The 53,349-nt window shown below is 72.1% G+C and carries 57 protein-coding genes (1 of these 57 only partly in view); 32 read left to right on the top strand and 25 right to left on the bottom strand.

Annotation, left to right across the window (positions count from 1 at the left end):
• Positions 1 to 519, top strand: partial view of an EF-hand domain-containing protein gene (locus tag ACZ601_RS25225; protein WP_440576919.1) — the 3' portion only. 3 nt of this gene lie to the left of the window's left edge; only the last 519 of its 522 coding nucleotides appear in the window; the start codon falls outside the window, past its left edge; it ends in the stop codon at positions 517 to 519.
• 494 nt (positions 520 to 1,013) lie between these two features.
• Here the strand turns inward: ACZ601_RS25225 and ACZ601_RS25220 are convergent, their stop codons facing one another.
• Positions 1,014 to 2,552 (bottom strand): class I adenylate-forming enzyme family protein, encoded by a 1,539-nt coding sequence (locus tag ACZ601_RS25220; protein ID WP_469541788.1) that lies wholly within the window; start codon positions 2,550 to 2,552, stop codon positions 1,014 to 1,016.
• 144 nt (positions 2,553 to 2,696) lie between these two features.
• On the opposite strand from ACZ601_RS25220, the gene ACZ601_RS25215 reads away from it, so the two are divergent.
• The 4 genes from ACZ601_RS25215 (at position 2,697) to ACZ601_RS25200 (ending at position 7,094) form a co-directional block, all read left to right on the top strand.
• On the top strand, positions 2,697 to 3,890 hold the full coding sequence (locus ACZ601_RS25215; RefSeq protein WP_469541785.1) for an amidohydrolase family protein: 1,194 nt from the start codon (positions 2,697 to 2,699) through the stop codon (positions 3,888 to 3,890).
• Positions 3,891 to 3,901: 11 nt separating this feature from the next.
• Positions 3,902 to 5,059 carry an acyl-CoA dehydrogenase gene (locus ACZ601_RS25210; RefSeq protein WP_469541782.1) on the top strand — a complete coding sequence of 386 codons (1,158 nt, stop codon included), beginning with the start codon at positions 3,902 to 3,904 and terminating at the stop codon, positions 5,057 to 5,059.
• Positions 5,060 to 5,066: 7 nt separating this feature from the next.
• A complete protein-coding gene (locus tag ACZ601_RS25205; RefSeq protein WP_469541780.1) occupies positions 5,067 to 6,014 on the top strand; it encodes an acyl-CoA dehydrogenase family protein in 948 nt (315 codons plus the stop codon).
• 495 nt (positions 6,015 to 6,509) lie between these two features.
• A complete protein-coding gene (locus tag ACZ601_RS25200; RefSeq protein WP_469541778.1) occupies positions 6,510 to 7,094 on the top strand; it encodes an ATP-binding protein in 585 nt (194 codons plus the stop codon).
• 72 nt (positions 7,095 to 7,166) lie between these two features.
• Here the strand turns inward: ACZ601_RS25200 and ACZ601_RS25195 are convergent, their stop codons facing one another.
• Positions 7,167 to 8,093: a cyclase family protein gene (locus ACZ601_RS25195; RefSeq protein ID WP_469541775.1), complete on the bottom strand. Its 927-nt coding sequence runs from the start codon at positions 8,091 to 8,093 to the stop codon at positions 7,167 to 7,169.
• Positions 8,094 to 8,176: 83 nt separating this feature from the next.
• On the opposite strand from ACZ601_RS25195, the gene ACZ601_RS25190 reads away from it, so the two are divergent.
• From ACZ601_RS25190 to ACZ601_RS25180, 3 genes are all read left to right on the top strand, one after another.
• Entirely contained in the window at positions 8,177 to 9,094 is a 918-nt protein-coding gene (locus ACZ601_RS25190) for an SDR family oxidoreductase (protein ID WP_469541773.1), read from the top strand.
• Between the two features lie 509 nt (positions 9,095 to 9,603).
• Entirely contained in the window at positions 9,604 to 10,803 is a 1,200-nt protein-coding gene (locus ACZ601_RS25185) for an acyl-CoA dehydrogenase family protein (RefSeq protein ID WP_469541771.1), read from the top strand.
• Positions 10,800 to 11,849: a Zn-dependent alcohol dehydrogenase gene (locus tag ACZ601_RS25180; protein ID WP_390085977.1), complete on the top strand. Its 1,050-nt coding sequence runs from the start codon at positions 10,800 to 10,802 to the stop codon at positions 11,847 to 11,849. Before ACZ601_RS25185 ends, ACZ601_RS25180 begins: the two co-directional genes overlap by 4 nt.
• A 62-nt stretch (positions 11,850 to 11,911) precedes the next feature.
• Here the strand turns inward: ACZ601_RS25180 and ACZ601_RS25175 are convergent, their stop codons facing one another.
• Positions 11,912 to 12,904 (bottom strand): GlxA family transcriptional regulator, encoded by a 993-nt coding sequence (locus tag ACZ601_RS25175; RefSeq protein WP_469541768.1) that lies wholly within the window; start codon positions 12,902 to 12,904, stop codon positions 11,912 to 11,914.
• 115 nt (positions 12,905 to 13,019) lie between these two features.
• On the opposite strand from ACZ601_RS25175, the gene ACZ601_RS25170 reads away from it, so the two are divergent.
• Positions 13,020 to 13,454: a ribosomal maturation YjgA family protein gene (locus tag ACZ601_RS25170; RefSeq protein ID WP_469542210.1), complete on the top strand. Its 435-nt coding sequence runs from the start codon at positions 13,020 to 13,022 to the stop codon at positions 13,452 to 13,454.
• Here the strand turns inward: ACZ601_RS25170 and ACZ601_RS25165 are convergent.
• The gene (locus ACZ601_RS25165) at positions 13,411 to 13,740 is read right to left on the bottom strand and encodes a hypothetical protein (protein ID WP_469541766.1); all 330 of its coding nucleotides are present in this window, start codon (positions 13,738 to 13,740) and stop codon (positions 13,411 to 13,413) included. The two genes, ACZ601_RS25170 and ACZ601_RS25165, sit on opposite strands and share 44 nt — an antisense overlap.
• A gap of 235 nt (positions 13,741 to 13,975) precedes the next feature.
• On the opposite strand from ACZ601_RS25165, the gene ACZ601_RS25160 reads away from it, so the two are divergent.
• Positions 13,976 to 15,298 carry an MFS transporter gene (locus ACZ601_RS25160; protein ID WP_469541764.1) on the top strand — a complete coding sequence of 441 codons (1,323 nt, stop codon included), beginning with the start codon at positions 13,976 to 13,978 and terminating at the stop codon, positions 15,296 to 15,298.
• A gap of 10 nt (positions 15,299 to 15,308) precedes the next feature.
• Here the strand turns inward: ACZ601_RS25160 and ACZ601_RS25155 are convergent, their stop codons facing one another.
• Entirely contained in the window at positions 15,309 to 15,932 is a 624-nt protein-coding gene (locus tag ACZ601_RS25155; RefSeq protein WP_469541761.1) for a flavin reductase family protein, read from the bottom strand.
• A 169-nt stretch (positions 15,933 to 16,101) separates the two neighbouring features.
• On the opposite strand from ACZ601_RS25155, the gene ACZ601_RS25150 reads away from it, so the two are divergent.
• Positions 16,102 to 16,665 (top strand): Uma2 family endonuclease, encoded by a 564-nt coding sequence (locus ACZ601_RS25150; protein WP_469541758.1) that lies wholly within the window; start codon positions 16,102 to 16,104, stop codon positions 16,663 to 16,665.
• A gap of 22 nt (positions 16,666 to 16,687) precedes the next feature.
• Here ACZ601_RS25150 and ACZ601_RS25145 read toward each other — a convergent pair whose 3' ends face one another.
• From ACZ601_RS25145 to ACZ601_RS25135, 3 genes are all read right to left on the bottom strand, one after another.
• On the bottom strand, positions 16,688 to 17,536 hold the full coding sequence (locus ACZ601_RS25145) for an enoyl-CoA hydratase/isomerase family protein (RefSeq protein ID WP_440579056.1): 849 nt from the start codon (positions 17,534 to 17,536) through the stop codon (positions 16,688 to 16,690).
• A 136-nt stretch (positions 17,537 to 17,672) separates the two neighbouring features.
• A complete protein-coding gene (locus ACZ601_RS25140) occupies positions 17,673 to 19,901 on the bottom strand; it encodes an acetate--CoA ligase family protein (RefSeq protein WP_469541755.1) in 2,229 nt (742 codons plus the stop codon).
• 515 nt (positions 19,902 to 20,416) lie between these two features.
• Positions 20,417 to 21,604, bottom strand: coding sequence for a flavin-containing monooxygenase (locus ACZ601_RS25135; protein ID WP_469541753.1), 1,188 nt, complete (start codon positions 21,602 to 21,604; stop codon positions 20,417 to 20,419).
• A 173-nt stretch (positions 21,605 to 21,777) separates the two neighbouring features.
• On the opposite strand from ACZ601_RS25135, the gene ACZ601_RS25130 reads away from it, so the two are divergent.
• Positions 21,778 to 22,230 carry a DoxX family protein gene (locus tag ACZ601_RS25130; RefSeq protein ID WP_469541750.1) on the top strand — a complete coding sequence of 151 codons (453 nt, stop codon included), beginning with the start codon at positions 21,778 to 21,780 and terminating at the stop codon, positions 22,228 to 22,230.
• A gap of 38 nt (positions 22,231 to 22,268) precedes the next feature.
• Positions 22,269 to 22,715 (top strand): Zn-ribbon domain-containing OB-fold protein, encoded by a 447-nt coding sequence (locus ACZ601_RS25125; RefSeq protein WP_469541747.1) that lies wholly within the window; start codon positions 22,269 to 22,271, stop codon positions 22,713 to 22,715.
• A gap of 92 nt (positions 22,716 to 22,807) precedes the next feature.
• Here the strand turns inward: ACZ601_RS25125 and ACZ601_RS25120 are convergent, their stop codons facing one another.
• Complete coding sequence (locus ACZ601_RS25120; RefSeq protein WP_469541745.1) at positions 22,808 to 23,257, bottom strand: DUF5707 domain-containing protein; 450 nt, start codon at positions 23,255 to 23,257, stop codon at positions 22,808 to 22,810.
• Between the two features lie 305 nt (positions 23,258 to 23,562).
• On the opposite strand from ACZ601_RS25120, the gene ACZ601_RS25115 reads away from it, so the two are divergent.
• Genes ACZ601_RS25115 through ACZ601_RS25105 form a run of 3 tightly spaced genes read left to right on the top strand, consistent with a single transcriptional unit; the run spans position 23,563 to position 27,037 of the window.
• Positions 23,563 to 25,971 (top strand): sensor histidine kinase, encoded by a 2,409-nt coding sequence (locus ACZ601_RS25115; protein WP_469541742.1) that lies wholly within the window; start codon positions 23,563 to 23,565, stop codon positions 25,969 to 25,971.
• On the top strand, positions 25,968 to 26,648 hold the full coding sequence (locus ACZ601_RS25110; protein ID WP_440576672.1) for a response regulator: 681 nt from the start codon (positions 25,968 to 25,970) through the stop codon (positions 26,646 to 26,648). The genes ACZ601_RS25115 and ACZ601_RS25110 overlap by 4 nt, the downstream gene beginning before the upstream one ends.
• A gap of 50 nt (positions 26,649 to 26,698) precedes the next feature.
• A complete protein-coding gene (locus tag ACZ601_RS25105; RefSeq protein ID WP_469541739.1) occupies positions 26,699 to 27,037 on the top strand; it encodes an SCO4225 family membrane protein in 339 nt (112 codons plus the stop codon).
• Between the two features lie 22 nt (positions 27,038 to 27,059).
• Here the strand turns inward: ACZ601_RS25105 and ACZ601_RS25100 are convergent, their stop codons facing one another.
• Complete coding sequence (locus ACZ601_RS25100; RefSeq protein WP_469542208.1) at positions 27,060 to 27,626, bottom strand: TetR/AcrR family transcriptional regulator; 567 nt, start codon at positions 27,624 to 27,626, stop codon at positions 27,060 to 27,062.
• Positions 27,627 to 27,763: 137 nt separating this feature from the next.
• Between ACZ601_RS25100 and ACZ601_RS25095 the strand changes: the two genes are divergently transcribed.
• A complete protein-coding gene (locus ACZ601_RS25095) occupies positions 27,764 to 28,831 on the top strand; it encodes a zinc-binding dehydrogenase (protein WP_469541737.1) in 1,068 nt (355 codons plus the stop codon).
• Positions 28,832 to 28,910: 79 nt separating this feature from the next.
• The gene (locus ACZ601_RS25090) at positions 28,911 to 29,693 is read left to right on the top strand and encodes a thioesterase family protein (protein WP_469541735.1); all 783 of its coding nucleotides are present in this window, start codon (positions 28,911 to 28,913) and stop codon (positions 29,691 to 29,693) included.
• 70 nt (positions 29,694 to 29,763) lie between these two features.
• On the opposite strand, the gene ACZ601_RS25085 is transcribed toward ACZ601_RS25090, so the two are convergent.
• Positions 29,764 to 29,865 carry a DUF1707 domain-containing protein gene (locus ACZ601_RS25085; protein ID WP_469542206.1) on the bottom strand — a complete coding sequence of 34 codons (102 nt, stop codon included), beginning with the start codon at positions 29,863 to 29,865 and terminating at the stop codon, positions 29,764 to 29,766.
• Between the two features lie 70 nt (positions 29,866 to 29,935).
• Entirely contained in the window at positions 29,936 to 30,340 is a 405-nt protein-coding gene (locus tag ACZ601_RS25080) for a hypothetical protein (protein WP_469541733.1), read from the bottom strand.
• Between the two features lie 29 nt (positions 30,341 to 30,369).
• Here ACZ601_RS25080 and ACZ601_RS25075 point away from each other — a divergent pair, with 29 nt between their 5' ends.
• From ACZ601_RS25075 to ACZ601_RS25065, 3 genes are all read left to right on the top strand, one after another.
• On the top strand, positions 30,370 to 31,239 hold the full coding sequence (locus ACZ601_RS25075) for a helix-turn-helix domain-containing protein (RefSeq protein WP_469541730.1): 870 nt from the start codon (positions 30,370 to 30,372) through the stop codon (positions 31,237 to 31,239).
• Positions 31,236 to 31,484 (top strand): DUF397 domain-containing protein, encoded by a 249-nt coding sequence (locus tag ACZ601_RS25070; protein WP_469541728.1) that lies wholly within the window; start codon positions 31,236 to 31,238, stop codon positions 31,482 to 31,484. Before ACZ601_RS25075 ends, ACZ601_RS25070 begins: the two co-directional genes overlap by 4 nt.
• Positions 31,485 to 31,556: 72 nt before the next feature.
• Entirely contained in the window at positions 31,557 to 32,324 is a 768-nt protein-coding gene (locus tag ACZ601_RS25065) for a GNAT family N-acetyltransferase (RefSeq protein WP_469541726.1), read from the top strand.
• Positions 32,325 to 32,358: 34 nt separating this feature from the next.
• Here ACZ601_RS25065 and ACZ601_RS25060 read toward each other — a convergent pair whose 3' ends face one another.
• The 3 genes from ACZ601_RS25060 to htpX all read right to left on the bottom strand — a co-directional run bounded on the left by ACZ601_RS25060 (position 32,359) and on the right by htpX (position 34,914).
• Complete coding sequence (locus ACZ601_RS25060; protein WP_469541724.1) at positions 32,359 to 33,291, bottom strand: SDR family oxidoreductase; 933 nt, start codon at positions 33,289 to 33,291, stop codon at positions 32,359 to 32,361.
• Between the two features lie 117 nt (positions 33,292 to 33,408).
• Complete coding sequence (gene pspAB, locus ACZ601_RS25055; protein WP_469541721.1) at positions 33,409 to 33,993, bottom strand: PspA-associated protein PspAB; 585 nt, start codon at positions 33,991 to 33,993, stop codon at positions 33,409 to 33,411.
• Between the two features lie 9 nt (positions 33,994 to 34,002).
• Entirely contained in the window at positions 34,003 to 34,914 is a 912-nt protein-coding gene (gene htpX, locus ACZ601_RS25050) for a zinc metalloprotease HtpX (RefSeq protein ID WP_440576682.1), read from the bottom strand.
• A gap of 206 nt (positions 34,915 to 35,120) precedes the next feature.
• Between htpX and ACZ601_RS25045 the strand changes: the two genes are divergently transcribed.
• Positions 35,121 to 36,395, top strand: a complete 1,275-nt coding sequence (locus ACZ601_RS25045; protein WP_469541718.1) for a cytochrome P450 — start codon at positions 35,121 to 35,123, stop codon at positions 36,393 to 36,395.
• A 60-nt stretch (positions 36,396 to 36,455) separates the two neighbouring features.
• Positions 36,456 to 36,644, top strand: coding sequence for a ferredoxin (locus tag ACZ601_RS25040; protein ID WP_393336008.1), 189 nt, complete (start codon positions 36,456 to 36,458; stop codon positions 36,642 to 36,644).
• 67 nt (positions 36,645 to 36,711) lie between these two features.
• Here ACZ601_RS25040 and ACZ601_RS25035 read toward each other — a convergent pair whose 3' ends face one another.
• Positions 36,712 to 37,488 (bottom strand): pyridoxine/pyridoxamine 5'-phosphate oxidase, encoded by a 777-nt coding sequence (locus ACZ601_RS25035; RefSeq protein WP_469541715.1) that lies wholly within the window; start codon positions 37,486 to 37,488, stop codon positions 36,712 to 36,714.
• 78 nt (positions 37,489 to 37,566) lie between these two features.
• On the opposite strand from ACZ601_RS25035, the gene ACZ601_RS25030 reads away from it, so the two are divergent.
• A complete protein-coding gene (locus ACZ601_RS25030; RefSeq protein WP_469541712.1) occupies positions 37,567 to 37,842 on the top strand; it encodes a type II toxin-antitoxin system Phd/YefM family antitoxin in 276 nt (91 codons plus the stop codon).
• A 14-nt stretch (positions 37,843 to 37,856) separates the two neighbouring features.
• Here ACZ601_RS25030 and ACZ601_RS25025 read toward each other — a convergent pair whose 3' ends face one another.
• Entirely contained in the window at positions 37,857 to 39,026 is a 1,170-nt protein-coding gene (locus tag ACZ601_RS25025) for a thiolase C-terminal domain-containing protein (protein ID WP_469541709.1), read from the bottom strand.
• A 163-nt stretch (positions 39,027 to 39,189) separates the two neighbouring features.
• Between ACZ601_RS25025 and ACZ601_RS25020 the strand changes: the two genes are divergently transcribed.
• Together ACZ601_RS25020 and ACZ601_RS25015 are read left to right on the top strand one after the other, a co-directional pair.
• The gene (locus ACZ601_RS25020; protein WP_469541706.1) at positions 39,190 to 40,473 is read left to right on the top strand and encodes an acyl-CoA dehydrogenase family protein; all 1,284 of its coding nucleotides are present in this window, start codon (positions 39,190 to 39,192) and stop codon (positions 40,471 to 40,473) included.
• Positions 40,473 to 40,982, top strand: a complete 510-nt coding sequence (locus ACZ601_RS25015; RefSeq protein WP_469541703.1) for a nitroreductase family deazaflavin-dependent oxidoreductase — start codon at positions 40,473 to 40,475, stop codon at positions 40,980 to 40,982. The genes ACZ601_RS25020 and ACZ601_RS25015 overlap by 1 nt, the downstream gene beginning before the upstream one ends.
• A gap of 184 nt (positions 40,983 to 41,166) precedes the next feature.
• Here the strand turns inward: ACZ601_RS25015 and ACZ601_RS25010 are convergent, their stop codons facing one another.
• Positions 41,167 to 41,814, bottom strand: a complete 648-nt coding sequence (locus ACZ601_RS25010) for a TetR family transcriptional regulator (RefSeq protein WP_037779609.1) — start codon at positions 41,812 to 41,814, stop codon at positions 41,167 to 41,169.
• A 333-nt stretch (positions 41,815 to 42,147) separates the two neighbouring features.
• Here ACZ601_RS25010 and ACZ601_RS25005 point away from each other — a divergent pair, with 333 nt between their 5' ends.
• Both ACZ601_RS25005 and afsK read left to right on the top strand, forming a co-directional pair.
• Positions 42,148 to 42,957 (top strand): VOC family protein, encoded by an 810-nt coding sequence (locus ACZ601_RS25005; RefSeq protein ID WP_469541700.1) that lies wholly within the window; start codon positions 42,148 to 42,150, stop codon positions 42,955 to 42,957.
• Positions 42,958 to 43,136: 179 nt separating this feature from the next.
• Positions 43,137 to 45,539: a protein serine/threonine kinase AfsK gene (gene afsK / locus ACZ601_RS25000; protein ID WP_469541698.1), complete on the top strand. Its 2,403-nt coding sequence runs from the start codon at positions 43,137 to 43,139 to the stop codon at positions 45,537 to 45,539.
• Between the two features lie 256 nt (positions 45,540 to 45,795).
• Here afsK and ACZ601_RS24995 read toward each other — a convergent pair whose 3' ends face one another.
• Positions 45,796 to 46,467 carry a hypothetical protein gene (locus ACZ601_RS24995; RefSeq protein ID WP_469541695.1) on the bottom strand — a complete coding sequence of 224 codons (672 nt, stop codon included), beginning with the start codon at positions 46,465 to 46,467 and terminating at the stop codon, positions 45,796 to 45,798.
• 291 nt (positions 46,468 to 46,758) lie between these two features.
• Between ACZ601_RS24995 and ACZ601_RS24990 the strand changes: the two genes are divergently transcribed.
• Positions 46,759 to 47,328 (top strand): hypothetical protein, encoded by a 570-nt coding sequence (locus tag ACZ601_RS24990; protein WP_469541693.1) that lies wholly within the window; start codon positions 46,759 to 46,761, stop codon positions 47,326 to 47,328.
• Positions 47,329 to 47,384: 56 nt separating this feature from the next.
• Here ACZ601_RS24990 and ACZ601_RS24985 read toward each other — a convergent pair whose 3' ends face one another.
• Genes ACZ601_RS24985 through ACZ601_RS24975 form a run of 3 tightly spaced genes read right to left on the bottom strand, consistent with a single transcriptional unit; the run spans position 47,385 to position 49,794 of the window.
• Entirely contained in the window at positions 47,385 to 48,164 is a 780-nt protein-coding gene (locus tag ACZ601_RS24985; RefSeq protein ID WP_469541691.1) for an enoyl-CoA hydratase/isomerase family protein, read from the bottom strand.
• 6 nt (positions 48,165 to 48,170) lie between these two features.
• Entirely contained in the window at positions 48,171 to 48,611 is a 441-nt protein-coding gene (locus ACZ601_RS24980) for a Zn-ribbon domain-containing OB-fold protein (protein WP_440578961.1), read from the bottom strand.
• A gap of 13 nt (positions 48,612 to 48,624) precedes the next feature.
• Positions 48,625 to 49,794, bottom strand: a complete 1,170-nt coding sequence (locus tag ACZ601_RS24975) for a lipid-transfer protein (protein WP_393336015.1) — start codon at positions 49,792 to 49,794, stop codon at positions 48,625 to 48,627.
• Between the two features lie 93 nt (positions 49,795 to 49,887).
• Here ACZ601_RS24975 and ACZ601_RS24970 point away from each other — a divergent pair, with 93 nt between their 5' ends.
• Positions 49,888 to 51,441, top strand: coding sequence for a FadD3 family acyl-CoA ligase (locus ACZ601_RS24970; protein WP_469541687.1), 1,554 nt, complete (start codon positions 49,888 to 49,890; stop codon positions 51,439 to 51,441).
• A gap of 5 nt (positions 51,442 to 51,446) precedes the next feature.
• Here the strand turns inward: ACZ601_RS24970 and ACZ601_RS24965 are convergent, their stop codons facing one another.
• Both ACZ601_RS24965 and ACZ601_RS24960 read right to left on the bottom strand, forming a co-directional pair.
• Positions 51,447 to 51,860, bottom strand: a complete 414-nt coding sequence (locus tag ACZ601_RS24965) for a type II toxin-antitoxin system VapC family toxin (protein WP_469541684.1) — start codon at positions 51,858 to 51,860, stop codon at positions 51,447 to 51,449.
• A complete protein-coding gene (locus ACZ601_RS24960; protein ID WP_469541681.1) occupies positions 51,860 to 52,195 on the bottom strand; it encodes a type II toxin-antitoxin system Phd/YefM family antitoxin in 336 nt (111 codons plus the stop codon). Before ACZ601_RS24960 ends, ACZ601_RS24965 begins: the two co-directional genes overlap by 1 nt.
• A 123-nt stretch (positions 52,196 to 52,318) precedes the next feature.
• Between ACZ601_RS24960 and ACZ601_RS24955 the strand changes: the two genes are divergently transcribed.
• Together ACZ601_RS24955 and ACZ601_RS24950 are read left to right on the top strand one after the other, a co-directional pair.
• Complete coding sequence (locus tag ACZ601_RS24955) at positions 52,319 to 52,594, top strand: hypothetical protein (protein ID WP_469541678.1); 276 nt, start codon at positions 52,319 to 52,321, stop codon at positions 52,592 to 52,594.
• On the top strand, positions 52,594 to 52,989 hold the full coding sequence (locus tag ACZ601_RS24950; protein WP_469541675.1) for a hypothetical protein: 396 nt from the start codon (positions 52,594 to 52,596) through the stop codon (positions 52,987 to 52,989). The genes ACZ601_RS24955 and ACZ601_RS24950 overlap by 1 nt, the downstream gene beginning before the upstream one ends.
• Before the next feature lie 53 nt (positions 52,990 to 53,042).
• Here ACZ601_RS24950 and ACZ601_RS24945 read toward each other — a convergent pair whose 3' ends face one another.
• Complete coding sequence (locus ACZ601_RS24945; RefSeq protein WP_469541672.1) at positions 53,043 to 53,210, bottom strand: hypothetical protein; 168 nt, start codon at positions 53,208 to 53,210, stop codon at positions 53,043 to 53,045.
• Positions 53,211 to 53,349 lie beyond the last annotated feature (139 nt).

Raw genomic sequence — 53,349 nt, 5'->3', positions numbered from 1 at the left:
GACAGCGCAGAGTATGAGCGCAAGATCGCATTCCGTTTCGCCGCCTTCGACCAGGACGGGAACGGATACATCGATCGCGCGGATTTCGATGCCGCCGCGGCCCGTCTGCTCACCGAGTTCGGTACGAAGGCCCGCTGCGACAAGGGCCAGGCGCTCTACAGCGGGGCCGAGGCCTTCTGGCAGGGCATGGCGGGCATCGCGGACGTGGACGGTGACCAGCGTGTCAGCCGTGCGGAGTTCGTCGGCGGCGCGGTGAAACGGCTCCGCGACAACCCCGAGCGGTTCGCGGAGATCGCCCGCCCCTTCCTCCGCGCGGCGCTCGCCGTGGCCGCCCAGGACGAGGACGGCGGAGCCGCCGTGCCGGCCGTGGAGCGGGCGCTACGGGTGCTCGGCGCGAGCCCGGAGGCGGCGGCGTTCGGCGCGCAGAGCCTGGACGCCGACCACGACGGGCGGGTCGCGGAGGCGGACGCGGTGGCGGCGTTCTCCGCGTACTTCACGGTGATCGCCCCCGACGCGTAGCCCTCGGCCGGGGGGCGCGCGGGATTTGTACGGGGTTCCGTGGGGTGCGGGCTGCCCCGGCGGACCGGTTCCGTCCTCAATCGCCGGACGGGCTTGAGTGCGGGTCCCCCGAGAGGTTCGCACCGTGCGTGGGTGGGGGTTCGGGGTCCCTCCGGGGCGTCTCCTCAAACGACGAACGTGCGGGGGGTCCGCATTGCGTACCCGGGTCTGTGTTCGTCGTTCTGCGGGGACTCCCCTGCACGCCCCCGAACCCGGCCGTCTCGCGTCTGCAGGCGCGAGTGATGCAGGGGTGGGGACGTGCAGGGGAGTCCCCGCAGAAAATGGCGTACGACCCGGGTCCCTTACGTACCCGGGTGAACACGCCATTTTTGAGGAGACGCCCCGGAGGGGCACCGCCCCCCACCCACCGGGGCAGGCGCACCCCGCGGGGTACCCGCACAAAAGCCCGTCCGGCGATTGAGGACGGAACCCCGCGCCGGAGGACCCCGCACTCGTCACCCCCCGAACCGCTCCCGCAGCCGGTACTTCAGGACCTTGCGGAGCGTTTCGTTGCGGGGGAGGGCGTCCAGGACCTCCAGTTGTTCCGGGAGCTTGTGGACGGACAGGCCCTCGCCGCGCAGGTAGGCCGTGACCTCGGAGAGGGTGAGGGGCGCGGCGCCAGGCGGCTGTTCGAGCACCGCGCAGACGCGTTCGCCGCGCGATTCGTCCGGCAGGCCGATCACTGCGGCGTCGCCCACGCCGGGGTGGCGGGCGAGGAGGTCCTCTATCTCCTTGGCCGAGATGTTCTCGCCCTTGCGGATGATGATGTCCTTGAGCCGCCCGGTGAGGACGAGGTGGCCGCTCGGCCGGAGGTGGCCGACGTCGCCCGTGATCAGGAAGCCGTCCGCGTCGAAGGGGCTCGCGGCGGCCAGGTAGCCCTGGCAGACCGCCTCGCCCCGTAGCCGTACCTCGCCGTCCACCCCGCAGGGCACCCGCTTGCCGTCCTCGTCGGTGATCCGGATCTCCATGCCCTCGGGCGGGCGGCCCTCCGTTCCGGCCAGGTGTTCCACCGTGTCGTCGGGGGCGCCCATCGTGATCATGGGGACCTCGGTCATGCCGTAGCCGTGGGTGAGCTGGATGCCCATCTCGCGGACCACCGCGTGGTAGATCTCCGGGGGTTTAGGGGCGCCGCCGCCCGCGAGGAGACGGAGGGTGGGGATGAGGGGGGTGGCCGGGGCCTTGCGCTGTTCCGTCAGGAACATGGAGTAGAACGCGGTGGAGCCGCCCGCGACCGTCACCCCGTGGAGCCGGTAGCCCGCCAGCGCGTCCTCCATCGCGAAGTGCTCGAACAGGACGGCGGGGAAGCCGTACAGGAGGAGCATCACCGAGTAGTCCGGGCCCGCGACGTGGGCGAACGGGAAGGCCATCGAGCCGACGTCGTCCGCCGAGAGGTGCAGCGCGTGGGCCAGGCAGGAGCCGGCCGCGATCAGGCTGCGGTCGGTGTGCAGGACGCCCTTCGGGTCCGAGGTGGTGCCCGAGGTCCAGTAGATCCAGCGTACGGATGTGCCGTCGGCGGGGGGTGGGGGCAGGACGGCAGGGTCGCCGTCCGGGAGGGTCTCGTACGCCTCGAAGATCCGGGGCGGGTGCGGGAGGCCGGCCGAGAGGCGGGCGGCCATCGCCGCGTGGTCGAAGCCGCGCCAGGTGCCGGGCACGAAGAAGAACTCGGCCTTCGACTCGCGCAGCGCGTAGCCGGTCTCGCGGTCGCGGTAGAAGGGGATGAGCGGGGTCTGCACCGCCCCTATCCGGGCCAGCGCGAAGGACAGCAGCGCTGTTTCCAGCCGGGTCGGCAGCTGCCAGGCGACGACGGTTCCGGGGCGTACCCCCATGTCGTACAGGCCCGCCGCCACCCGCTCCGCGCGGGTGCGCAGCTCGCCGAAGGTGAGTGTGCGGTCGTCCTGGATGAGGAATGGCCCCTCCGGTGTCAGGGCGGCCCGGCGTTCGATGAGCTCCCAGAAGGTGCCCGATGTTCCCAGGGCGTGTGCGGTCTCGTTCACGGCGAACCCCTCACAGCTGACGGGTAGTCAGATTGTGCGGAGAGCGTAGAGCGCTGCGCCTTGTCGGTCCAGGGGTGCGGGGCTAGCCTGAGGGCGACGTCAATCTGACGGGTCATCAGAAATGTGTGCGCCGAAGGGGACACCATGACGGAACTGCCTCGGATCGTCAGCGTCGACGACCATGTGATCGAGCCGCCGCACCTGTTCTCGACCTGGCTCCCGGCGAAGTACCGCGAGCGCGGTCCGCAGCCGCTGACGGCGGGCATCGGTGAGCTGGAGTACACCGGCGGCAAGTACGTCATCACGATGGACCCGGACGGCCCGCCCACCGACTGGTGGATCTACGAGGACCTCAAGTTCCCGTACAAGCGCAACATCGCGGCGGTGGGGTTCGACCGGGACGACATGACGCTGGAGGGGATCACCCGGGCCGAGATGCGGCGTGGGTGCTGGGACCCCGTCGAGCGGCTGAAGGACATGGACCTCAACCATGTCGAGGCGAGCCTCTGCTTCCCCACCTTCCCGAGGTTCTGCGGGCAGACCTTCGCGGAGGCGCACGACAAGGAGGTCGCGCTGGCGTGCGTGCGCGCCTACAACGACTGGATGGTCGAGGAGTGGTGCGGGGACAGCGGCGGCCGGCTGATCCCGCTGTGCATCATCCCGCTCTGGGACATCGGCCTCGCCGTCGCGGAGATCAGGCGGAACGCGGCGCGCGGGGTGCGGGCGGTGACCTTCTCGGAGATCCCGACCTATCTGGGGCTGCCGTCGATCCACACGGGGTACTGGGACCCGTTCTTCGCGGTCTGCCAGGAGACCGGCACGGTCGTGAACATGCACATCGGGTCCAGTTCGCAGATGCCCGCCGCCTCGCCCGACGCGCCGCCCGCCGTCCAGGCCTCGCTCTCGTTCAACAACGCGATGGCCTCGATGATGGACTTCCTGTTCAGCGGGGTGCTGGTGAAGTTCCCGCAGCTCAAGCTCGCCTACAGCGAGGGGCAGATGGGCTGGATCCCGTACGCCCTGGAGCGTGCCGACGACGTCTGGGAGGAACACCGGGCCTGGGGCGGGGTGCGCGGTCTGATCCCCGAGCCGCCGTCCACGTACTACTACCGGCAGATGTTCTGCTGCTTCTTCCGCGACAAGCACGGTGTCGCCTCGCTCGACGTGGTGGGACGGGACAACGCGACGTTCGAGACGGACTATCCGCACGTCGACTCGACCTTCCCGCACACCAAGGAGGTCGCGCTCGACCACGTCAAGGGACTGGACGACGAGACCGTCTACAAACTGATGCGCGGGAACGCGATCCGGATGCTCGGTCTCGACCTCGACAAGTAGGCGCGTGCGTCATGGACCTCTCGTACACGCAGGAAGAGGAAGCCTTCCGGGCCCGGCTGCGGGAGTGGCTGGGCTCGGTGCTCCCGAAGCTGCCGGGGAAGCCGGATCCCGGTGACTGGCCGGGGCGCAGGGCGTACGACGCCGGCTGGCAGCGGCTGCTGTACGACGCCGGGTACGCGGGCCTGCACTGGCCCGCCGACGCGGGCGGCCGGGGCGCCACACCGACGCAGCACCTGATCTTCCTGGAGGAGACGGAGCGGGCCGGGGCGCCCTACGTCGGGGCCAACTTCGTCGGGCTGCTGCACGCCGGGCCCACCATCGCCGCAGAGGGCACCGAGGAGCAGCGGGCCCGCTGGCTGCCGCCGGTGCTGCGCGGCGACGAGATCTGGTGCCAGGGGTTCAGCGAGCCGGAGGCGGGCTCCGACCTGGCCTCGCTGCGGACCCGCGCGGTGCGCGACGGCGACGACTACGTGGTGAGCGGCAGCAAGATCTGGACCTCGCACGCGGAGGTCGCCGACTGGTGCGAGCTGTTGGTGAGGACGGACGCGGAGGCGCCGAAGCACCGGGGCATCAGCTGGCTCGCCATGCGGATGGACGCCCCCGGCGTCACCGTCCGGCCGCTGCGCACGCTCGCCGGCTCCACGGAGTTCGCGGAGATGTTCCTCGACGAGGTGCGGGTGCCCGTCTCGCACCGCGTCGGGGCGGAGAACGACGGCTGGCGGGTCACCATGGTCACGCTCTCCTTCGAGCGCGGCACGGCGTTCGTGGGGGAGGTCGTCGCCTGCCGCCGGACGCTGGACGCGCTGGCGGCGGAGGCGCGCCGGAGCGGGCGGTGGGACGACGCGGTGCTGCGGCGGCGGCTGGGCAGGCTGAACGCCGAGTTCCGGGCGCTGTGGCGGCTCACCCAGTGGAACGTCAGCGAGGCGCAGGCCAGTGGGGGAGTCCCCGGTGTGGGCGGCTCGGTCTTCAAGCTGCGGTACTCGCACGCCCGCCAGGAGCTGTACGAGGCGGCGGCCGAGGTGCTGGGCGCGGGCGACGCCCTCGACCTGGACCGGGAGTGGGTGCTGGACCGGCTCTCCTCGCTCTCGTACACGATCGCGGCCGGTACCTCGCAGATCCAGCACAACATCGTCGCCGAGCGGATTCTCGGCCTGCCGAAGGGGCGGTGAGCGGACAGTGGACTTCCAGCTCTCGGACGACCAGCGGGCCCTGCGGGCGGGGATGCGGGAACTGCTCGCCGGCCGGTTCGGCAGGGACCGGATGCGGGCCGCGCTGGACGGTGGCGGGGGAGTCGGTGGTGCGTTGTGGCGGGAGCTGGGCGCGGCCGGGCTCTTCGCGCTGCGGCTGCCGGAGACGGCGGGCGGCGTCGGGCTCGGGCTGCCCGAATCCGTACTGGTGTTCGATGAAGTGGGGCGGTGTCTGCTGCCCGGACCGCTGATCGCCACCCAGCTGGCCGCGGGGGCGGTGCAGGGGGCGGCGGAGGGTGAGGCGGTGGTGGCCCTGGCGGAGGCCGGGCGGCCGGTGGGGCACCTGGCGGCGGCCGACGCGCTGCTGGTCCTCGACGGGGACGCGGCCCGGCTGCTGAGCGGCGGGGCGCTGCGGCGGCTCGTGGGCGAGGCCGAGCCCGTACGGTCGCTCGACCCCGGCACCCCCCTGTGGCGGGTGCCGGGACCGGACGGGTACGAGGGCGAGCCGCTGCCCGACGGGGCGCGGCTGCGTCGCGAGGGCGCCCTGCTGGCCGCAGCCGAGCAGCTCGGCAGCGCCGCCCGCAGCCTGGAGGCGGCGGTTCAACACGCCCGTGCGCGTGAGCAGTTCGGAGCACCCATCGGCTCCTTCCAGGCGGTCAAGCATCTGTGCGCCGGAATGCTGGTGCGCACCGAGACGGCCCGTGCCGCCGTCTACGCGGCCGCCGTGACGGCGGACCCGGTGGAGATCGCCGGGGCGAAGCTGCTGGCCGACGAGGCGGCCGTCGGCAACGCCCGCGACTGCCTCCAGGTGCACGGCGGCATGGGCTTCACCTGGGAGGCGGATGTCCACCTGCACCTGAAGCGGGCCTGGCTGCGGGCCGGGCAGTGGCTGACGGCGGCGGACGCGGAGGAGGCGCTGGCCGCCGGTCTGGGCTGATCCGGGGCGGCCGGACGCCCGCTGCGTGCGCCGGACGCGAAGAACCCCTGAGGTTCACGCTGCGCAGTGACGCAGTGCAGTCGGTAGCCACCGATACCGGCTTGTGTCCTTTGCGTGATTCGTCACGGGGTGGAGTCGGCGCCGGGCTCGGGTACGCTCCGTGGGATGCGAGTGGTTCTGGAACCTGGCGATCCGGATGTGGCCTGTGCGGCTGCTCCGGTCCGCGAGAGGTGCCCTGCTCGTGATCCACTCAGAGGGGCCGGGCCTGCCGGGGAAACGTTTCCCGGGGTTTTCGTGGCCGCCGGGCGCCTCTGTTCGACTCTCCGCAGCGTGCGTCGCACAGTATGCACCACGCGTACTCCTTCGCGCTGGAATATGCCCGAAGCGCTTGTTGCGGTGACTGTACGTCAACCATGCTGTCTCGTAAGGGAATCACGTTCCGTGACCCTGAGGAGGCGCGAGGCGATGTGTCCGCCGGTTCGGATGGTGTGAGCGGTGCAGGTGCTTCAGGTTCAGTTGGAGGTCGGGGCCGACCCCGCGGAGGTCGGGCGGGCCCGCAGATGGGCGCGTTCGAGGCTGCTCGGGTCCGGGATAAGAGACGACGAGCCGCTGGCGGAGACGCTCATCCTGCTGATCTCCGAACTCGTCACCAACGCGGTCGTGCACACGGGCTGTCCGGCCGTGCTGCGCATGCTGTTCGGCTCGACGGGGGCGCCGGGTAACGCCGGGACCGTACGCGTCGAGGTGGCCGACACCAGCTGCCGCCCGCCGCAGCAGCGGCACGCGGAGGGCGAGGACACCGGCGGCCGGGGCCTGGAGCTGGTCGACGGCCTGGCCGACCGCTGGGGCTGGCAGCCGGAGGGCGCCGGCAAGCGCATCTGGTGCGAGGTGGACCGGAGCATTCCGGTGATCCAGGTGCAGATGCAGCCCTGCGCGCATGGGGCGGGTGGGCACGGTGCCGAGGTGTGCGGGTCCGGCGGCTGCGACGCCGTCGGACGCGAGGCAGTCGGGCGCGACGCCGTCATGCGCGAGCCGGGTGGAGCGTACGAGCCGTCGCACGCGGTCACCCATCGCGCATAGGTTCGCCGCCGTCCGGTCCCGCCGGCGCGGGGCGTCGCCCCGCGCCCGGCCCGGCGCCGCGTCGGCCGCTGCTCAGAAGACCGCGACCGGGGCCACCGGAGTGCCGGTGGCGCCGACGAAGGGCTCCGGCATCGCGGAGAGCAGGAAGCCGTAGCGCTTCGACTCCGCACAGGCTGTGGACAACTGCTCCAGATTCCAGTTCTGGCCCTGGAGCATGCCCATCTCGACCAGATCCAGCGCGTGCACGCCCAGCCACAGATCGTCGATCTCCGGCGGGAAGATCTCGAAGGTCAGCGTGTCATTGGCGACCGCGGCCACATCCCGGGCCCGGAACCACTCGGGCGTCCGGATCGAGAGCCCCGGTGACGGATAGCCGTACGCGTGTCTGTCCCCGGCCAGATAGACCTGCACCTGTCCGGTCCGTACGAGCACGATGTCCCCGGACCGCACCCGCACCCCGGCCAGTTCCTCCGCCGCGTCCAGGTCCTCCGGGGTGACGGCGTGGTCGCCGGGCAGCCTGTCCACCCCGTGGGCGCGGGCCACATCGAGCAGCACCCCGCGCGAGACGATGTGCGGGGCCTTCTCGATGCCGCTGAACCTGGCTCCCTCGTGCGGGGTGATGCTGTCGGCCGGGCGGCCGTTGTAGATCTTCCCGGAGTGCGAGACGTGGGTGAGGGCGTCCCAGTGGGTGGCGGTCTGGAGGCTCAGGACCGCGGTGTCGTCGCTGGTCGCGACGGTGCCGGGGCCGAACAGCTCCTGGTTGATCTGGACCATGGTGTGCAGCGGGTTGATCCGTCCCTGGATCAGCCCGCTCTGCACGCCGTCCTGCTTGAGCGGCAGCGCGAGCGGCACCCTTCGCCCGGTGCGGACGGTGGCCGCCGCCTCCCGGACGACCTCGTCGGTGATCAGGTTGAGCGTCCCGATCTCGTCGTCCGCGCCCCAGCGGCCCCAGTTGTTCACGCGCTTGGCGACGTCGTGGAACTCGTCCGGCAGTGACATGGAGCCTCCTGGGGCTTGTGCCGGTGGACCTGATGACCCATAGAATCTAACGGTCCGTCAGAAACCGCGGGAAGGGGCCGGGCATGGGGAACTTCTTGGCAGGCAAAGTGGTGGCCGTCACGGGTGCCGGACGGGGCATCGGGCGGGCCGTCGCGATCGCCGCGGCGGCCGAGGGGGCGAGAGTCGTCGTCAACGACTACGGCGTCTCCATCGAGGGCGGCGAACCCGCCAGCGAGATAGCCGAGTCCGTCGTCAAGGAGATCGTGGCGGCGGGCGGCGAGGCGGTCGCGGTGGCCGACGACATCTCCACCATGGCCGGCGGACAGCGGGTCGTGGACACCGCGCTGGACCGGTTCGGGCGCATCGACGGGGTGGTGTGCGTGGCCGGCATTCTGCGCGAACGGATGCTGTTCAACATGTCCGAGGAGGAGTGGGACCCCGTGGTCGCCACCCACCTGAAAGGCACCTTCACCGTTTTCCGGGCCGCGTCCGCGGTGATGCGCAAGCAGGAGGGCGCGGGCACCCTGATCGGCTTCACCAGCGGCAACCACCAGGGCAGCGTGGCCCAGGCGAACTACAGCGCGGCGAAGGGCGGGATCATCTCGCTGGTCCGCAGCGCGGCGCTGGGCCTGCACAAGTACGGAGTCACGGCCAACGCGGTCGCCCCGGTGGCGCGGACCCGGATGTCCGCCAACGTACCCATGGAGCTCAAGGAGATCGGTGAGCCGGAGGACGTGGCCGCGCTCGTCGTCTACCTCCTCAGCGACCGGGCCCGCGCGGAGAGCATCACCGGGCAGGTGTACACCATCGCGGGCCCCAAGATCGCGGTCTGGGCCCAGCCGAGGGAGCTGCGCGCGGGGTACGCGGAGGGCGAGGCCTGGACCCCGGAACGCATCGCGGACTTCCTGCCCGGGACGGTGGGCACGGACCCGATGCCGATGCTGGCGCAGCTGGAGGCGATGGCAGAGGCGGCGCGAGCCGCGAAGCGGCCGAATTCGTAGCCCGGTGCGCTCTTCCCGCCGGTCCGGCGGTGTCCACTTCGCGCCCCTTCCGGCGGGGCGGCGCCCACGTCTCGCCCTTCCGGTGGGGACGGTGGCCACGCCTCGCCTTTCCGGTGGGGCGGCGCCCACTTCAAGCGCCTTCGTCGGTTGGGGAGCGAGTTCGGCGGGGCAGCCCCCATTTCAAGCCTCCTCGGCGGTTGGGGGGCGAGTCCGCGGGGACAGTCCCCATTTCAAGCCCCTCCGGCGATTGAGGAGCGGGGGTGCGGGGGCGGAGCCTCCGGGGCGCTGCCCCGGACCCCGGTCCTCAATCGCCGGACGGGCTTGAAATGGGCGCCGGGCCCCGGGCAGCCGGACGGCTTGAAATGGGCGCCGGTCTCCGGACAGCTGGACGGGCTTGAAATGGGCGCCGGTCTCCGGACAGCTGGACGGGCTTGAAATGGGCACCGGCCCCGGACAGCCGGGCGGGCCCGCGATGGGTGCCTCCACCCCCGTAAACGAAAGGACGCACCGTGGACTTCACCTTCGGCCCCGACGACGCCGCGTTCCGCGAGGAGGCCCGCAGCTGGCTGGAGGGCCACCTCGTCGACGCGTACGCGGCGGGCATCGGCACCGGCGGCCCGGGGAGCGAACACGAGGGCATCGCCGTCCGCCGCGCCTGGGAGCGCGAACTCGGCCGGGGCGGCTGGATCGGCCTCGGCTGGGAGGACGGCGGCAAGGCGGCCGGCAGCCGGCGGCGGGCCACCCTCACCCAGCAGGTCGTCTGGGCCGAGGAGTACGCCCGGCTCCGGGCCCCCGCCCGCGTCGGCCACATCGGGGAGAACCTGCTCGCCCCGACCCTCATCGCCCACGGCAGCCCGGAGCAGCGCCGCCGCTTCCTGCCGCCCATCGCGCGTGGCGAGGCCCTGTGGTGCCAGGGGTACAGCGAGCCGGGCGCGGGTTCGGATCTGGCGGGGGTGCGGACGGCCGCCGTACGCGATCCGGAGCGCGGCGGATACCGCGTGACCGGGCAGAAGGTCTGGACGTCGCTCGCCCGGGACGCCGACTGGTGCTTCGTACTGGCCCGTACCGAGCCCGGATCGCGGCGGCACCACGGGCTGTCGTTCCTGCTGGTGCCGATGGACCAGCCGGGCCGGATCGAGGTGCGGCCGATCCGGCAGATGTCGGGGACCAGCGAGTTCAACGAGGTCTTCCTCGACGGGGCGCACGCGGCGGAGGTGGTCGGCGGCGAGGGCAACGGCTGGGCCGTCGCCATGGGTCTGCTGGCCCTGGAGCGCGGCGTCTCCACGCTCGTCCAGCAGATCGGGTTCGCCGCCGAGCTGGACCGGGTCGTCCGGGCGGCCGTCGACAGCGGCGCCACGGAGGACCCGGTCCTGCGCGAGCGGCTCGTCCGGCAGTGGGCCGAGCTGCGGACCATGCGCTGGAACGCCCTGCGCACCCTCGGCACCACCGGCGACCCCGGCGCGCCCAGCGTCGCGAAACTCCTCTGGGGCGGCTGGCACAAGCGGCTGGGCGAACTCGCCGTGCAGATCAGGGGCGCGGCCGGAGCCGTCGGCCCGCACGACTGGTCGCCCGCCGCCCCGTACGAGATCGACGAGGCACAGCGCCTGTTCCTGTTCACCCGGTCCGACACCATCTACGGCGGCTCGGACGAGATCCAGCGGAACATCATCGCCGAGCGCGTGCTCGGCCTACCGAGGGAGCCGAGATGAGAGGCGTCGTCTTCGACGGCAAGCGGACCGAGGTCGTCGACGATCTGGAGATACGTGATCCGGGTCCCGGCGAGGTGCTGGTCGCGGTGGCCGCGGCAGGACTCTGCCACAGCGACCTGTCGGTGATCGACGGGACGATCCCGTTCCCGCTGCCGGTGGTGCTCGGGCACGAGGGCGCGGGCGTGGTCGAGGCGGTCGGGGCCGGAGTGAGCCATGTGGCGCCCGGCGACCACGTGTCCCTGTCCACGCTCGCCAGCTGCGGTGCCTGCGCCCAGTGCGACCGGGGCCGCCCCACGATGTGCCGCAAGGCGATCGGGATGCCGGGCAAGCCGTTCTCACGGGGCGGGAAGCCGCTGTACCAGTTCGCGTCCAACTCGGCGTTCGCCGAACGGACCCTGGTCAAGGCCGTGCAGGCGGTGAAGATCCCGGCGGACCTGCCCCTCACCTCGGCGGCCCTGATCGGCTGCGGAGTGCTGACGGGAGTCGGAGCCGTACTGAACCGGGCCAGGGTCGACCGGGGCGAGAGCGTCGTCGTGATCGGCACCGGCGGCATCGGGCTCAACGTGATCCAGGGCGCCAGGATCGCCGGAGCGCTGACCATCGTCGCCATCGACTCCAACCCGGCGAAGGAGGCGGTGGCCCGGCAGTTCGGCGCCACCCACTTCCTGACCTCTGCCGAGGGCGTCAAGGAGATCCTGCCGCACGGCGCCGACCACGCCTTCGAGTGCGTGGGCCGCACCGAGCTGATCCGTACCGCGATCGACCTGCTCGACCGGCACGGCCAGGCGATCCTGCTGGGCGTACCGGCGGCGACGGCCGAGGCGTCGTTCCTCGTCTCGTCGATGTACCTGGACAAGTCGATCCTCGGCTGCCGCTACGGCTCCTCGCGCCCGCAACGCGACATCGCCCTGTACGCGGAGCTGTACCGGGAGGGCCGGCTGCTGCTGGACGAACTCGTCACCGAGACCTACCCGGTGGAGGACTTCGCCAAGGCGGCGGACGACGCGCACCACGGGCGGGTGGCACGGGGGGTGCTGGTGTTCTGAGGATGCTCTGAGGGTGCTCTCTCCGAGGATGCTCCGAGGGTGTTCCGTGGGCGGGGAGCCGCTCAGCAGCGGTCTCCCGCCGTTGCCCGGAACGTCCGGCGGTACCCCGTCGGGGACACTCCCAGCGTCGCCTGGAGGTGCTGCCGCAGCGACGTGGGCGTGCCGAAACCGGCGTCCCTGGCGACCTGGTCGATCGACAGGTCGGTGGACTCCAGCAGCTGGCGGGCCCGCTCCACCCGCTGCTGGGTCAGCCACTGGACCGGGCTGATCCCGACCTCCTCACGGAACCGCCGGGTGAACGTCCGTACGCTCGTCGACTCCTGCTGCGCCATGTCGCGCAGCAGGATCGGCCGTTCCAGCCGCCCCAGCGCCCAGGCCCGTGCGGTGGTCGTGCCGGCGAGCTGGGCGTCGGGGACCGGGCGCTGGATGTACTGCGCCTGGCCGCCGTCGCGGTGCGGCGGTACGACGGTGCGCCGGGCGACGTCGTTGGCGACGGCGGTGCCGTGGTCGCGGCGCACGATGTGCAGGCAGAGGTCGATCCCGGCGGCGACCCCGGCGGACGTCAGGACGTCGCCGTCATCGATGAACAGGACGTCGGGGTCGACCCGCACCGCCGGGAACAGTGCCTGGAAGTGGTCTGCGGAGGACCAGTGAGTGGTGGCGGGACGCCCGTCGAGGTATCCGGCGGCGGCGAGGACGTAGCCGCCGGTGCAGATCGAGACCATCCGGGTGCCGGGCCTGAGGTACGCGAAGGCGGCCGCGAGTTCGTCGGTGAGCCGCCCCTCGGTGTAGACGGGGCCGAGCTCGTGGCTGGCCGGGATCACCACCGTGTCGGCGGTGGCCAGGGCCTCCGGGCCGTGCTCGACCGTGATCGTGAAGTCCGCGTCGGTGTGGACGGGACCGGGTGCGCGGACCGAACAGGTCACCACTTCGTAGAGCTTCTCGCCCCGGTTGAGCGGCTCGGAACCGAGTGAACGGCCGAATATCCTTTGGGGGATGCCCAGTTCGAAGGACTGCAGCCCATCGAGGGCGAGAACGACGACTCGGTGCGGCACCGTGGACTCCCTTCACCCACTAGCTGGTATAGACCATAAGCTGATACATGTCATCGGTGTGAAGGAAAAGTCAGCCGACCACGCGCGCATTTCCGCCGTGGACCGCGAGAACGCCGTGCGTGACGCGTCGCCCGCATCCCCCGCTTCCCCGTACCGGCGCCGCTTCGTCGCGGCGGGGGCGGCCGTGGTCACGGTCGCGGCCGGGCTCGGCGTCCGTACCGTCGCGGACGGGGACCTCGCCAAGTACGCCGGGGACGCGCTCTACACGGTCCTGATCTGCGCCCTCGTCGCGCTGTGCGCACCCCGCGCCCGGCCGGCCGTGGTGGCGGTCACGGGGCTGGCGGTCAGCTGGGCCGTCGAGCTGCTCCAGCTGACCGGGGCGCCCGCGGAGCTGTCCCGGCACAGCGCGGTGGCGCGGCTGGTGCTGGGCTCGACGTTCAACGCGCCGGACCTGCTCTGGTACGCGGTGGGCGCGGCTGCCGTCTGGGGCGTGCACGCCGTGGCGGTCACTTCTCGCGTGCCCGGTCCTCGGCCAACTGCATCTCGATGACCTGGTGGATGTGTGCGCTGGTCTGCCGGCGCACACTGCCGCCGATGAGCAGTGCCGCACCGAAGACCGACAGTGGCACGGACAGGGTCAGGAGGGTGATCAGCTCCGGCAGGTCCGTGATCCGCTCGCAGTTCGAGACGGTGCTGTAGCAGTACGCGTCGGCCTGATCGGCCAGCAGGAAGGCCAGCCAGATCCACAGGACGCAGGCGGCGAACAGCAGGGCGACGCCCCACCCCTGCATCAGTGCGGACCGATGGTGGAATCTCTGACGTGCGACCCAGTGCATGAGGTACTCCGAGGATGTGGATGCTGCGGTACGGGCCTGTCCGCGTGAAACGGGCCGCCGAAGCAGGTGAGCGTACGCGCTGCGTCAACCGGCACCTGAGGCGGGCCGGTTGACGCAGCGCGGCGCGTCCGCTCACCGGTCCGTTCCGGTGCCGGGCCGGGAGCCCGATTCGTCATGGCCCGATTCCTGCGAACAGTGTCCCTCGGGCCACTCGTCGGGGAGGGGCGGTGGCCGGATGCTGAGTGACGTGCCCCAGACAACGAAATCCTCCGCCCCGGGCGCCCGCCGGCGGACCGCCTCCGAGGCGCGGCCCCAGCCGCGTATCCACCGCGCGTGGATCGTCGCCGCCGTCACCTTCGTGACGATCATCGGCGGCGCGGCCTTCAACTCCCTCCCCGGGCTGCTCATCGACCCGCTCCACACGGAGTTCGACTGGTCGCGCGGGCAGATCGGCCTCGCGGTCTCCCTCGACATGGCGCTGTACGGGCTCACCGCGCCGTTCGCGGCGGCGCTGATGGACCGGTTCGGCATCCGCCGCGTCGTGGTCGTCGCGCTCAGCGCGGTCGCCGCCGGGGCGCTGGCCAGCGTCTGGATGACGGCCGCCTGGCAGCTGATGATCTATTGGGGGCTGCTCGTCGGCCTCGGCACCGGCTCGATGGCGATGGCCTTCTCCGCGACGGTCACCAACCGCTGGTTCGTCGCCCGGCGCGGCCTGGTCACCGGCATCCTCACCGCGGCGGGCGCCTCCGGTCAGCTGGTGTTCCTGCCGCTCTGCGCCTGGATCGTCGACCGGCACGGCTGGCGCCCGGCCTCGGTGACCGTCGCGCTCGCCGCCCTGGCCGTCGTCCCGTTCGTCTGGCTCCTGATGCGCGACCACCCGGCCGATGTGGGCCTCGCCCCGTACGGCGGGGAGTACGCGGACAAGCCCGCACCCGCCAGAGGCGTGGCGAGCCGGACCCTGCGCGTCCTGTTCGACGCCGCCCGCACCGGGCCGTTCTGGCTGCTGGCCGGGACCTTCGCGATCTGCGGCGCCACGACCAACGGCCTGATCCGTACGCACTTCGTGCCCTCGGCGCACGACCACGGCATGCCCATCACCGCCGCGGCCTCGCTGCTGGCCGTCATCGGGATCTTCGACATCATCGGCACGATCTTCTCGGGCTGGCTCACCGACCGCTTCGAAGCCCGCCGGCTGCTGGCCGTCTACTACGCGCTGCGCGGGATCTCGCTGCTGTTCCTGCCGATGCTGATGGCACCGACCGTGCACCCGCCGATGGTCTTCTTCATCGTGTTCTACGGGCTGGACTGGGTCGCCACGGTCCCGCCGACGCTGGCCCTGTGCCGGGAGCGGTACGGCGAGGACAGCGCGATCGTCTTCGGCTGGGTCCTGGCCTCGCACCAGGTGGGCGCCGCCCTGGTGGCGTTCCTCGGCGGGGTCGCCCGCGACCACTTCGGCTCGTACGACATGGTCTGGTACGCGTCCGGGGCGCTGTGCGCGACGGCGGCGCTGATGGCGCTGGTGATCCGGCGTGGTTCGGCGTCCGCCGCCGTCCTGTGAGCGGGGGCGCTCAGCGGCTGAAGCGCCCGAACGCCCCCTGGTGGAAGAGCAGCGGCCCGTCCCCGACCCCGCCCTCCGCCGCCCCCAGCGCCTCCACCCGGCCGACCACGATCAAGTGGTCGCCGCCGGTGTGGACGGCCTGGATGCGGCAGTCGACCCAGGCAGGCACGGAGTCCAGCAGCGGCGACCCGGTCGCGGGAGCGGGGGTATGGCTCACCCCGGCGAACTTGTCGGCCCCACTCACCGCGAACGACCGGCACAGCGCGCCCTGTTCCGCCCCCAGGATGTTGACGCAGAAGGCCCCGGCGCGGGCGATGCGCGGCCAGGTCGTCGACGTACGGGCGACCATGAACGTGACCAGCGGCGGGTCCAGCGAGAGCGAGGCGAACGACTGGCAGGCGAAACCCGCCGGACCGGCCGTGCCGCCGGGACCGTCCGGATCGTGCGCGGTGACGATGGTGACCCCGCTCGCGAAGTGCCCCAGCACCCGGCGGAACTCGTCCGGATCCACGGGCAGCCGCTCGTCCTCCGCGACGGCCCGCAGGGCCGGGCGCGGCAGCGGATCGACCGGCACCGGAGCGACGGCCGTCGCGGCGCCGACGGACCTGAGGTAGCGGACGGCGGTTGCGGCCATGCCTGCGTGTCCCATCACTCCTCGATTAGAGCTGACGAGGCGTCAGATGGGAAGGGCGGGAGGGCCTCCGGTCTTCGCAGGGCGCTCCGCCGCCCGTCGCCGCGACGACACGTGGTTCGGTGGCGGCTACGCTGAGTCGTCAAGGATCGACCGGTCGAGAGGCGGCGCGATGACCAGTGCGCCCGGCTACGGCCAGGACATCGGCTCCGAGCGTGCTCTGAAGTTCGCCGTGCAGCGGTTCCGCGGGGACCGGGTCCAGGTCATCGAGGGGATCATCGAGCCGGTCTCACCGACCTGGGACCACCAACGTGCGGCCCGAGTGGTCCGCCGGCAGATCGAGGACCGTGTCGATGAGCTGGGGTGTGTCGAAGGCTCCGGGAATCTGGACCTGCCCGGCTCCTCGAACTGGTACGTCCCCGACATCGCGGTGGTCCCCGAGGCGCTCGCCAGGGGCGGCGGGGCGCTGCTCCCCGACCAGACGCTCCTTGTCGTGGAGGTCACGTCCGAGTCGAACGCGGAGACCGACCGGGTCGTGAAGCGCCGCCGGTACGCCGAGTGCCGGGCGCCCCTGTACCTCTTGGTCGACCGGATCGAGGCCAGCGTGACGTTGTTCTCCGAGCCGGGGCACCTGGGCTACACCCGGGTGGACGGTCCGCACCCGTTCGGGGCGGTTCTGCGGCTTCCGGACCCGTTCGGCCTGGACCTGGACACGAGCGGGCTGTCATCGCCGTGAGCCGTGATCCGAACGAAAGACCTTAGATCCCTCGGTACTTCGGTGCCCGCCGTTCCACGAAGCTCGCCACGCCCTCGTTGGCGTCCTGCGTGGTCATGTTGATCTCCTGGGCCATCGCCTCTGCGGCGAACGCCGTGGCGCGGTCGGCGTCCAGCGAGGCGTTGACCAGCTGCTTGGTGAGGGCGATCGAACGGGTGGGCCCCTCGGCCAGCCGCTGGGCCCAGGCCCGCGCGGTCGCCGCCAGCTCCTCGTCCGGCACGGTCCGGTTGACGAGTCCCAGGCGCTCCGCGTCCCGGGCCGGGAGCGAGTCCCCGAAGAACATCAGCTCCTTGGCGCGCTGCGGCCCGACCAGCCGGGGCAGCAGGTACGCGCCACCGCCGTCCGGTACGAGGCCGCGGCGCACGAACACCTCGATGAACTTCGCGGACTCGGCCGCCAGCACCAGATCGCAGGCGAACGCGAGATGGGCCCCGATACCGGCCGCCGTTCCGTTGACCGCCGCGATGACGGGCTTCTCGCAGTCCAGGACGGCGGCGATCAGGCGCTGGGCGCCGAGCCGGATCGTCCGGGCGACATCGCCCGGCACCCGGTCGCCGGAGACCGGGGCGCCCCGCAGATCGGCCCCGGCGCAGAAGCCCCGGCCGGTGGCGGTCAGGACGACGGCCCGGATCCCGGGGTCGGCGGAGGCCTCCGCGAGCAGCGCGATGACGCGTTCGCGCTGGTCCCAGGTGACGGCGTTCATCGCCTCCGGGCGGTTGAGGGTGATCGTCGAGACGCCGTTGTCAGTGGCGTGGAGTATCAATGAATCAGGCGATCCGGACGGGTCGTGCCGGCCGCTGCGGTCGGTGGTGTCTTCGGGGGAGGACGGCATGAGGCAGCTCCTGAGCAGGTGTCGGGTCGGGGGGCGGGGCAGTGGGCGGGTTCGGTGGCGGCTTTGGCCGGCGCGTTGGCGGGCGCGGCGGTGGCTTTGGTCGGCGCGGCGGTCAGCGCGTTGCCCGGCGCGTTGTTCAGCGGCAGACCGCGAGTGCGTCCAGCGCCACCGCGCCCTGCCCGCGACCCAGCACCATCAGCGGGTTGATATCCAGCTCGGACAGGTCGTCGCCCAGTTCCAGCGCCATCCGCTGCACCCGCAGCACCACTTCGACGAGCGCGTCCACATCCACCGGCGCCCCGCCGCGCACCCCTTCCAGCAGTGCCCGGCCGCGCAGTTCGCCGAGCATCGCCCGTGCCTGGTCCTCACTGAAGGGCGGCACCCGCACCGCCGCGTCGTGCAGCACCTCGACCAGAACGCCGCCGAGCCCGACGGTCACGGTGGGGCCGAACAGCGCGTCCTGCGTGACGCCGACCATCATCTCGACGCCCCGCTCGATCATCTGGCAGACCAGGATTCCGTCCAGCTCGATGTCCTCGTAGCGCGCGATGTCAGTCAGTTCGCGGTAGGCGTCCCGCACCTGGCTGGCGGAGGTGAGCCCGACCTTCACCAGGCCCAGTTCGGTCTTGTGGGCCAGCCGCGCGCCGGAGGCCTTCATGACGACGGGGTAGCCGACCAGCCCGGCCGCCCGGACGGCCGCCGCGGCGCTGGTCACCAACTGCTCGCGGGGCACCCGGATTCCGTACGCCCGCAGCAGCTGCTTCGCCGCGTGCTCGCTCAGCTGGTGGCCCGGACGCATCAGTGCCTGCGCCTTGCGGAAGGAGGGCGACGGCGTGCGCGGCGCCTCGTCGAAGGGGGAGCGGTAGGAGGCGGCGAAGCGGTGGTGGTCCAGATAGGCCTTCACCGCGGTGATGCAGTTGCCGAAGGTGCGGAAGGTGGCGACGCGCGAGGAGCCGAGCAGCGTCGTGCGGTAGGCGTCCTCGGTGCCGACCGGCGAACCCCACACCACGCACACCAGCTTGTCCGTGGCCTCCGCCGCGTCCACCAGGTCCTGCGCGAGTTTGTCGCTCATCGGCGGGAAGGGGCCGGTGATCGGACAGATCAGCACCCCGACCGAGGGATCCGCGAGTATCGCGTCGATGATCTTCCGGCCGCGCCAGTCACCGACCGGGTGCCCGCCGTTGTCGACCGGGTTCGCCACGTTCAGGTAGTCGGGTATCCAGGTGTGCAGCTCGGCCTGCTTCTCCTCGGAGAGGACCGGGATGTCCAGGCCCGCCGCGGTCGCCAGGTCGGAGAAGTGCGCGCCCGTGCCGCCCGAGATCGAATACACCACGACCCCGTCGGCCAGCGGCTTGCGCGCCCGCGCCAGGAGGGCGGCGGTGTCCTGGAGTTCGTCGAGGCCGTCCACCCGGATCACGCCGAACTGCCGCATCGCCGCGTCGACGACCTGGTCGGCGCCGGTCAGCTTGCCGGTGTGTGACGCGGCCATCCTGGCCCCCGTCTCCGTCCGCCCGACCTTGACCGCCACCACCGGGACCCCGGCGCGGGCGGCCCGGTCGGCGGCGAGCAGAAAGGAGCGCCCGTCCTTGAGCCCCTCCACGTAGCAGGCGATGGCCCCGACCTCGGGTCGCTGGGAGAAGTACGAGATGAAGTCGGAGGTCTCCAGATCCGCCTCGTTGCCCGTGGGCGCCCAGTGCGAGAGCCGCACGCCCAGCTCCTGGAGGGTGTAGACGGGGCGCCCCTGGTGGCCGGACTGGGTGATCAGTGCGATCGCCGGCCCCTCCAGGTCGTCCCGGAACTCCTCGAAGGCGTTGAGGTTGGTGTTCGGCCCGAGCAGCCGCAGCCCCGACCGCTCCACCGCGGCTGCCAGCCGGGCCTGCGCGGCGGCGCCCGCCGCCCCGGTCTCCGCGAAACCGGACGCGAAGGCGACGGCGAACTTCACCTTGGCGTGCGCGAGTTCCTCGATCACCGGGAGCGGGTCACCGACCAGCAGTACCGCCAGATCCACCTGTTCCGGCAGTTCGGACACGGAAGGAGAGCAGGCCCGCCCGAAGACGGACTCCCGCGTGGGGTGCACGGGATACAGCCGCGCCCCGACCCGCTCGGCCCAGGCGATCAGCTGCCGGGTGATGCCGGTATTGGGCCGGCCGTCGGTGTCGGACGCGCCGATGACAGCCACGGACTCCGGCCGGAAGAACCGGTCCAGATCCGGGACGGCCGCGTGCAGCGGACGGCCGCTGACGTCGAGACCGCCTTCCGCGGCGGCGGCCGTCATGCTGTGGACGGCGGCGTGCGGCTCCTCGCCGCAGGCCACCACCCTGGCGCGGAAGTCGGTGGTGAGGGTGCCGTGAGTCGATCCAAGCATCGTTCCGCCCACTCCTGCTCGAAGGTCCCCGGCGCTCGCGCGGCCCGGCCGGCGCCAAAAGCTGACGCCGTGTCAGGTTACTGAACTGACGGCCCGTCAGGAATGGTCGTGCAGGCAAAGGCTGAGAGTGGCGGTTCCGCAAGCCCCGACGCCGCATCGAAACGGGGGGCGAGCCCCTGTCGCCGGCCCCACCCCCCGCACCCAGCGCTACCCACCACCAGAGGCACCCACCCCACCCCACCCCACCCGACCCCTCCCCGCATGACGACCGACGGCCGACCCGGGGCCGTGCAGGGGAGTCCCCGCAGGGCGCCGAACAGATACCCGGGGTCTCCCCGCGTACCTGCGGAACGTTCGGCGCCCGAGGAGACGCCCCGGAGGGGCCCCGGGTCACCCACCACGGGTGCCCCCACGGGGCGGGGCGCCCCTTCGAGCCCGCCCGGCGATTGAGGGCAGGGCGGCGCCCAGGCGGCCCCGCACCCAGGGGTGACCCCGGCCCCGCATGGGGCCCCCGTTCAGCCCCTGCGGGCGAGCTTCTTCGCGATCTTCTGCGCGTCCCGGGCCAGCTCGCGGAGCATGCCGCTGATCGGGTTGGTGAAGCCGGTGAAGTACAGCCCGGGGGCCTGCTTCGGCGTGCGGCCGCCGTGCACCACCGGCCGGCCCCGCTCGTCCAGCACCCCGAGGTGGCCGACCAGCCCCTCCAGGGAGCGGAGGTAGCCGGTCGCGGCGATGACGGCGTCCGGGGTGATCCGGGACCCGTCGGCCAGCACCACCGCGTCCTCGTCGAACGACTCGACGGCCGCCACCGGCACCACGCGACCGCCCTTCACCGCCTTGATCAGCCCCACGTCCTGGACCGGGATGGCCCCGTCCTTGACCCGCGAGTACAGGCCGGTGTCCGGGCGGGGCAGCCCGTGTTCGGTGAGATCGGGCATCGAGACGCGGGTCAGCAGCCGCCCGGCCCGGTCGACGAGCGCGACCGGCAGCCGGCGCACCAGGATGCCGGTGCCCTGGGCGGGCCAGCCCGCCGTGGAGCGGCGCAGGATGTGCGGAGCGGTGCGCACCGCGAGCCGCACCCGTGCCGCACCGCCCTCCGTCAGGTCGACGGCGATCTCGGCCCCGGTGTTGCCGACGCCCACGACGAGGACGTCCTTGCCCGCGTAGGGGGCCGGGTCGCGGTAGTCGGCGGCGTGCGCGAGTTCGCCGGTGAACGCGTCGCGCCCGGACCAGTCGGGGATGCGAGGGGTGTGGTTGAAGCCGGTGGCCACGACCACGGCCCGCCCGGTCAGCTCGCGGCCGCCGGTCGCGGTCAGCCGCCACCCGGTGCCGTCCGGCGCCGGGTCGATGCGGGAGACCTCGACGCCGGTCACCACCTCCAGCTCGTGGTGCTCGGCGTACTTCTCCAGGTAGCGCACCACGTTGTCGCGGGACACCCAGCGCCCGAACCGGCGGGGCATGGGCAGCCCCGGCAGGGCGGACCAGCGCCGGGTGGTGTGCAGGTGGAGCCGGTCGTAGTGGCGCCGCCAGGACGCGCCGACCTCCGTGGACTTCTCCAGCACGACGGCCCGTTGGCCCTGTGCGCGCAGGGCCGCAGCGACGGCGAGACCGCCCGGACCGCCGCCGATGACGTAGACGGGCCGGTCCTCTGTGCGGGTGACGGAGGCCGGAATGGGGCTACCGGGGGCAGATGTGCTGTCGGGCATGGTTTGGAGCGTAATCGCGCGCCCTGTTGATGGGTCTCGGTCAAGACCGGAATCGATTGCGAATTGATCACGGGTCCGCACCCGTGAACCGGCCGGGCATACGCACCCCTTGCGCGGGCGGCCCCCATCAGGTGAACTGACGTACCGTCAGATCCGATGAGCGGGAGGGCCCCATGCGCACGATCTGGCTCGACGGAGCCCAGTGGCTCGCCGTGCTCCGGATAGGCCTCGGCCTGTGGTGGCTGGAGAGCTGGCGGCACAAGGACAAGAAGGGCTGGTTCGAGCGCGGCACAGGCATCGCCTGGGCTGCGGACGTCGCGGGGAAGCACCGCTGGCCGGTGGTCAGGAGAGGCTTCGAGAAGATCGTCGCGCCGCGCCCGAAGGCGATGGCGTACGTCGTCGTCTACGCGGAACTCGCCCTGGGCCTAGGCCTGGTGACCGGACTGCTGACCCCCGTCGCGTTGATCGCGGGGCTGCTGCTCAACCTGCTCTACCTGGTGCTGATGATCCACGACTGGGCCGAGCAGGGGCAGAACGCGATGATGGCGCTCAGCTCACTCGTCGCCCTGTTCGCGATGTCCTGGCAGACCTGGTCCCTCGACCACGCGATCGGACTCTTCCTGTGACCGCCGACAGGCCGACCGCCCCGGCCCCCGCTCCCGGCGTGACCGCGCCCCCCGTCCCCGGCGCGACCGCGCCCCCCGCCCCGGCCCCCCGCTACGACCTGCCCGAGCCGGACGCGTCCACCCGCCCCTACTGGGACGCCGCCGCCGAGGGCCGCCTGCTGCTGCGCCGCTGCCGGGACTGCGGCCGGGCGCACCACTACCCGCGCGAATTCTGCCCGCACTGCTGGAGCGAGGACGTCGACTGGGAGCGGGCGAGTGGCCGGGCCACGCTTTACACCTGGTCCGTCGTCCACCGCAACGACCTGCCGCCGTTCGGCGGCCGTGTGCCGTACGTCGCGGCCGTCGTGGACCTGGCCGAGGGGCCGAGGATGATGACGGAGGTGGTGGAGTGCGAGGAGTCCGCGCTCGCCATCGGGATGGAGCTCCGGGTGACGTTCCGGGTGGAGGAGGGGCGCGAGGCCGTCGCGGTGTTCCGGCCCTGCTGATTGTCGGCCCATCGGCGCAATCAGCAGGGCCGGAAGCGGGCGGGAACAGACGGGCCGGAACAGGCGGGCGGGAACAGGCGGACTCGAAGGCGTCAGCCCGTGAGGTCGAACGTGGCGGCGCGGGGCACGAATGCCGTGTCCCCGTCCTTGGCTGTGGCCAGTGCCGAGAGGTACCAGGTGCCCTTGCCCAGGTCGGCCACATCCCGCTTCGTGACCTTCAGCGTGTAGGTGCAGCGGGCGGTCTCGTCCGAGACGCTCCGGCACGTGGCGCTCTCCGCCGAGCGAAGCTCCGCCTCGATCGGGTCGAGTTCCGAACTCGCGGGCCAGGCAAGGATTTTGAGGCCCCGGACGCCCGAGTCGTCACTCACGTCGACGGTGTAGGTGAGTGAGCCCGCTTTGCCGTTGGACGGAGCCGTGTAGTGAGCCGATCCGCCCTTCAGGGTCGGTTCCGTGGGTGTCGAGGCCATGGCGAGGCCGCCGGCCGCCGCTCCGCAGAGGGCGACGGCGCCGATGAGCGAGGAGAAGAGAACGCGCTTGGACATGGGAGATCCTCCTGTATGGGTGGGAACAGTGGGTGGGAACAGTGGGTGGGAACGTTGGGTGGGTCACGCGGAAGAGCGTGAGAGAACCGTTGGTGGAACCGGTCCTGGAAGTGGTCGTAGAAGCGGTGGCCGACCGCTTTCTCGATGTGATCGAGCCTATGGGCGGGGACCTGGCGCCGTCCTCGCCCTACCGGACGACTGGCGCGTGGCACCACGGGCAGAGACTCTGCAACCCAGGTAAGAGGCCGGGATCCGCCTTCAGCGGGAGTCGGGCCGCTCACCTGCGGTCATAGCCTTGATCCGACATGAATCGAACCGACGACCGGTGGTTCCCGGTCCCGCTGATCTGCGCCCAGGCGGTGGTCTGGCCCGGCGTGCCGATGGCGCGCGGAACCGTCCCGCCCGCGTCCGCCCTTCTCGTGGCGGCCCTGGTCGCCGCAGTGGTGGCGGCCGCGCTCGCCCTGCGCCGTACCCGCCCGGTGGCCACCCTGCTCGTGGTCGCCGCCGCCTGCGCGCTGGGGGCCGGGCCGCTGCCCGCCGGGGCGATGGCAGTGCTCGGGACGGCGGGTGTCGCGCTGGCTCTGTTCACCGTGGCGACGGAAGGCGACGCCTTCACCGCCGTGCTGTGCGTGGTGGCGCTCGCCGCCTGGCAGCTCATGCACGGCATCAGCCTGCACGGGCTGAGCGACCGCGACGGGCTCGACCTCGTCCTGACCGTTCTGCTGTACGCCACCGTGTGCGGCACCGGTCTGCTCGTACGGCGAACCCGTCGTACGCGGCGGGCGGCCGAACAACTGCTGAAGCGGGCCGAGTCCGAGCGCCACCGGCTCCCTGCGTTCGAGCGGCGCCGTATGGAAAGGGAGTTGCACGACGTCAGCGCTCACCATCTGACGGCCGTGGTGGTCACGGCGGGAGCCGCCCTCGGCTTGCGTGACCGCCGTCCCGAACTGGCCGGGGAGGCATTGGAGTTCGCGGTCGAGACCGGCCGCGACGTCACCCGCGCGCTCGGCACGGTACGAGCGCCGGCGCCCTCCCGGGGGAGTGCACCGGCGCCGGAGGAACGGCTGCTGGACCTGATCGCCGGGTTCCGGCGCCTGCACCAGCGGGTGGACTGCGAGATCACCCCCCTGCCGGACGGCGCCGTCGGGCGCGCGGCGTACGGCATCGTGCGCGAGGCGCTGACCAACGTGGCGCGGTACGCCCCCGGCGCGCATACGAGCGTGCTGTGCCGGTACGGCGACAACCGCACCGACGTCGTGGTCACGAGCACACCCCCGAAGGCCGGTGCGGTGGCGCACGGTGCGGGACTCGGCGGCGGCCGGGGACAGGGCTTCCTGCGATCCCGGGCACGGGAGGCGGGCGGCAGGGTGCACAGCGGCCCGACGGCGGACGGTGGCTGGGAGGTGCGGGCGGTACTGCCGGGCCGGACGGCCACGACGGTGGAGCCGTCGGCACCGGGGAGCTACCGCGTGGCGCAGGTGGTGGCGGCGGCGGGCCTGGTCCTTCAGCCGCTGCTCCCCGTCCTGGTCGTCCGGGACGGGGAGACGTCGAACGGGACGACGGTATCCGCGGGTGTCCTCTTCGCGCTGCTGGCGGCGGGCCAGGCGGTGGCCCTGCTGTGGCTGCGCAGGGCTCCGCGGTCGGCGTACGGGACGCTGCTGGGGCTGGCGCTTCTGTGGCCGGTGGCGATGGCCGCAGGCGACTACGGCGGCCCGGTCCTCCTCCCGCCCGCGCTGAGCCTGCTGGCCACGTGCGCTGCCCTCGCGGTGGGCCCGCCCGCGACCGCCACGGCCCGGCGAGGGCGCGGGGCCGTGCCGAGCGACGGCTCCGCCGCGAAGGAGGCCCCCCAGGGCCGGGGGAGCGGCCGGCCCACACGGGCGCGCGGCCACGTCACGACCGTTCTCCTCACGGTGCCGGTGCACGCCGGGGCCGCCACCGCCGCGGTCCTGGACCGGGGCACGACCGCTCCCGTCTGGATGGTCATCGCGGGAACCACGGTCGGCGCGGCCCTCACCTGCACGGCGGCTCACCTGACCGGACGCCGCCGCACCCGGCGCCGACAAGCCGACCGCCGCGCGCACGAAGAACGCCTCGCCGCCTGGACGGAGGAGGCCGTCCGCGACGCGTGGACCGAGCGCCGCCGCATCGCGGACGGCCTCGAAACCACGGTCCTGGCCCGCACGGCCGACATGGTCACAGAGGCGGAGGCAGGCAGGCTCGACGCGACAGCGACCCGCGCCCGCGAGGCTCTGGCCGCGATGCGTTCCCTGCTCGACACCGTCCGGGACGGGGAGACGGGGCCCGGACTGCGGCCGCAGCCCACCCTCCAGGCGCTCGATCTGCTCGCCCACCAACTCCGTTCCACCGGACGCGACATCGAGATACAGCTGTCCGACCGGGTGCCGGAACGACTGCCCACCGCCATCGACCTGGCCGCCTACCGGGCCGCGGAAACGGTGCTCGCGGCAGGCGGCGAAGAGCCCACGGTGCTCGCACTCGACGTGGCAGAGGATACGTTGACGCTCACCGCCACGGGGGTGCCCCGTGCCGCCGCCGACCCCGCCGTACGGGAGCGGCTGGCCACGCGGCTCGCAGCGGTCGGCGGCACCCTGACCACCGGCCCGCGGGGGACGGTCCGCCTCCGGCTGCCACTCGCCGTCGCACCGGACGACGAGGCGGACGATGAGGCGGACGACGAGGGGAGACACCGATGAGCCTCAACGTGCTGGTCGTCGACGACCAGGGCATCGTACGGGCGGGGTTCGCCGCCGTGATCGACGCCGAGGAGGACCTGACGGTCGTCGGCGAGGCCGCCGACGGCGCCACCGCGGTGCGGCTGGCCGAGGAGCTGGCTCCCGACGTGGTCCTCATGGACGTACGCATGCCCGAACTGGACGGCATCGCCGCCACCCGCATCATCACCGGACAGGAGAACGCTCCCCGCGTCCTCGTCCTGACCACCTTCGACCTCGACGCGTACGTCTTCGACGCGCTGCGCGCAGGCGCCTCCGGCTTCCTCCTCAAGGACGTGGAGCCCGCTCAACTGCTCCAGGGCATCCGGGAGGTGGCGGCCGGCGAGAGCGTACTCGCCCCGTCCGCGACCCGCCGTCTCATCGGCCACTACGCGTCAGGGCCACCCGCCGCGGTCCCGGTCGGGAGCTCCCCCGAGCTGGACAGCCTGACCGTCAGCCAGCGGGGCGTCCTCACCTTGGTCGCGGCCGGACTCACCAACGCGGAGATCGCCGGGCGGCTCGGCATCACCGTAGGCACCGTGAAGTCCCACGTGAACGCGCTCCTCCGCAAGCTCGGGCTGCGCGACCGCGTACAGGCGACGATCCTCGCGTACGACCTCGGCCTCGCCCGCCCGAACCCGCCCGGTACCCACCTCTGATCACCGAGCCGCGACAAGACCACCGAGGCGCAACCAAGGAGCCCCTCCCCATGACCGACCACGATTCCGACCACGATTCCGACCACGATTCCGGCCGATCCGTCGCCCGCCGCCTCCGCGAGCACGTCGGTGTCGTCGGTCTCGGCTACCTCGGTGTCTGTGTCGGCCTGCTCGTGTGGGCCCTGGTGGTGACGGCCGTCGACAGCTCGGGCGAGTCCATGGCCGGCGTGATCCCGGCTCTTGCCACCGCCCCCGGCAGCCTCGTGTTTCTCGTGTTGCCGGACAGCGCCGCCGTGTTCATCACCGCCATCGTTCTCGGGGCAGTGGTCAACGCGGCGATCATCGGCTGGTGCACCCGCGCACTGCGTCGCGGCGGTCGGACGCACTAGACGTATTGACCTGGAGGGTTGTTCACACGGCTGACGGGCGGGGCGGCGCGTCGGCCCGGACCAGGGCTCGGGCCAGCTCGGTGCTCTCGGGGAGACTGTCCAACGGGAGGGGCTGGGCAGCGACGGCGCCTTCGTGCAGGACGAGGAGCTGGACGGCGAGGGTGGCTGGGTGCTCGCAGCCCGCGGCGGCGGCGAGTTCCCTGAACAGGTCCAGCAGCCAGAGCTTCTGGTTCGTGGCGATGCGGTGTGCGGGATGCGAGGGGTCCGGCAGTTCGGCCAGCGCGTTGATGAAGGCGCAGCCGCGGGTGCCGGCCCCGCTCCAGGTCCGTAGCGCCTCGAAGGGAGCGGTGACGGCCTCGGCGGGAGTGTCGCAGGCGTCGACGGCGGTACGGACGAGCGCCCGCCAGCGCTGGTCGCGGCCCGTGAGGTAGGCCGCCACGAGGTTGTCCTTCGAGCCGAACTGGTTGTACAGGGTCCGCTTGGTCACCCCCGAGTGCTCGGCGATCAGGTCCACCCCGACCGCGGTGATCCCGCGCTCGTAGAACAACTCCTCGGCGGCCGCCACGATGCGGCGACCGGCCGCCGTCACAGGCCGCGCCTCCGCCCCCGCGGCCTCCTGCCCCGCGAGCCCCTGCCCTGCGAGATCTGTCACTGCGCGCCTCTTCACTGATCGGTGTACGGTGGAACGTGTTCACAGATCAGTATACCTGCGAGGAGGTTCAAGCGATGGGTGAGTCCCAGTTCATGCGAGCGGTGCGGATCACGAGGCACGGAGGGCCGGAGGTCCTTGAGCCGGTGGAGGTCCCCACCCCTGCCGCTCGGGCAGGAGAGGTGCTGGTCCGGGTCGGCGCGGTGGCCCTGAACAACACCGACCTGTGGACGCGGGAGGGTGCCTACGGGCGTCCGGGGGACCCGGACGCGAAGTCGGGCTGGCGCGGCCCGATCGACTTTCCCCGTATCCAGGGCGCCGACGTGGCCGGCCGGGTCGTGGCCGTCGGGACCGGGGTCGAGAGCAGCCTCGTCGGACGCCGCGTGGTCGTCGACCCCGCGATCTACGACAGTGACGATCCGGACGCCAACCCGGTGGGCCTGATGGGGAGCGAGCGCGACGGCGGGTACGCCGAGTACGTGACGGCGCCGGTGGAGCGCGTGCACGACGTGACGGATTCCCCGCTCACGGACGACCAGCTCGCGGCGTTGCCGACCGCCTACGGCACGGCGCTGGGCATGATCGAGCGGGGCCGGCTGCGGAAGGGGGAAACCGCCCTGGTCTCGGGGGCGTCCGGCGGGGTCGGCCTGGCGCTGGTGCAGATCGCCCGTGCGCGCGGGGCGAGGGTGGTCGCCATCAGCAGCGGAACCAAGATCGACGCGGTGCGTGCGGCCGGCGCGCACGAGGTCGTCGACCGTGCGGGAGACATCACTGGGCAGATCCGTGCCGCCGCCCCGGAAGGCATCGACGTCGGGCTCGACGTGGTGGCCGGCGAGCTGGTGGGTGAGGGGCTGCCGCTGCTGCGCGAGGGGGGCCGGTGGGTCATCGCGGGCGCCCTCGGCGGGTACGGCGTGAGCTTTGACGTGCGCCGCCTCTATCTGCACAACGCCCAGGTCATCGGGTCCGCGATGCACACGCCCCGGCACTTCGCCCTCCTCATGGACCTGGCCCGCCGGGCGGAGGTCCAGCCCGTCATCGCCGCGGCCTTCCCGCTGGACGGGGCCGCAGAGGCGCAGGACGAGCTCTCCCGTAGGGAGCACGTGGGAAAGATCGTCCTGCACCCCGGTGCCGCAGGACCCGTCTGAGGGACCCGGGCGCGGGGCGGCGGCCGTGCGGGTGTCAGGCTGGGCTTCCTTGATCCGTACGGCCGCGAGGGAAGCACCGATGAGCACCGGCAGTTACTACGAGCGCACCGACGACCACCACTTCAAGCCCACCGCCCACGCGAGCGGCGCGTGGAGCACGGACGAGGTGCACTTCAGCCCGCTCGGCGGCCTCATCGTCCACGCCATCGACCGTCACTTGGCCGACCGGCCGGGAGAGCGCCTGCTGCTGTCCCGGATCAGCTTCGACATCCTCGGCCGGCTCGCCCTGGACGAGTGCGAGATCCGGGTCGAGACCATCCGGCCCGGCCGCACCATCGAACTGGTCGAAGCCGTCGCCCTGATCGCGGACCGCCCCGTCGTACGCGCCAGGGCCTGGTGCCTCGCCGCCGTCGGCACGGCAGCGGTCGCCGGGGGCGAGGCCGACAGGCTCGCGGCCCCGGAAACGCTCGCACCCTGGCGCATGGCGGACCTCTGGCCCGGTGGCTACATCGCCTCCATCGACGTCCGCCCGCTCGCGCCGCCGCAGCCGGGCCGCACCACCGCGTGGATCTCGACGCCCCTCGACCTGGTCGCGGGCGAGCAGTCGAGCCCGCTCGCGTCCTATGTCGCGCTCGTCGACACGGCCAACGGCATCGCGGTCCGCCAGGCACCCACCGAGTGGATATTCCCCAACGTGGACCTGACGATCCACCTCCACCGTGCCCCCGAGGGCCGCTGGACCGGACTCGACACCACGGTCGTCTTCGGCCCCACCGGCCAGGGCATCACCAGCACCGTCCTGCACGACGTCAACGGGCCGGTCGGCCACGCGCAGCAGATCCTCACCGTCAGGCCCGTGTAGGCCGGTGCGGGCGGTTCAGCGTCCGAGTCCGAGTTCCTTGCGCTGTCTGCGGCGCTCGCGGAGGTTGTGGTTATGGATGACGACGCCGCCCGCGCCGTGGATGCCGCCCGTCGGCCGCCGCCTCCCGCAACAGTTCCACGACCGCCTCACGGTCGGCGTCGGAGGCCCGCATACGGCCGGCCGATGGCGAGGGCTCAGCAGTCATGGACCTGATGATACGGAGACCCCGCAGCCCCGCCCGGTCAATCCTCGGGCACGAGTTGGGCCGTCACCAAGCCGTGCAGCAGCTCCGCGTCCACGAAGTCCCCGTCGTCCGGCGCCCCGCACCGCCAGCTCAGCGGATACGTGTTGCCGTCCGGCGCGGGAATCCCCACGTACTGGTCGCGGGCGGCCGGGCCGAAGCACTTCGCGCCGGGCGGCCAGTCGAAGTCCTGGCTCGCCCCGGGGGCCAGCAGGAAGTACGTCCACCGCGCCCCCGCGATCTCCCGTACGACGGGCCCCGGATCGCCGTCCGTGAGGGTGGCCAGATGGTGCAGCACCGCCTCGCCCCGCACCCCGCGCAGCCGGATGGCGTCGAAGTGAATTCCGGACATGTGGAGTTGGTGCCCCGAGGCGGGTACCCATTCGGGGAGTTTCTTGCTCGTCATACCTATGAGCATCGCGGCGACTGCGTAGCGTGACCAGTCAGGCGCGTGCCACATCCGACGATGTGGTGGGAACGGTGGTGACTGTGGTGACGAGCAATGAGACGTCGCAGGTGCGGAAGCTTGTGGGGGACCTGATTCGCATCCATCGGGTGCGCGCGGGACTGACCCAGAAGGAGGCGGCGGAGAGGCTGTTGATGTCGGAATCCCTGCTGGGGGCGTACGAGCGTGCGGAACGCATCCCGTCGCTGGAATTCCTGCACGACGGGGACAGAGTCCTGAACGCGGGCGGGGCGCTGAAAGCGTGCTGCGATCTGGTGGACGAGGAGAAGTACTCGCCCAAGTTCTTGGACTGGGCGAAGCTGGAGCGGCTCGCGCGCGTCATCAGCGCGTACGAGACGATGCTGATCCCCGGCCTCCTCCAGACGGAGGCGTATGCGTATGCGGTGTACAGGTCGCGCGTACCGGCGTACTCGGAGGCCGAGATCGTCCGGCACGTCGAAGCGAGGCTGGAGCGGCAGGCGGTGCTCTCGCGTACGCCTCCGCCGCGCATCGGATACGTCATCGAGGAATCGGTCCTGGACCGCGCGCTCGGCGGGCCCGAGGTCCTGAAGGAGCAACTGCGGCATCTGCTCGACTGCATCGAGCGGTTCAACCACCTGACGGTGCAGGTGATGCCGTCGGCTCAGCACACGCACGCGGGATTGATGGGGCCTATGCAGTTGGTCTCCACAGCAGAAGGTCGCTCTCTGCTGTACGTAGAGGCGCAGGGCGGCGATAGGTTGATCTCGAAACCGGAGCAGGTCAGCGATCAGTTCGACCTCTTCGGCATCCTGCGGGCCCAGGCACTCAACCCCTGGAAGTCCGCAGAGATCATCGAGACGAAGGCGAGTCAACTGTGAGCCACGGACCCGGACTGACCTGGTTCAAGTCCAGCTATAGCGGTAACGAGGGCGGGGCTTGCATCGAAGTCGCCTACGACTGGCACAAGTCCAGCTACAGCAACAACGAGGGCGCGACCTGCGTAGAGGTCGCCGCCTGCCCGCACACCGTCCACGTCCGCGACTCCAAGGTCACCGAAGGACCGACCTTCGCGGTCGCCCCCGCCGCCTGGACCGCGTTCCTGGGGCACGCGGCGAACGTCTGACCGGTGCGCCGGGCCGTTCGCGTGGAGGTAAACGCGTTCGCGCCGGGCGGTGTTGATCCTTAGGCTGCCCGGATGCCAGTAACGGATCTTCAGCGCATCGCGGCCTTCCGCCTGTCCTTCGCCCGGCGGCAGGCCGCGGTCGTGAACGAGGTTCCCGGCGGCGTGGTGGTCCTGGACGCGGAGTACGCCGCGTCCTACGAGCACAACCAGCTCGTGATCGAAGGATCACCGGCCTCCGGCGAACTCCCGGCCCTGGCCGAGAAGGCCCTTGGCCACCTGGGTCACCGCCAGATCACCGTGCTCGACGACCGCACCGGTACCGACTGCGCACCCGCCCTCACCGCAGCCGGGTACACCCACGTGACCGAACTCGTCATGACGTACACCGGCTCCGCCGCCGTCCCGGACCCGTCCGCGCAGACCGTGACCTTTGACGACCTACGACCTGCTCTGGTCGGCCAGCTGCGCAGGTGGATGCCCGAGGCGGAGGACGACATCGTCAGCCAGCTGGCCGACCGCCGGACGGTCCGGCTCCGGGGCGCCGAACAGGTCCGCTTCCTCGCCGTCCGCGACGAGGAGGGGACGGTCGGCTCCTGGGCCGACCTCTACCGCGACGCCTCCCGGGGGATCGCCCAGATCGAGGACGTCGTCACCGCCGACACCCACGTCCGGCGCGGCTACGCGGACGCGCTGCTCGCCACCGCTCTGCGGTACGCGTCGGACTGCGGCCTGGTCTTCCTCCTGGCCGACCCCGACGACTGGCCGCACGCCTGGTACAGCCGCCGCGGATTCAATCCGATCGGGCGCTTCCACGTGTTCACCCGCGCTCAGGGCCGGTAGGCGAGCGGCTGGGCGTTGCGGCGAGACGGCCCTGCTACGAGTCGGCGCGTGTGGAGCCCGAGGAGCGCGAGGCCCGGTAGGAGTTCCAGTCGGCGAGTCCGCCGGTGCCAAGGACCCCGACGGGTGAGGAGAGCGTGGCGCCGGGGTTCCGGCGGAGTTCGCGGCGGGTGGCTCGGGCGGCGAGGGCGGGGAACAGGGGGCGCAGGGGCTGGCACCAGCGGAGCCACGGTGGGGCGTAGATGTACGGGGCGCGATGGGTGACGCCCTGGGTGAGCCACCGGGCGACCTGGTCTGCGGTGTGAACGCGACGGGCGATGCGGGGCTGGTTGCGGCGGAGGGCTTCGAGGACGGGGTCGTCGTCGAGGCCGGTGAGCATGTCGGTGCCGGTCCAGTGCAGGTAGGCGATGCCGACCTGGACGCCGTCCGGCTCGACCTCACCGCGCAGCGCGAGAGCGAACGACTCCACTCCGGCCTTGGAGGCGCAGTAGGCGCTCATCATCGGCGCGGAGCCGAACGCCGCCGTTGAGGCGATCTGGAGAAGGTATCCGCGGGTCGCGGCAAGCTGGGGCAGGAAGGCGCGGGCGGTGTTCGCGGAGCCCGTGAGGTTGACGTCGATGACCCGCTGCCAGAGTTCGGGGGCCGTGCGGTCGAACGGCCCGCTCACGGCGATCCCCGCGTTGGCGACGACCACGCTGGCGGGGCCGAGTTCGGCTTCGACCTGGCGTGCGGCGTGGGCGAGCGACGCGCGGTCGGCGATGTCCGACTCGACGCAGAGGCTCGGGCCGGACAGTGCGGTGGCTGCCTCCCGTAGGGAATCCCGCTCCCGGCCGAGCAGTGCCACGTGCATTCCGGCGCCGGAAAGGCTTCGGGCGAGGGCTTCGCCCACGCCGCGTGCGGCCCCCGTGATGACCGCGACCCGACCGCGCAAGGGAGGGACGGCGGCACGGCGCCTGCCAGAGTCACGCATCGTCTCTCCTCAACCCGGTGCCGGGCGTCGCTGCGGCCATCACCCCTCGCACCACCGTCAGCCCACGGGCCGTCTTCCGCAACCGAGGCCCAGCCGGCGGCTACCGCCCCGGCCCCCTCAGACCCCTGGCGCCCCCCACACCGGGAACCACCGGGACAGGTCCTTCTCCACGCGCAGGTCGTCCCCGAGGGCGGCCCGCACCTCCAGCTCCAGCTGGTTGTCGCGCTTCTCGGCGCTGCCCGGGACCGGGGCGAAGGGGTAGAACGTGCCGCGTTTGTAGAGGTAGACCAGGGCCAGCGGGCGGTCCCGGTCGTCGCGGAAGGCGATCAGGGAGCAGAGCAGCTGCGGGCCGAAGCCGCCGTCCTGGAGCAGGGTGTTGACTGCGTGCAGGTCGTTGACCAGTGCGGCGGTGTCCTCGGCGGGCTGGCGGGAGAGCAGCCAGGTGTAGCCGTAGGAGTCCCGGCTGAACTCCACCGGGATGCCGCCGTGCGCGGTGTCGGCGTCCAGCAGCTCCCGTACGTCCTGCTGGATACGGGCGAAGCCGGCGCCCTCCACCCCCGCGAAGCACACCGAGCCGAGGCCGGTCGGGACGAAGCCCGTCGCCGCCTGGAGGGTCAGGGCGGCCGACGGGACGGCGAAGAGCTGGTCCAGGTCCGGGCGGACCGGTTTGCTGCGGCCCAGGATGGTGTCGAGCAGACCCACGGAGGCTCCTTACGGGCGGGAGAGGTCGGCGGAGATGCGGGAGAGCTGGTCCAGGCGCTGTTCGAGGGTCGGGTGCGAGGAGAGCAGCCGGCTCAGGCTCTCCTTGGAGGAGAAGGCCGGGACGAAGTAGAAGGCGTTGTACGGCTCCGCCTTCCGCAGGTCCTCCGTCGGGATCCGGGCCATCTGGCCGCTCACCTTGGTGAGGGCGGAGGCCAGGGCCGAGGGGCGGCCGGTGAGCAGGGCGGCCGTGCGGTCGGCGGACAGCTCGCGGTAGCGCGACAGCAGGCGGGTCAGCAGGAAGCTCAGGGCGTAGACCACGGCGCTGATCAGCGGGATGAGCATGATCGCGATGCCGATGGGGTCGTTGTTGCGGCTGTTGCGGGCGAAGCCGCCCCAGAGCGCCACCCGGGTGATGATGCCCGCGAGCACGCCGAGGAAGGAGGCGATCGTCATGACGGCGACGTCACGGTGTGCGACGTGTGACATCTCGTGCGCGAGTACGCCCTCCAGTTCCTCGGGCTCCAGTCTGCGCAGCAGTCCCGTGGTGGCGCAGACCAGGGCGCTCTTCTCGCTGCGACCGGTGGCGAAGGCGTTCGGTACGTCGCTCTGGGAGATCGCCACCCGGGGCTTGGGCATGTCGGCGAGGGCGCAGATGCGGTCGATGGCGCCGTGCAGTTCCGGCGCCTCCTCGGGGGTGACCTCGCGGGCGCCCATGCTGAAGGCGGCGATGCGGTCGCTGAACCAGAACTGGGCGATGAACATGCCGCCGACGATGATCAGGATGATCGGCCAGGCACCGCGCAGCACGGCGAGCAGCACGCCGACCAGGACCACGTACAGCAGGCCGATCAGGAACATGGTGGTGACCATGCGTGTGGTGAGACCGCGGTCCGAGGCGTACCGGCTACGGGTTCGGGTCATGGGTGACCTCCAGTCCTCATCTGCTTCCCATAGTGCTCCTCGGCGGTTGAAATCGGATAAGGGCAACCGGCGTGGAACGTTACGAGCCGTGGCGGACGCGTCCGGTACGGGGTATTTGGCCGAACAACGCCTAGCCCGGTTAGGTGCCTGGGGCATCTAGTGGTGGGTGATCGGCAGGACTCCCCCATAGCTTTGCGAGGTCCTCCATGGCAGAGACCGGCACCGAGACCCAGACCGAAGCCCAGACCAAAACCCAGACCGACACCCAGACCGAGACCATCGCTTTTCCGCAGAACCGCAGCTGCCCCTACCACCCGCCGACGGGATACCCGAGTGAGACCCGGGGGCAGCAGTCGGTGACCCCCGTCCGTATCTACACCGGCCGGACGGTGTGGCTGGTGACCGGTCACGCCGAGGCGCGGTCGCTCCTGGTGGACCCCAGGCTGTCGTCCGACCGGGAACACCCTGAGTTCCCGCTGTTCGCCAAGCGGCAGGCCGAGACCACCCAGCGGCGCGTGGAACTGATCGGCGTCGACGATCCGGAGCACAACGTCCAGCGCCGGATGCTGATCCCGAGCTTCACGGTCAGGCGGACGGCGGCCCTGCGGCCGCAGATCCGGGCGACCGTGGACGGCCTCCTCGACGCGATGGTCGAGCAGGGGCCGCCGGCCGATCTGGTCAACGCCTTCGCGCTGCCGGTGCCCTCGATGGTCATCTGCGCGCTGCTCGGGGTGCCCTACGGGGACCACGAGTTCTTCGAGGCGCAGTCGCGCAAGCTGCTCCGGGGCCCGGAGGCCTCCGATGTCGAAGCCGCGCGGGACGCCCTCGACGAGTACTTCCGGGTACTGATCGAGCGCAAGCGGCGCGATCCCGGCGACGGGCTGCTGGACGAGCTGATCGTCAAGCAGCTGGAGACCGGTGCGGTGGACACAGAGGAGCTGGTGCGGCTGGCCGAGATCCTGCTCGTGGCGGGGCACGAGACGACGGCGAACATGATCTCGCTCGGCACCTTCACCCTTCTCCAGCACCCGGAACAGCTGGCCCTGCTGCGTGCGGCCGGCGCCTCCACCGGTGACGAGCCCGGCCGCGGGATGCCCGCCGCGGTGGAGGAGCTGCTGCGGTTCCTGTCCATCGCGGACGGGCTGTCGCGGGTGGCCGTCGAGGACATCGAGGTGGGCGGGGTGACCGTCCGGGCGGGGGACGGGGTCCTCCTGTCCACGTCTGTGATCAACCGGGACGAGTCCGTGTACCCGTCGCCCGACGAGCTGGACCTCGGCCGCAACGCGCGCAATCACGTGGCGTTCGGGTTCGGTATCCATCAGTGCCTGGGCCAGAACCTCGCGCGGGCCGAGCTGGAGATCGCGCTGCCCGCCCTCTTCGAGCGGCTCCCCGGCCTGCGGCTGGCGGTGCCCGCGGAGGACGTGCCGTTCAAGCCGGGGGACACGATCCAGGGGCTGCTGGAACTGCCCGTGACGTGGTGACCGGAACCGCCCTCGACGTGGTGACTGATGAGGGAAACCGATCGGAAAGGTCCTGCTGAGATGCAGATCGATATCGACAGGGACGTGTGCATCGGCGCGGGTCAGTGCGCACTCGCGGCGCCGAAGGTGTTCACCCAGGACGACGACGGGTTCAGCGAGCTGCTCCCCGAGTCCGGTGACGCCCTCGGCGGGCCGATGGTCGGCGAGGCGGCCCGCGCCTGCCCGGTGCAGGCGATCACGGTGAACTGAGGGGGCGGCGGCGGGGGCGCTGCCTGGCGGCGGGGGCGGCCGAGAGCCCTCGGCCGCCCCGGGGCCGTCAGGGCCAGAGCAGCTCCCGCTGCCAGGCCGGGGTGGTCCCGGTGGCCCCGGTGGCCCCGGTGGCCCCGGTGGCCCCGGTGGCCCCGGTGGCCCCGGTGGTCCCTGACGCCCCAGCCGCCCCCGACTCCCCGGCCTCCCGGCGGTAGCGCAGCCGGACGTGCCGCCGTCGCGCGTCGCCCTGGAAGAACTCGACCTCGTACGGCTCGACGACGTACCGCGTCCAGCTCGTCACCTCGGCCTCCGGCTCCGCCTGGGCCCGCTGCCAGGCGGCGTCCGAGGCCCGGTCGAGCTCGCCCGTCGAGCCGAGCACCTCGCTCTGCCGCCCCACCAGCGCGGAGGCCAGCGCTCCGGTGGAACGGGCGTGCAGGTCGGCCTGGCTCTCGGCGGCGGAGCACGCGGTGACCGGACCCCGTACCCGTACCTGCCGCCCCTGCGCGGGCCAGTAGAAGCCGAGCGCGGCGTGCGGGCGGACGGCGAGCTGGTGGCCCTTCGCGCTGGTGGCGTGGGTGGCGAAGTGCCAGCCGCGCTCGTCCGCGTCGTGCAGCATCAGGGTCCGCACATCGGGCAGCCCGTCCGCGTCGGCGGTGGCCAGGGTCATGGTGTGCGGCTCCGCCTGCCCGGCGGCCACCGCCTCCGCGAACCAGGCGTGGAAGAGGGGGAGCGGGGCGCTCGGCGCGGCGGCGGGGTCGAAGACGGGCAGCTCGATGTCCCACACGCGCTGGGCGTGGAGCAGATCACGGAAGGCGCGCTGGGCGGTTGCGGATGCGTCGGTCATGCGGCCATTGGACCTCATCGGTCAGTCGGCACCGGGAATGATGTAGCACCAGGGGCCGGCGGGGGCCACGCTGAACGCATGAAGACCATTACCCTGCGCAAGTTCCGGAACCGGTCCGTGGCCGTCATGGATGCTGTGGAGGCGGGCGAGATCTTCCGCATCAGCCGTAACGGGACAGAGGTCGCGGAGCTCCGGCCGCTCACGCGTAGGCGGAGGCCGAGTGCCGAGGAGCTGGTGGCCCGGCACCGGCGGCTTCCTCGCGTGGACGCCGCGTTGACGCGTCGCGAGGCAGACGAGCTCTTCGGCGACGAGGACCGGGCTGGGGACGATCCGCAGGAAGGCGCGCATGGCTGAGTACGCCCCACCCTTCACCCCCGCCCCAGCACCACCGTCCCCGACGAACAGAACCAGCCGCCCGTCCCGGATGCCACCGCCAGTTCCGGCAGCCGGCCGCCCGCCCTGCGGACCTGGCGTTCCCCCGCCTCGCCGCGCAGCTGGCGTACCGCCTCCACCAGCAGGAACAGCCCGCGCATGCCGGGGTGGCAGGCGGACAGGCCGCCGCCGTCCGTGTTGACCGGGAGCTCGCCGGTCAGCCCTGTGCGGCCCTTCTCCACGAACGCGCCGCCCTCGCCCTTCGCGCAGAAGCCCAGGTCCTCCAGCGTCACCAGGGTCATATAGGTGAACGCGTCGTAGATCTCGGCCAGGTCGATGTCCGCGGGCCGCACCCCCGCCCGCTCGAAGGCGAGGCGGCCGGAGACGGCGGCGGGGGAGACCGTGAAGTCGTCCCACTCGGACATCGCGGAGTGCGACACGTGCTCGCCGGTGCCCATGATCCAGACCGGGTCCTTCGCCGTGTCGGGGACGTACTCCTCGGCCGCCAGCAGCACCGCGCAGCCGCCGTCGCTGCGGATGCAGCAGTGCAGCTTGGTGAACGGGTCGGCGATCATCGGGCCGGAGAGGACCTCGTCGACCGTGACCGGGGTGCGGAACATCGCGTCCGGGTTGGCCGCCGCGTTGGCGCGGGCCTGGACCGCCACCTCGGCCAGCTGCTCCAGGGTGGTGCCGTACTCGTGCATGTGGCGGCGGGCGGCCATCGCGTACTTGGCGATCAGCGAGTGCCCGTACGGCACCTCGAACTGGAGCGGGCCGCGCGCCCCGAAGGAGAGGTTGGACGTGCGGCGGCGTGCCTTGATGTCCGCCCGTGCCGTCGAGCCGTAGACCAGCAGTACGGCGTTGGCGCGGCCCGCCGCGATGGCGTCCGCCGCGTGGGCCGCCATCACCTCCCAGGTCGATCCGCCGACCGAGGTGGAGTCCACCCAGGTGGGTTTCAGCCCCAGGTACTCCGCGACCTCGACCGGGGCGAGCGTGCCGAGTCCGGCGGAGGCGAACCCGTCGACGACCGAGCGGTCCAGCCCCGAGTCGGTGAGCGCCCGGCGGGCGGCCTGGGCGTGCAGGGCGTACGGCGTCGCCGTGTCGACGCGTCCGCAGTCGGCGAGCGATATGCCGACGACAGCGACCTTGCGGTGGGAAGAAGGCATGAACCTGACGGTACATCAGATTTGGACCGGGTGAACCGGCTTGCGGAGGCGGGATCTTGTGGGCGGTCGCGGTGCGCGGCTCTGGGAATCTCGTAGCATCCGCCCTAGCATGACGGCCCGTCAGATCAGAGGCCGTCGGCCTCTGAGGGGAAGGAGTCCGACGATGGATGCCGCCTTCACCGCGGAACAGGACGAGATCCGCCGCACCGTGCGCGAACTGCTGGCCAGACACAGCGGCCCCGAGGACATCAGGAGCGCGGTGGGCACCCGGGACGGCTACGACGCCGGGCTGTGGCGCCGGCTCGCCCAGGACCTCGGGCTGCCCGGACTCGCCCTCCCGCAGGAGTACGGAGGCGCCGGCTGCGGCCCCGTCGAGCTCGCCGTCGTCTGCGAGGAGGCTGGCCGCGCGCTGCTGCCGTCCCCGCTGCTCGCCACCGCCGTGCTCGCCGCACCCCTGATCGCCGCCCTCGGCACCGCGGAGCAGCGCACCGCCCTGCTGCCGGCCGTCGCGGCGGGCGGGCTCACCGCGGCGCTCGCCGTCCCCGGCGGCTCGCTCTCCACCGCCCTCGGCCTCACCGGCGACCTGACCGGCGGGAACTGGGCGGGCGGCGGCCGGGCGGGCGGCGTCCAGGCCCGGCCGGCCGGGGGCGACGGCGCGGGGTGGCGGCTGTACGGAGAGGCGGACCAGGTGCTGGACGGGCACAGCGCCGGACTGCTCCTCGTCGCCGCGCACACGGGCGGCTTCCCGCGCAGCCGGACCCTGTTGTTCCTGGTCAGGACGGACGGGCCACAGGCGCCCGGCGGGCTCGTCCGCACCCGGCAGACGGCACTGGACGAGACCCGGCCGCTCGCCCGGGTCCAGCTGCGCGACACCGAGGCCGAACTCCTCGGCGCGGACGACATGGTGGACGCGACGGCGGCCCTCGCGGTGGCCGGCCGCGCCGCCGCGGCCGCGCTCGCCGCGGAGGCGGTGGGGGCGGCGGCGAGCGCGCTGGAACGTACGGTCGCCTATGTCGGGGAGCGCGAGCAGTTCGGCCGGGCGATCGGCTCCTTCCAGGCCGTGAAGCACCGGCTCGCCGACCTGTACGTGCGGGTGCAGTCGGCCCGCTCCGCGGCGTACTACGCGGCCTGGGACCCGGAGGCCGGCGGGCTCGCCCTCGCCCAGGCGCTGGAGGCCCTGCGCGTCACCACCGCGGAGGCCGTGCAGTTGCACGGGGGCATCGGCTTCACCTGGGAGCACGAGGCGCAGCTGTACTTCAAGCGCGCCGCCGCCGACGAACTGCTGCTGGGCCCCGTCCACCGGCTCCGCGACCACGCGGCCCAGCGGGCGGGACTCTTCGGGAGCGCGCCGGGGGAGCGGGACCGGGCGGAACGCGGACCGGTCGACGACGGGCCGGTCGACGACGGGCCGGTCGGCGACGGACCGGCCGAACGGGTGGCCGTCTGATGGCGCCCGGTGTGCGCCTCGGTGTGCGCCTCGTCCAGAAGGTCTCCTCGACCAGGGCCTTCGCGCGGATCGCCCCGCACGTCGTGCCCGCCATGGACCGCGCGGTGCACCGGCTCACCCGGGGCAAGGTGCTGCTCAGCGCGCGGATGCTGCCGGGGGTGGTGCTGACGGTGCCGGGGGCGCGCAGCGGGCAGCTCCGGACGACGCCGCTGGCCTGCATGCCGGTGGCGCGGGACGGTGGTACGGGCAGCTGGGTGCTGGTCGGCAGCAACTTCGGCCGTCCGGGGCATCCCGCCTGGACGGCGAACCTGCTGGCACACCCGGAGGCTCCGGTGATCAGCTGGAAGGGCGTCGGCATTCCGGTGCGGGCCCGGCTGCTGGCGGGGGCGGAGCGCGCGGAGGTGTGGGAGGCGGCGCTGAGGTTCTGGCCGCCCTACGCGGCGTACCAGGCGCGGATCGACCGGGAGATCCGGCTGTTCAGGCTGGAGCGGCGCGACGGGTCGGGGTGAGCGCGACGGTCCGGGGTGAGGGTGCGCGGGTCCACGGGTCCACGGGTGCGCGGGTTCACGGGTCCACGGACGTGTCCGGATACACCGACGGCGGACCACATGCGTGGTCCGCCGTCGGTGAGACAGGACCTGGGGCGCCCGGGATCACCGCGCGTCACCCAGTACGGGAATCCGGCGCGGGGCGCTACTTGGCCGGCTTCTTGCCGGTGATGCCCAGATGCACCAACAGCGCCAGGTTCGGACGGAGTTCGGCCTGCTTCACGCCCCAGGTGGTGAAGCCCTTCTGGTGCGAGGCGACCGCGGCCAGCATCGCGACCAGTGATCCGGCCATCGCGGCGGGGCTGACGTCCTTGTCCACCTTGCCCTTGGCCTGGAGTTCCTTCACCGAATCCGTAAGGGAGTTGGTGACGGAGTTGAGGATCTTCATGCGGATCTTGTAGAACCGCTTGTCGCCCTCGGCCGCGCCGAGGTCGACCACGCGAAGGATCGCGTCGTTGCGCCGCCAGAAGTCGAGGAACCCCTCGACGAGTTCTTCGGCGGTCTGCCAGCCCGATTTGCCGACCCAGGAGCGCCCGGCGACCAGTTCGGTCAGTCCGGCACCCTCCTTGGCCATTTCCTCCGCGATCTCAAGGACGGCGCCCTCGACGTCGGGGAAGTACTGGTAGAAGGTTGCGGGTGAAGTCCCCGCCTTCCGGGCGACGTCGATGACTTTGACGTCCCGGTACGGCGAGGAACTGAGCATCTCGCTGAGGCAGTCGAGCAGCTTCTGCCGCGTCGCCTGTCCGCGTCGGCCGGCCACGCGGCCGTCGACGGTGCGTACTTGTCCTGTCATGCCGTCAGCTTACCGACGGGTGATCGGAGCGCGATTCGGCCGACTGCAAATGGGGAGGGGCGCAGGCGTGGTGGGGGGAGTGCGGCGGTTTCCGCCGATGTGCCCCGCAGTGCGCCCCGTGGCTCCGTACCCCTTGTCCACGGCCACGTTAATGTTATTAACAGCCTGTGGATAACTTCCGTGGATAACTTTCCGTGACGATGGCGATTCGGGAGTTCTGTCTCGAATGTAAGTTCGATGCGGGCGGATGGCGGAAGGGCTGGGGCGCGCGTGCGGCGACCCGCGGTTACGTTGGCTGTGACGAGCGTCACCGCGACGGAAGGACCCGGGCCCATGGCCGCATTCGCGCAGTCCGCGCCGTGCTGGGTGGATGTGCAGCTCTCCGACCTCGAAGCCGGCAAGCGCTTCTACGGCGAGCTCTTCGGCTGGACCTTCCGCACGGGCGACGGCCCGTACACCGACGCCCTCAGCGACGGGGCCCTGGTCGCCGCGCTCGCCGCCAAGCAGGACGGCCGGATGCCGACCGCCTGGGGCGTCTACTTCGCGACCGACGACATCACCGCCTCCGTCGCCCGCGTCCGGGAGGCGGGCGGCCAGGTGATCACCGAACCGGTGCGGGCCGGCCGGCTGGGGGCGCTCGCCCAGGCCGCCGACCCCGGCGGCGCGGTCTTCGGGCTCTGGCAGGCGGGTGACCGCAAGGGCTTCCAGAAGCAGAACGAGCCGGGCTCCTTCTGCTGGACCGAGGTCTACACCCGGCAGAAGGACCGCGTCGACCCCTTCTACGAGCAGGTCTTCGGCTTCCGCTCCGTCGATCCGGACGCGGCAGGCCCCGGCACACCGGGCGCCCCGGACACCGACGAGTCCCGCGTCGACTTCCGCATGTGGTCGCCGGCCGGCACCGAACCCGGGCCGGACACCGCGGTCGGCGGGCGCAGCGTCATCACCGACGCGTTCCCCGCGATGATGCCCAGCTACTTCCTCAACTACTTCGCCGTGTCGGACTGCGACGCCTCCGCAGACACCGTCGTCCGGCTCGGCGGCCGGGTCTCCGCACCGCCCTTCGACATCCCGTACGGGCGGATGGCGGTGCTCCAGGACGACCAGGGCGCCGTCTTCGCCGTACTTCAGCCACCGGTGTCCTGATACCGCCTGGAGTGATCCACGACACCCGGTTCTGCCCCCGGGTTCGCAACCCGCGCCTCGGCCAGGAACAATCGGGGTGCGCACCGTCGGGTGGCGCCCAGTGGTGAGACGCTGCACAGGGCGGGTTTTCGCGGGCCTCGGGCGACCGGGGCCCGTACGGGGAGGGTGGCAGGTAAGTGATGGAGCAGCTGACGCAGCACGACCCGAGGCGGATCGGCCCGTTCGAGGTGCTGGGACGGCTCGGGGCCGGCGGCATGGGGCTGGTCTATCTCGCCCGCTCGGCGTCGGGCCGGCGGGTGGCGATCAAGACGGTGCGTACGGAACTCGCAGAGGACCAGCTGTTCCGGGTCCGGTTCACGCGTGAGGTGGAGGCGGCCCGCGCGGTCAGCGGCTTCTACACGGCCGCCGTCGTCGACGCCGACCCGCGCGCCGCCGTGCCCTGGCTCGCCACCGCCTATGTGCCCGCCCCCTCGCTGGAAGAAATAGTGAATGAGTGCGGGCCGATGCCGACCCAGGCGGTGCGCTGGCTGGCCGCCGGCATCGCGGAGGCCCTCCAGTCCATCCACGGCGCGAAGCTCGTCCACCGCGACATGAAGCCGTCGAACGTGCTCGTCGTCGAGGACGGGCCCCGGGTCATCGACTTCGGGATCGCGTCCGGCGTCTCCAACACCCGGCTGACCATGACCAACGTCGCCGTCGGCACGCCCGCGTACATGTCGCCGGAGCAGGCGCGGGACTCGCGCAGCGTCACGGGCGCCAGTGACATCTTCTCGCTCGGCTCGACGCTCGTCTTCGCCGCGACCGGCCATGCGCCGTTCCACGGGGCCAACCCGGTCGAGACGGTCTTCATGCTGCTGCGCGAGGGCCCCGACCTGGCCGGTCTGCCCGACGATCTGCGGTCGCTGATCGAGTCGTGCATGCAGATGGACGCCTCGCGCCGGCCCACCCCCGCCGAGCTCCAGTCCCAGCTCGCCCCGCACCTCTTCGCCTCCGGCGGCGACGACAGCGGTACGGCGTCGGCCTGGCTGCCGGCTTCCGCCACCGAGATGATCGAGCTGCGCCGGGGCGGCGGACGCGTGATCGCCGCGCCCCCTCCCGTACCCGCGCAGCCGCTGCCCGCCACGCACCCGGGCGCCGGCCGGGACACCGCCCGGCGGCCCGGGGCCACGGACCCGCGCCCCCCGGCCGTACCGCCCGCGGCCCCGCCCGTGGCCCCGCCTGCGGAGGCGCCCGACGCGGGCGGTCCGGTGCGGCTCTCCGGTGTCCAGGTGCCGATCGGGCCCGGCCCGCGCGCCCAGGACGTGCGCGCCACCGCCGCCGTGGGGGAGGCGGCTCCTGCGACCGGCTGGGTGCGCCCGCCCGGCGGGCCGAGCGGCTCGCTCACGGCCCCGGCCGCCCCGGTGCCCGCTCCGGCGCACGCGCCGGACAGCGCGTCGTCCGGCCCGGACCGCTGGCGGCCCTGGCGGTTCCGGATGTCGAACGACGTGTGGGGGACGCCGGTCGTCGTCGGTGACCTCCTCTACGTCACCTCCTTCGAGGTGCACGCGCTGGACACCGGCAACGGGCGGCGCCAGTTCAAGACCCGTGACGTGGCCTGGGCGATGGCCGTCGAGGGCGGCCGGATCCACGCCTCCGACGGGCCCTCGCTCTACGCCCTGGACGCGGTCACAGGCGCCGAGCGGTGGCGGCTCCAGAGCGACGCGTGGGTGTACTCGCTCAAGGCGGACCGGGGCACGGTCGTCACCGGCACCCGGGGCGGCGGCGTCCAGGCGTGGGAGGCGTCCACCGGGGAGAAGCTCTGGGAGACCACCGGGGCGCAGACCGACTTCGAGACGGCGGAGGCCGGGCCCGCGATCCACGACGGCACGGTCTACCTCTGGCAGGACGCCCGGCTGCGGGCCGTCGACGCCCGGACGGGCACCGAGCGCTGGTCGTACCCGGTGGGCGACGCGGCCTCCTGCGGCGGGGTGCCGGTCCGGGTGACCCCGGCGCCGGACGGTTACGTCTACGTCAGCGCGGGGACCCGGGTCCTGGCGCTGGACATCGGCTCGGGCCGGGTGCGCTGGCACTTCGAGTCCCCCGCGGTCTTCCTCTCGCCGCCCGCGTTCGCGCCGGGCCCCGCGGTGACCGGCGGCGGGGTGTACCTCGCGGACTACCTCGGCACGGTGTACGCGCTGGACGCCTCGACCGGCAAGGACCGCTGGCGCATCGCCACGGAGTCCCGGCAGTCGACGGAACCGGTGCTGGTGGCGACGGGCAACGTGCACGTCGGCAGCGGCAGCGCGCTGTACACGCTGGACGCGGTCACCGGCACCCCGAAGTGGCGCTTCGCCGCGGGCGGCGACGTGGTGGGCGCCCCGGTCGTCGCGGACGGCCGGGTCCACTTCGGCTCCGCGGACCACGTGCTCTACACCCTGGACGCGGCGGGCGGCCAGCTCCGCTGGAAGCTCGCGACGGGCGGCGAGATCACGGGCTCTCCGGTGGCGCAGGGCGGGGTGGTCTACGCGTGCAGCAAGGACCGCTGCGTGTACGCGCTGGACGCGGTGAAGGGGACGGGGACGGGGAACCGGGCGCGTTCGTAGGCGGCACCGCCTGCGGGGTTTCACGCTCGCGGCGGGGGGCCGCCCAGCTTGTCGCGGTGCACCCCCAGCCCGTCCGGCGGGCGGCTCGGGCCGTCCAGCCTGTCGCGGTGCACCCTCAGCCCGTCCGGCGTTTGAGGACGGAACCGGTGCGGTGGCTGGCGGTGCGGTTTCAAGCCTGTCCGGCGTTTGAGGACGGAACCGGCGCGGTGGTTGGCGGTGCAGAAAGGTCCGGGGGCGCCCGGTGGCCGCTTCGTCCTCAATCGCCGGACGGGCTTGATTTCGGCGGCGGGCCGGATTTCGGCGGGGGGCCCGGTTCCGGACCTGGGCCCGACCGGTGCGGGCCCGGCTGGTCCGGGCCGACGTACGGGTCCGGCTCCGGTTCCGGCCAGGGGCTCGTCTGCACCGAAGGGCCCGGCTCCCGGGTCGGCGGCCAGGTGTCGGGATCACCGGAGCCCGGCGGCTCGTACGGCTCAGGCTGCCCGTAACGCCCCGGCCGCCCCGGCCGCCCCGCGCTCCGGCGCCGCCCCGACATCAGGGCCGCGCCCAGCAGGAGCAGCACCCCGCCGCCCGCCGCGATCGCGACCCCTTGCTGAAGCCCGGAACCGTCACCCGTGACCGTGAGTTCGCCGGCCGCCTGGCCCTGCCGGACCATCCAGAGCACGGTGAAGCCGAGGACCAGCACACCCGCGAGGACGACCAGCGGCCGGGACCGCAGGACCACGCCGAGGACCGTCACGACGGCGGCGAAGGCGAAGGGCAGCAGGATCGAATTGAACAGGCCGGGGTGGGTCGCGGTGATGCCGGTGAAGAGGTCGTCGATCCGGTAGTGCCGCCCGAGGCGGCCGTCGTACCAGTCACGGAAGGGGCTCAGCACGGCGGCCGCCGCTCCGGCGAGAGCGACGATCGAGCCGAGGACGTTACGGATCATCTCCGGCCTCCAGCGGGACGCGCGAGGCGCCACCGGCCGGTGGCGCGGAACAGCACCGCTCTCGCTTCCCGACGCTACGCCGGGCGGATGACCCCCGCCACCAGACGGCGAAGGACCGGCCGTGGGCAGGCCCGTCGACAGACGGTGACGAGACCGTGACAGGGTCATGACCGGGCTGCCGATCGAAACCGGCCATGCTGTGCGCTACGGTGTCGCGCGGCTGTTCGACCCCGGGCCCAACAGCCGCGCGGCACCGAACAACTGAATCACCACACAAGGGGGGCGGCATCGATGATGCGGCAGCACATGAAACTGACAGTGGTCCTCGTCGCGGTGGTCCTCGCGCTGACCGGCTTCTCCAGCTCCAGCCACGGACACGGCAGCAAGAGCGGCAGCAAGGGCCGGAAGTCCAGCAGCAGCGGCAGTAGCGGCGGCGGGTGCTCCAACTCCAAGAAGAGCAACGGCACTTACCACGACACCGATTCCGACGACGACTACGACGATGACAACTACAGCTCGTCCAACAGCTCGTCCAGCGATTCCGCCTACGACACGGCGACCCCCACCGCCACCGCGACGGACGCGCCCCGCGCGTACGTCTTCCGCTGCGCGGCACCCCGCAAGGGCAAGCGCAAGGCCGTCACCTCCTCCACCGTGCGGCTCACCGCGAACGCGACCGGCAGCCACACCTACACGGTGGATGTGAGCTTCCTCGACGCCAGGGGCACCACCATCGACACCGGTGAGGCGACCGTGGACGCCGACGGCGGCGACACGAAGACCGTCTCCGTCCGGATGGACAGTCCGGGCAAGGTCTCCCGGGTGAAGAAGTGCTCGGTCACCGCAGAGCTCACGTACTGAGGTGCTCAGGCGCTGAGGCGCTGACGTACTGACGAACGCCGCCACCGGCCCCGCGCTCACCTGATCCGGGGCTCACCGCCGCCCCCGCCCCGCCCCTCGAACAGCTCGGCCTGCCGCTCCGGTGCCAGGTTCCCGAGCGCGATCAGGTGCGGGGCATGGGCCAGTGCCTGGCTCCTCGCCGCCTCCTTGGCCGACCAGGCGGCCCGTACCGTCCCCTGCACCGCCGCCGTCGGGTAAGAGGCGATGACCGCCGCCGCCCGCAGCGCCGCCGCCACCGCGCCGCCGGCTCCGGTGACCTCGCTGACCAGCCCGGTCTCGTACGCGCGCCGGGCAGAGACCCGCTCGGCCGTCCCCATCAGCGACATCCGGGCCACCTCACCGAACGGCATCCGCTGCGCCATCGAGATCGCCTCGTACGCGCTGACCATGCCGTACGTGGTGTGCGGATCGAAGAACGTCGCCCCCTCCGACGCGATGACGAACTCCGCCTCGCCCAGCAGGTAGAACGCCCCGCCGCAGGCCATCCCCTCCACGGCCGCGATCACCGGCTTCCACAGGTCGTTGGCCTTCGGCCCGATCGCGATCAGCGGATCGTCGATCGTGTATGGGGACGGGGGCTGCGGGACGTCCACGCCCCGGTCGATCCCGGTGCAGAACGCCCGCCCGCCGGCGCCGGTCAGCACGACCGCCCGCACCTCGTCGTCGTACCGGAACGCCCTCCAGGCGGCGGCCAGTTCGGTGGCCGTCGCGAGGTCGATCGCGTTGAGCCTCTCCGGCCGGTCCAGGGTGAGCAGCGCGACCCCGGTCCCCTTGTCCGTCTCCGTGCGCAGCGCCATCGCCCCTCACCGTTCCAGCAGCCAGCGGACCATGGTCACCTCGGCGGAGACCGGACAGAAGACCGCCTTCACCCCGGCCCCGATCCGCAGCCGCTCCGGATCGACGGAGTTCAGCGGTGCGTCCGGCCCGCTGACCACGTTGCCGACCAGCCGGATCTCCGGGGCGTCGGCCAGTTCGACCACCACCGCGTTGTACGGGGCCTGTGCGGCGTAGGCGGGCAGCAGCGGCGGGTGCGGCAGCACGTACGACCAGATACGGCCGCGCCCGCTCATCACCCGCCACTCGCTCTCGAACGACTGGCAGTGCGGGCAGCACGGCCGGGGCGGGAAGCGGAGCCGTCCGCAGTCGGGGGCGGCGCACGCCTGGACGCGCAGTTCACCACGGGCCGCGTACTCCCAGAAGGGCGCGCCGTCCTCGTCGATGACGGGCAGCAGCATGGCATCCATCTCGAATCGCTCCTCAGTTCCTCAGCAGTACGGCGGACGTGGGCACGCCCTCCCCGGCGGTGACCAGGCAGGTCGAGGCGTCCGGGACCTGGGCGGTGGAGACGCCGCGCAGCTGCTTCACGCCCTCGTTGATGAGGTTGAAGCCGTGCACGTACCCCTCGCTGAGCCCGCCGCCGCCGGTGTTGACCGGCAGCCGGCCGCCGCTCTCCAGCGCCCCGCCCTCGGTGAAGGAGGCGCCCTCGCCGCGTCCGCAGAACCCGTAGCCCTCCAGGGAGAGCGGGATGAGCGGGGTGAACGCGTCGTAGATCTGGGCGACATCGACGTCGTCAGGTCCGAAGTCGGCCTGCTTCCACAGCTGTCGGGCGGCGGCCCAGGCCGGTCCGGTGAGCGGGTCGTCGTTCCAGTAGTTGACCATCCCGTGGTGCTGGGCGGGCAGTCCCTGGGCGACGGAGTGAAGGTAGACGGGCTTCTGCCGGCAGTCGCGGGCCCGTTCGGCGGAGACGATGACGCAGGCCAGTGCGCCGTCCGTCTCCAGGCAGTTGTCGAAGAGGCAGAGCGGTTCGCTGATCCAGCGCGAGGTCATATACATGTCGCGGGTCAGCGGGCGCTCGTACATGACGGCGTCGGGGTTCTGGTTGGCCCGGTTGCGGCAGGCCAGCGCGACGTTGAAGAGGTGGTCGCGGGTCGCCCCGTACTCGTGCATGTACCGCCGGGCCAGCATGCCGATCTCGTCGGCGGGCCGCAGCAGCCCGTACGGCCGGGTCCACTGGGCGGGGGTGGGCAGCTGCACGGCGGTGTTCTTCCAGGGCCGGGGCCCGGAGCCGCGCTTCCGGGACCGCCAGGCGACCCCGACACTCGCCTGGCCGGTGGCGACGGCGGCGGCGAGGTGCGCGAGCGTCGCACAGGAGCCGCCGCCCCCGTACCCCACCTTGCTGAAGAAGGTCACGTCACCGGCCCCGATGGACTTGGCTACCTCGACCTCGTCGGTCTCCTCCATCGTGTACGAGGCGAACGCGTCCACCTCGGACGCGGCGATGCCCGCGTCGTCGAGCGCCGCGACGATGGCCCGGCAGGCCAGGGTCTTCTCCGATTCGGGCAGGTGTTTCGCGAACCGCGTCTGCCCGATCCCGGCTATCGCTGTCTTGTCCTTGAGCGTCGCCACCGCCACCTCCGAAGCCGTCATGACTGCTGACAGCGGAGGAGGCTACAGCTAATCTGACGGATAGTCAGCTACTGCGGTCGGCAGGGCCGTTCGGACCGATACGGAGGGCACGAGATGCGCGGCGACGAGGAATGGTCCACCGTCCCGAACCTGGTGCGGGAGGCGGCGCGGCGCTACGGCGACCGCGAGGCGGTGGCCGAGGGCCGCACCAGGATCACGTACACGGAACTCGGCGAACGCGTGGAACGGGCGGCCGCCGCGTGCATGGCCTCGGGAGTGGAACCGGGGGACCGGGTGGCGGTCTGGGCGCCCAACACTCTGGACTGGATCGTCTCCGCGCTCGGCGCGGTGACGGCGGGCGCGGTCCTCGTCCCCCTCAACACCCGCTTCAAGGGGACGGAGGCGGCGTACATCCTGGAGCGCAGCCGGGCCAGGCTGCTCTTCGTCACGGGCACCTTCCTCGGCACGTCGTACGTGGCCTCGCTGCGCCGGTCCGACATCGAACTCCCGCACCTGGAAACGGTGGTCGTCCTCGCCGACACCGCCCCCGCCGACTACGTCACCTGGAAGGACTTCCTGGCCTCCGGCGAGGGGATCTCTCCCGAGCGGGTACGGGAGCGGGCCGACGCCATCGCCCCGTCCGACCCCTCCGACATCATCTACACCTCGGGCACCACGGGACACCCCAAGGGCGCGGTCATCAGCCACGCCCAGACCCTGCGCTGCTACGAGATCTGGAGCGAGCTGGCCGGTCTGCGCGAGGGCGACCGCTACTTGATCGTGAACCCGTTCTTCCACACCTTCGGCTACAAGGCGGGTGTGATCGCCTGCCTGATGCGGGGCGCGACGATGATCCCGCAGCCGGTCTTCAACGTGGACACGGTCCTCGCCAACATCGCCGCCGAGCGCATCTCGGTCCTGCCCGGCCCGCCCACCCTCCACCAGTCCCTCCTGGACCACCCGGCCCGCTCCACCCACGACCTCTCCGCGCTCCGGCTCGTGGTGACGGGCGCGGCGGTGGTCCCGCTCCAGCTGGTGGAGCGCCTGCGCACCGAACTCGGCATAGCCACGGTCCTGACCGCCTACGGCCTCTCCGAGGCGAGCGGCATCGTCTCGATGTGCCGCCGGGGCGACCCGGCCTGCACCATCGCCGCCACCTCCGGCCGCGCGATCCCCGGCACCGAGATCCGCGTCCTGGCGGCCCCCGGCGAACCGGGCGAGGTCCTGGTCCGCGGCTTCAACGTGATGCGCGGCTACTTCGAGGACCCGGAGACCACCGCCGCCGCGATCACCCCGGACGGCTGGCTCCACACCGGCGACGTGGGCGTCCTGGACGCGGACGGCAGCCTGCGGATCACGGACCGGATCAAGGACATGTTCATCGTCGGCGGCTTCAACGCCTACCCCGCGGAGATCGAACAGCTCCTGGGCCTGCACCCGGACGTCGCCGACATCGCGGTCATCGGCATCCCCGACCCCCGCCTGGGCGAGGTCGGCAAGGCCTACGCGGTCCGCCGACCGGGCGCGACGGTGACCGCCGACGACCTGATCGCCTGGTCGCGGCGCGAGATGGCGAACTACAAGGTGCCGAGGGCGGTGGAGTTCGTCAGCGAGCTCCCGCGCAACGCGAGCGGCAAGGTGGTGAAGGGGGAGCTGCGGGGATGCTGACGTTCTCAGCCCGCCCCGGGGCACGCGACGGGCAGGCCCACTTCCCGTGCGGACTCGACCAGCCTCTTGTCGTAGACGACGAACGAGAGGAGAGCCCTGCCCAGCCCCTGTGCGGCGGCCAGGTGCAGGGCGTCCAGGGAGCGGAGCCGGTTGCCGGGCGACAGCTGTCCCGCGCGGTCGAAGAGAAGCGGCGGCATCCGGACGAGCGCGCTCTCGTCCAGCCACTCCTCGGCTTCGGCGGCGACATCGGGCCCGGCATGCGCGGCGTGCAGGGCACGCCGGACCTCTGTCCGCGTGAGATCGCAGGTCAAGACGGTGGCAGACCCCTGAGTGGAGAGCCACGCTTTGAGAGCGGCGGATTCGGACTCTTCCTTGAACAGCTTGAGCGCCGCGGAGGTGTCCAGATAGATGAAACGCATCAGCGCCCTTCCCCACCGTCCTGGGCGTCGCGCAGCTCTTCCAGGGCCTGGGTGAGCGGCACGTCGGCGGCGGTCGAGGGAGCGGTCCGGACGCGTGCCGTCTGGGCGGCGGTGCGGGCGCGGCTGAGCTCCGTGAGATCGATCAGCCCGTCCGTGACGGCCTGGTTGACCGCTTCCTCGGCAGGATCCGGAGGGACTATCCGCGCCACGGTCCGGCCGTGCCGGGTGACGGTGAACGTCTCCCCGTGCTCCAGCCGCACGAGGACGGCCGCGGCGTTCCGCTGAAGATCGCGGACGGTGATCCGGGTGTCGTGGCTGTGGGGCTCGCTGTCCATGTCGTACAGGATAGGGGAGTGTGCGACGGGTGGCGAGATTGTGCGTCAATGGGGCTGGCTCTGTGTCACTCCATGGGGTGAAGTCGGTGGTGGGTGCCAGTCGGTCTCAGTACGGTGACGCGCATGGCAACAAAGAAGTACACGGTCACCCTGCCGGAGGAGCTGGCGGAGGAGATCCGGAGCGAGGTGGGGCCCGGGGCGTTCAGCGCGTATGTCACCCGCGCCATCGAGCGCCGGCGCGAGCGCGACCGGCTGGGGGAGCTGGTGAAGCGGTTGGAGGACGAGTACGGCCCGGTGGCGGAGGCCGATCTATCGGCGGCCGAGGCCGAGCGGCGTGGGATCGAGCGGTGGTTCGAGGAGCAGGACGCGGGCTCGGCACCGCACGGGAAGGCAGCCTGATGTCCGACCTCTCGTACCTCCTGGACGGCGAAGGCCTCGCCCGGGTCGCACTCGGAGACCCGGGGATGAAGGCCCTCCTGAAGGACGCCCACCGTTCGGGTATTCGCGTGGTGACCAGCGCGATGACCTTGGTCGAGGCCTATCACAGCAAGATCAGACGGCCCGCCTGGGACTGGGCCGTCTCGGGCATCGGGATCGAGCCCGTCACCCAGAGCGCCGCCGAGGAGGCGATCCGCCTGCTCAGGTCCACCGGACTGCACGGTGATCAGTACGCCATCGCTGCGTCTCTCGCGGTGATCGCGGGGCGGCAGCGGGGGCGGGCGGTGGTGTTCACCTCGGATGCGGATGGCATGGGGAAGCTGTGCGGGGCGGGGGTTCAGGTGCGGGGGGTGTAGCGATTGCGGCAGTGGGCCCGAGCGCGATGGCTCGGGCCCACTGTGCGTGTGGCTCAGCCTGCGTGGTTCTCCTGCGGGGTCACCACCGTGGCATGGGTGTCCTGCGTAGTGACGGGGGTGTCGCCGGTTGCGTGCGTGTCGGCAAGAGCCGGCGACGCGCCTCCGATGCCGAGGGCCACGGCGAACGCGGCGGCGACGAGCGTCTTCTTCGTGCGGGTCATTCCAACTCCTGTTATGGGAGTGAGCTTCCGGACGTGAAGTGACGCTAAGGGCTGTCCCGTAACTGATCTCCGGCATGCAGCTACGGGCCAGGGTTGCGTCGTTCTCGTGGCTTTTTCAGCTTGATCTCCTGGTGTCCGA

This window comes from Streptomyces sp. NPDC104307 (genome assembly GCF_055584045.1).
This window is presented reverse-complemented; position numbering and strand designations above follow the sequence as displayed.

Excerpts from the sequence above, each read along its gene's own strand:
- ACZ601_RS25015 (WP_469541703.1), top strand. The coding sequence starts at position 40,473 with ATGGCGCCCGGTGTGCGCCTCGGTGTGCGCCTCGTCCAGAAGGTCTCC.
- ACZ601_RS25095 (WP_469541737.1), top strand. The coding sequence starts at position 27,764 with ATGGGTGAGTCCCAGTTCATGCGAGCGGTGCGGATCACGAGGCACGGA.
- ACZ601_RS24950 (WP_469541675.1), top strand. The coding sequence starts at position 52,594 with ATGTCCGACCTCTCGTACCTCCTGGACGGCGAAGGCCTCGCCCGGGTC.
- ACZ601_RS25030 (WP_469541712.1), top strand. The coding sequence starts at position 37,567 with ATGAAGACCATTACCCTGCGCAAGTTCCGGAACCGGTCCGTGGCCGTC.
- ACZ601_RS25105 (WP_469541739.1), top strand. The coding sequence starts at position 26,699 with ATGACCGACCACGATTCCGACCACGATTCCGACCACGATTCCGGCCGA.
- ACZ601_RS25060 (WP_469541724.1), bottom strand. The coding sequence starts at position 33,291 with ATGCGTGACTCTGGCAGGCGCCGTGCCGCCGTCCCTCCCTTGCGCGGT.
- htpX (WP_440576682.1), bottom strand. The coding sequence starts at position 34,914 with ATGACCCGAACCCGTAGCCGGTACGCCTCGGACCGCGGTCTCACCACA.
- ACZ601_RS24980 (WP_440578961.1), bottom strand. The coding sequence starts at position 48,611 with ATGGATGCCATGCTGCTGCCCGTCATCGACGAGGACGGCGCGCCCTTC.
- ACZ601_RS24970 (WP_469541687.1), top strand. The coding sequence starts at position 49,888 with ATGCGCGGCGACGAGGAATGGTCCACCGTCCCGAACCTGGTGCGGGAG.
- ACZ601_RS25135 (WP_469541753.1), bottom strand. The coding sequence starts at position 21,604 with ATGCCCGACAGCACATCTGCCCCCGGTAGCCCCATTCCGGCCTCCGTC.
- ACZ601_RS25040 (WP_393336008.1), top strand. The coding sequence starts at position 36,456 with ATGCAGATCGATATCGACAGGGACGTGTGCATCGGCGCGGGTCAGTGC.
- ACZ601_RS25090 (WP_469541735.1), top strand. The coding sequence starts at position 28,911 with ATGAGCACCGGCAGTTACTACGAGCGCACCGACGACCACCACTTCAAG.
- ACZ601_RS24960 (WP_469541681.1), bottom strand. The coding sequence starts at position 52,195 with ATGGACAGCGAGCCCCACAGCCACGACACCCGGATCACCGTCCGCGAT.
- ACZ601_RS25045 (WP_469541718.1), top strand. The coding sequence starts at position 35,121 with ATGGCAGAGACCGGCACCGAGACCCAGACCGAAGCCCAGACCAAAACC.
- ACZ601_RS25165 (WP_469541766.1), bottom strand. The coding sequence starts at position 13,740 with ATGCACTGGGTCGCACGTCAGAGATTCCACCATCGGTCCGCACTGATG.
- ACZ601_RS25005 (WP_469541700.1), top strand. The coding sequence starts at position 42,148 with ATGGCCGCATTCGCGCAGTCCGCGCCGTGCTGGGTGGATGTGCAGCTC.
- ACZ601_RS25210 (WP_469541782.1), top strand. The coding sequence starts at position 3,902 with ATGGACCTCTCGTACACGCAGGAAGAGGAAGCCTTCCGGGCCCGGCTG.
- ACZ601_RS25010 (WP_037779609.1), bottom strand. The coding sequence starts at position 41,814 with ATGACAGGACAAGTACGCACCGTCGACGGCCGCGTGGCCGGCCGACGC.
- ACZ601_RS25190 (WP_469541773.1), top strand. The coding sequence starts at position 8,177 with ATGGGGAACTTCTTGGCAGGCAAAGTGGTGGCCGTCACGGGTGCCGGA.
- ACZ601_RS25085 (WP_469542206.1), bottom strand. The coding sequence starts at position 29,865 with ATGCGGGCCTCCGACGCCGACCGTGAGGCGGTCGTGGAACTGTTGCGG.
- ACZ601_RS25110 (WP_440576672.1), top strand. The coding sequence starts at position 25,968 with ATGAGCCTCAACGTGCTGGTCGTCGACGACCAGGGCATCGTACGGGCG.
- ACZ601_RS24985 (WP_469541691.1), bottom strand. The coding sequence starts at position 48,164 with ATGGCGCTGCGCACGGAGACGGACAAGGGGACCGGGGTCGCGCTGCTC.
- ACZ601_RS25080 (WP_469541733.1), bottom strand. The coding sequence starts at position 30,340 with ATGACGAGCAAGAAACTCCCCGAATGGGTACCCGCCTCGGGGCACCAA.
- ACZ601_RS25160 (WP_469541764.1), top strand. The coding sequence starts at position 13,976 with ATGCTGAGTGACGTGCCCCAGACAACGAAATCCTCCGCCCCGGGCGCC.
- ACZ601_RS24955 (WP_469541678.1), top strand. The coding sequence starts at position 52,319 with ATGGCAACAAAGAAGTACACGGTCACCCTGCCGGAGGAGCTGGCGGAG.
- ACZ601_RS25020 (WP_469541706.1), top strand. The coding sequence starts at position 39,190 with ATGGATGCCGCCTTCACCGCGGAACAGGACGAGATCCGCCGCACCGTG.
- ACZ601_RS25035 (WP_469541715.1), bottom strand. The coding sequence starts at position 37,488 with ATGACCGACGCATCCGCAACCGCCCAGCGCGCCTTCCGTGATCTGCTC.
- ACZ601_RS25150 (WP_469541758.1), top strand. The coding sequence starts at position 16,102 with ATGACCAGTGCGCCCGGCTACGGCCAGGACATCGGCTCCGAGCGTGCT.
- ACZ601_RS24965 (WP_469541684.1), bottom strand. The coding sequence starts at position 51,860 with ATGCGTTTCATCTATCTGGACACCTCCGCGGCGCTCAAGCTGTTCAAG.
- afsK (WP_469541698.1), top strand. The coding sequence starts at position 43,137 with ATGGAGCAGCTGACGCAGCACGACCCGAGGCGGATCGGCCCGTTCGAG.
- ACZ601_RS25065 (WP_469541726.1), top strand. The coding sequence starts at position 31,557 with ATGCCAGTAACGGATCTTCAGCGCATCGCGGCCTTCCGCCTGTCCTTC.
- ACZ601_RS24945 (WP_469541672.1), bottom strand. The coding sequence starts at position 53,210 with ATGACCCGCACGAAGAAGACGCTCGTCGCCGCCGCGTTCGCCGTGGCC.
- ACZ601_RS25145 (WP_440579056.1), bottom strand. The coding sequence starts at position 17,536 with ATGCCGTCCTCCCCCGAAGACACCACCGACCGCAGCGGCCGGCACGAC.
- ACZ601_RS24975 (WP_393336015.1), bottom strand. The coding sequence starts at position 49,794 with ATGACGGCTTCGGAGGTGGCGGTGGCGACGCTCAAGGACAAGACAGCG.
- ACZ601_RS24990 (WP_469541693.1), top strand. The coding sequence starts at position 46,759 with ATGATGCGGCAGCACATGAAACTGACAGTGGTCCTCGTCGCGGTGGTC.
- ACZ601_RS25195 (WP_469541775.1), bottom strand. The coding sequence starts at position 8,093 with ATGTCACTGCCGGACGAGTTCCACGACGTCGCCAAGCGCGTGAACAAC.
- ACZ601_RS25025 (WP_469541709.1), bottom strand. The coding sequence starts at position 39,026 with ATGCCTTCTTCCCACCGCAAGGTCGCTGTCGTCGGCATATCGCTCGCC.
- ACZ601_RS25130 (WP_469541750.1), top strand. The coding sequence starts at position 21,778 with ATGCGCACGATCTGGCTCGACGGAGCCCAGTGGCTCGCCGTGCTCCGG.
- ACZ601_RS24995 (WP_469541695.1), bottom strand. The coding sequence starts at position 46,467 with ATGATCCGTAACGTCCTCGGCTCGATCGTCGCTCTCGCCGGAGCGGCG.
- ACZ601_RS25180 (WP_390085977.1), top strand. The coding sequence starts at position 10,800 with ATGAGAGGCGTCGTCTTCGACGGCAAGCGGACCGAGGTCGTCGACGAT.
- ACZ601_RS25120 (WP_469541745.1), bottom strand. The coding sequence starts at position 23,257 with ATGTCCAAGCGCGTTCTCTTCTCCTCGCTCATCGGCGCCGTCGCCCTC.
- ACZ601_RS25215 (WP_469541785.1), top strand. The coding sequence starts at position 2,697 with ATGACGGAACTGCCTCGGATCGTCAGCGTCGACGACCATGTGATCGAG.
- ACZ601_RS25115 (WP_469541742.1), top strand. The coding sequence starts at position 23,563 with ATGAATCGAACCGACGACCGGTGGTTCCCGGTCCCGCTGATCTGCGCC.
- ACZ601_RS25140 (WP_469541755.1), bottom strand. The coding sequence starts at position 19,901 with ATGCTTGGATCGACTCACGGCACCCTCACCACCGACTTCCGCGCCAGG.
- ACZ601_RS25155 (WP_469541761.1), bottom strand. The coding sequence starts at position 15,932 with ATGGCCGCAACCGCCGTCCGCTACCTCAGGTCCGTCGGCGCCGCGACG.